This is a genomic window from Streptomyces sp. NPDC058464, from assembly GCF_042721035.1.
Taxonomy (GTDB): Bacteria; Actinomycetota; Actinomycetes; order Streptomycetales; family Streptomycetaceae; genus Streptomyces.
Genome location: NZ_JBHXMA010000034.1, coordinates 1 through 55617, shown reverse-complemented (window position 1 = coordinate 55617; position 55617 = coordinate 1). Strand labels below are relative to the sequence as shown.

Genomic DNA, 55617 nt, shown 5'->3' with positions numbered 1-55617 from the left:
CCGGTTTTCAGCAGCACCGTGTCCCGGTCGCGGACGGCGTCGCCCTGCACACGGCCGTCGGCGGCACCGGCAGCCCGGTCGTCCTGCTGCACGGTTTCCCCCAGACCCACCTGATGTGGCGGCACGTGGCCGCCGGCCTCGCGGACGGACACACCGTGATCTGTCCCGACCTGCGCGGCTACGGCGCCAGCGACAAGCCCGCCGACGCGGACGGGACGTCGTACGCGAAGCGGACCATGGCCGCCGACGTGGTGGCGCTCGCCCGGGCCCTCGGCCACGAGCGCTTCGCGCTCGCCGGGCACGACCGGGGCGCGCTGGTCGCCTTCCGGGCCGGGCTCGACCACCCGGACGCGGTCACGCACCTGGCGCTGCTGGACGTGCTGCCCACCCTGGACATGTGGGAGGTACTGCACGGCGCCACGGCCGCCGTCGCCTTCCACCTGTACCTGATGGCCCAGCCGCCGGGCCTGCCGGAGGAGTTGATCGGCGCGGCCCCGGACCTGTTCTTCGGCCACTTCCTCGACCTGTGGACCCGCGACCCCGCGGCGATCCCGGCCGACGTCCGCGCCGCCTATCTCGCGGCCTGCCGGGCGGCGGTGCCCTCCATCGTCGCCGACTACCGGGCCTCGGCCGGTGTCGACGCGGGCCACGACCTGGCCGACCGGGCCGCCGGGAACGTCCTGTCCATGCCGGTCACCGTGCTCCAGCAGGACTGGGGTGCCGCCCTCGGCTACGACGCGGCCGCGGTGTGGCGGGCCTGGGCCCCGGACCTGGAGCACCGGACGGTGACGTGCGGGCACTTCATGGCGGAGGAGGCGCCGGACGAGGTCACCACGACGCTGCGCAAGCTGCTGACCCGCTGATCTACTGACCTGCCGATCTACTGACCCCCTGACCCGCTGATCTGCTGATCTGGCGACCGGGCCCCGGCGGCACGGCACCTGGGCCCGGTTCCCGTGCCCGAGCCCGGGCCCAGGCCCAGGCCCAGGCCCAGGTCAGTCTTCCGTGAGGGTGATGTCCCGCTGGCCGGTGGCGTGGAAGGACGGCAGCGGCAGGCCGCCCGTGGAGCGCAGCTCCATGATCGTGGCCTCCACGCGAGCCGCGCCGGGCTTCAGCTTCTCCGAGGTGACCTTGCCGGTGTTCTCCCAGCGGTGCTCGGCGCCGTCGCAGACGGCCCGGGTGCCGCCGATGCCGTACTTGTAGTTCGGGGAGTCCTGGCTGACCGAGGAGCTGATGAACACCGGTCCGCCTGCACCGGTGCAGGTGTAGGTACCGGAGAGGGTGACGGTGCCGTCGGAGGCGAGACGGCCGGTGCGGTCGACGGTGACGGACTCGCCGGAGGCGGCGGTCGCCGGGGCGACGGCGGCGCACAGCAGGGCGACGGAACCGAGGGCCGCGGCGAGGACGGTGCGTACGGGCATGGTTTCCTTCCCGGATCACGAGGTGGGGGCATGCCCTGGATACCGGGCGGCCGGGCCCCGGAGCGTGATCGTCACCCCTTCGGTGGCGCGTCCCGCCGTGCCCGGGACGCGGGTCGTATCCCGGAGCCGCGGCGACCGTCGTGGGAGCGTCCGGGAGTTGTCCGCGTGTTGTCACAGGTCGCGGCAGGAGGTTCCCCCGCGTTCACGACAGGAGCATGGTCTGGTCATGCCGGTCGGCGACCGCGCCGGAGGCAGACCCGTGGAGGTGCGCCATGTGTTCCCACCAGTCCCCGAGCGCGACGGCCGACCGCGGCCCGGCGCACATCGTCGCCGCCCACCCCGAGCAGGGCTGGACCCTGCTGTGCGACGGGGCGATCGTCTTCGACGACACGGGTGAGCTGCACCCCGACGGCAGCGTGGTCCCGCCGCGCCGCGGCCCGGCCGACCGTTTCGCCGTCGCCATCGCCGCCTGACCCGGCACCGGGCACAGGCACCGGCACCGGCACCGGCACCGGCACCGGCACCGGCACGAGCCCTGGCCGCCGGGCGCCCTGGACGTGCTCCGGAATGCTGACTCACGTTCAGCCATGCACCGAAGGTGACCAGCAGTGATGCCGGGGACCTAAAATGATCAACGTGCCCGAGCAACACGCCCCGAGGTCCCTCATCGTCACGCTCTACGGCGCGTACGGCCGCTTCCTGCCCGGCCCGGTGCCCGTCGCCGAGCTGATCAGGCTGCTGGCCGCCGTGGGCGTGGACGCCCCCTCCGTACGTTCGTCGGTGTCCCGGCTGAAACGGCGCGGGCTGCTGGCCCCGGCCCGTACCGCACAGGGCACCGCCGGGTACGAGCTCTCCGCGGAGGCACGGCAGCTGCTCGACGACGGCGACCGCCGCGTGTACGCCGACGCGCCGCCCGAGGACGAGGGCTGGGTGCTCGCGGTGTTCTCGGTACCCGAGTCGGAGCGGCAGAAGCGGCACGTGCTGCGCTCGCGGCTGGCCGGACTCGGCTTCGGCACCGCCGCGCCGGGCGTCTGGATCGCCCCGGCCCGGCTCTTCGAGGAGACCCGGCACACCCTGCGCCGGCTCGGCCTTGACCCGTACGTGGACTTCTTCCGGGGTGACCACCTCGGCTTCGCACCCACCACCGAGGCGGTCGCCCGCTGGTGGGACCTGACGGCGATCGCCAAGGCGCACGAACAGTTCCTCGACGCCCACGAGCCGGTGCTGCGCTGCTGGGAACACCGGTCGGACACCCCGCCCGAGGACGCCTACCGCGACTATCTCCGCACCCTCGACTCCTGGCGCCACCTGCCGTACACCGACCCCGGACTGCCGACGGGCCTGCTGCCCGCCGACTGGCCCGGCACCCGCTCGGCGGCCGTCTTCCGCGCCCTGCACGACCGGCTGCGGGAGGCCGGGGGCACCTTCGTCGGACTGGAACCGTCCCTGTGACCGGCTCTCCGACCGGCTCTCCGACCGACTCCGTGAACGGCCCTGTGAACGGGCCGACGGCCCTTTGTGAAATGTTCATTGCAGGACCCTGTGACCTCTTGCCTACCAGGAGTCACTCAGTTAAACCTCAGGTTCCTTAACCGTTCCTCTCAGACTTCTTACCTACTCTTCGACGGGTCGTACGCGAGTTTGACGAGTAGGTAAGGAAGAGGTCTGTTGCGCATGACCACCACGCCAAGGGCTCAGGGAGCCACGGTCTGGCTGACGGGGCTGCCGAGCGCGGGGAAGACGACGATCGCCCGCCTCCTCGGCGACCGGCTCAAGGCCGAGGGACATCGCGTGGAGGTCCTCGACGGCGACGAGATACGCCGCTTCCTCTCGGCCGGCCTCGGCTTCTCCCGGGAGGACCGCAACACCAACGTGCAGCGCATCGGCCTGGTCTCCGAGGTCCTCGCGCGCAACGGCGTGCTCTCCGTCGTCCCGGTCATCGCGCCCTACGCCGACAGCCGCGAGGCGGTACGCGGCCGGCACGAGAAGAGCGGGACGCCGTACCTGGAGGTGCATGTGGCGACCCCGGTCGAGGTGTGCAGCGAGCGGGACGTGAAGGGCCTGTACGCCCGGCAGGCCGCCGGTGAGCTGACCGGGCTGACCGGCGTCGACGACCCGTACGAGCCGCCCGTCGACCCGGCGCTGGTGCTGCACACCCAGAAGCAGACCCCGCAGGAGTCGGCGGACGCGGTGCACGCGCTGCTGGTGGAGCGGGGGCTGGCATGAGCACCTTCACGCTGTCCCACCTGGACGCGCTGGAGTCCGAGGCGGTCCACATCTTCCGCGAGGTGGCGGGCGAGTTCGAGCGGCCGGTGATCCTGTTCTCCGGCGGCAAGGACTCCATCGTCATGCTGCACCTGGCCCTGAAGGCCTTCGCCCCGGCGGCGATCCCGTTCTCGCTGCTGCACGTGGACACCGGACACAACTTCCCCGAGGTGCTCGCCTACCGCGACCGTACGGTCGAGAGGTACGGGCTGCGGCTGCACGTGGCCTCCGTGCAGGACTACATCGACCGGGGCGTGCTGCGCGAGCGGCCCGACGGCACCCGCAACCCGCTGCAGACCGTGCCGCTGACCGAGAAGATCCAGAGCGAGCGCTTCGACGCGGTCTTCGGTGGCGGCCGCCGCGACGAGGAGAAGGCCCGCGCCAAGGAGCGGGTGTTCTCGCTGCGCGACGAGTTCTCGCAGTGGGACCCGCGCCGCCAGCGCCCCGAGCTGTGGAACCTCTACAACGGCCGGCACGCCCCCGGCGAGCACGTCCGCGTGTTCCCGCTCTCCAACTGGACCGAGCTGGACGTCTGGCAGTACATCGCCCGCGAGGAGATCGAACTGCCGCAGATCTACTACGCCCACCACCGCGAGGTCTTCCAGCGCGGCGGCATGTGGCTGACCGCCGGCGAGTGGGGCGGGCCGCGCGAGAACGAGACCGTCGAGAAGCGCCAGGTGCGCTACCGCACCGTCGGCGACATGTCCTGCACCGGCGCGGTGGACTCCGACGCCGACAGCATCGAGAAGGTGATCGCGGAGATCGCCGCCTCCCGGCTCACCGAGCGCGGCGCCACCCGGGCCGACGACAAGCTCTCCGAGGCCGCGATGGAAGACCGCAAGCGCGAGGGGTACTTCTAAGCATGAGCACGACCATCGACACCCTGCGGTTCGCGACCGCCGGCTCCGTCGACGACGGCAAGTCCACCCTCGTCGGACGCCTGCTGCACGACTCCAAGTCGGTCCTCACCGACCAGCTGGAAGCCGTCGAGCGCGCCTCCGCCAGCCGCGGCCAGGACGCCCCCGACCTCGCCCTCCTCACCGACGGGCTGCGCGCGGAGCGCGAGCAGGGCATCACCATCGACGTGGCCTACCGCTACTTCGCGACCCCGAAGCGCCGGTTCATCCTCGCCGACACCCCGGGCCACGTGCAGTACACCCGCAACATGGTCACCGGCGCCTCCACCGCCGAGCTGGCGATCATCCTCGTCGACGCCCGCAACGGGGTCGTCGAGCAGACCCGCCGGCACGCGGCCGTGGCCGCCCTGCTGCGTGTCCCGCACGTCGTCCTCGCCGTCAACAAGATGGACCTGGTCGGCTACGAGCGGGCCGGGTTCGAGCGGATCGTCGCCGACTTCACCGCGCAGACCGCCGAGCTGGGGCTCCCCGAGGTCACCGCGATCCCGGTCTCGGCGCTGGCGGGCGACAACGTCGTCGACCGGTCCGCGCACATGGACTGGTACGGCGGCCCGGCGCTCCTGGAGTTCCTGGAGAACGTCCCGGTGGCCGCGGACCCGGCCGACGCCCCGGCCCGCTTCCCGGTCCAGTACGTCATCCGGCACGGTGACGTCCGCCACTACGCGGGCCAGCTGGTCTCCGGCTCGCTGCGGGTCGGCGACCGGGTCACCGTGCACCCGTCCGGCGAGACCTCCGAGATCGCGGCGATCGACGTGCTCGGCACCGAGGTCGCGGCGGCCCACGCCCCGCAGTCCATCGGGGTGCGGCTGGCCGACCAGCGGGACGTCTCGCGCGGCGACATGATCACCGCCGGGCCGGAGGCGCCCGCGCTCACCCAGGACGTCACGGCCGCCGTCTGCCATCTGGCCGACCGGCCGCTCAGGGTCGGCGACCGGGTGCTGCTCAAGCACACCACCCGGACCGTCAAGGCGATCGTCCGCGACCTGGCGGGCGTCACCGAGCTGACCGCCAACGACCTGGGCCGGATCACCCTGCGCAGCGCCGAGCCGCTGCCGCTGGACGCCTACGCGGTCTCCCGCCGTACCGGCGCGTTCATCCTGATCGACCCGGCGGACGGCTCGACGCTGACTGCGGGAATGGTCGAGCTCGGCTGATCCACGCACGCGCCCGAAGGAGCCCCCGGCAGCTGCCGGGGGCTCCTTCGTGTTCCCGACGGGCGGTCACAAGGTCACGGCGCGTCAATAAGGCGGTAACAGTGCGGGCGCGCGTGCGAGACGGCCCGCCGGCCGGGGTAAGCAGCCCGTTACCGGGACGAAGGTCCGGTCCGGGGCCCGCCGACGGCTTCCGGAACGGGACCCGTACCATTCCTACAGTTGAAAGCAGGACAAGCAGTGATCGCCTGCGCCATGAACGGAATTGCCGTGCACGAACCACCCTCCTCCGCCGCCTCCTGGCGTATCGCGCTGCCGCACACCGTCGCGGCCGTGCCGGTCGCCCGTGCCCTGGTGCGCTCGGCGATGGAGGAGACGGGCCACGCGGCGGACACCGACACCGCCGAACTGCTCACGGCGGAACTGGTCGCCAACGCGGTGGAGCACGCCTCCGGCCAGGGGCCGATAGAGCTGGTCGTCGAACTGCTGCCGGGGGGCTGCAAGGTCGAGGTGCACGACCCGGACCCGGCGCCGCCCGGCCATCTCACCCGTCCGGTGATCGAGGAACCCGACCCCCTGCAGGAGGGCGGGCGCGGCCTGCTGCTGATCCGCGCCCTGAGCTCGTCCTGCGGGCACCGCCCCACGGAGTCCGGCAAGGCGGTGTGGTTCAGGCTTCCTGCAGTACCGCGTCAGTGGCGTCGGGCCTAGTCACGGCAGCGGTGGCTGGATCCAGGTCGTCCACGGGGTCAGCCGTGCTGGGGGGCGCGAAGGAAGAGGTGGTGGGCCGAGGGGCCGGCTACGGCGAGGACGGCGAAGAGGCCGACGGCGACGACGATGCCGGGGTGGGCGTTGCCGGCCCGCTGGGGGATCCACTGCACGCCGTTCCTGAGGAGCCGGCCCGGACCGGGCTCTATGCGGGCAAGGCCGCGACCATGGCCGCCGCTCAGCGTGCCGGAATCATCGACGACACGATCGAGCCGGGCACCCTCGTGTTCCTGGTCATCGCGTTGTCCAGCTACTGGGCGGCTGCGCCGCAGATCGCCCGGATGCTCACCCCCGCCGGCCCGGGGCAGTCCTCCGCGCGCGCTGCCGCCGTCCATGCGGCCGAGCGCATGGTCGCACCGCGGCCGGACCGGCAGAGGAACGTCAGCGCCGTCGGGCGGTGTGCCCTGCCGAGACGTTTCAGCGGCCGACGGGGGAGAAAATGTCGGAGATCAAGGCCAGTTCGGCTTCGTCGAGGTCCGTCGCCAATGCCTCCTGTACGGCTTTCCACTGGTCGGCTCTGCTCGGAGCCACGATAGGTGCGGTGACTCCGGGGTGGGTGCGCAGCCAGGCCAGTGCCATGGCTGAGACGCTGATGTCACGTTCGCGTGCCAGCACGCGGAGAGCGCCGACCCGCTTGAGGTTTTCAGGCGAATGCATTCCTGCATAGAAAAGATCGCCGGCCACGGCAATTCGACTGCCGGACTCCACGGGCCTGCCGTCCAGATAGCGCTCGGAGAGCACACCCCCGGCCAGCGGAGAGAAAGGGGTGAAACCCAGCCCCTCCTGAATGACGAGCGGCAGTAGTTCCCGCTCGGCTTCACGGTCCAGCAGACTGAAGCTGTTCTGCACCCACTCAGGTCGGGCAAGCCCCTCGGATTCCGCTGCCGACAGTATTTCTTCCAGCAGCGGAGCGTCCACGTTGCTGACCCCGAACGCCTTGATGGAACCGGCCTCCCGTGCGGCGGTGAAGGCTTCCAGTGTCTCGGCCACCGGGGTGGACGGATCCGGGGCGTGCGACAGATACAGGTCGACGCGTCCAAGTCTTCCGATGCTCTGAGCCAGTTGCCGTTCGATGTGCGAGCGTGAGAGATCTGTCCCACGGGGAGTGTTCCCGACTTTCGTCGCCACCAGTACGTCACCGGGTGCCCGGTCGGCGAGCCATTCGCCTATCGCACGCTCACTCCGCCCTCCTGCGTAACTGTCCGCCGTGTCAATAAGACGGACACCCAATTGCACGGCCTCGTCAAGGCGATCCATTCCCTGTTCCGCAGTGATGCCACGCCCGAGAGTTTCTTTGGAACTGCCCACGCCGCCGATCGAGCCGGCTCCGAAGATGAATTCACTTGTCGTGAAACCACTGCGCCCCAACTCTTTCATCTGCATGAGGGCCAGGCTATACGACTTCACCCGCGCATTACCCCGTTGATGGCCAGGATGCGACCGAAAATGCCAGGCTGTTCGGTATCTGCACCGGGGAAACTTCAGCAGGGCTGAAGCCGGCAATCGGCTTCAGCCCTGTTTCGCGCTTTCCAATCCGCCCACCGTGCCCCCCGAGATCGCACCGGGGCCGGTCTTCCGCGGGTTCAGACGGCCTGCGGCTCCCGCTCAGGGACAGCCTCCGCGCTCTCGCCCAAGCCTCCGGCCAGCGTGGAGTTCCGGCGCCCGTAGCCGAGGTAGACCAGCAGGCCCACGGCCAGGAAGACGGCGAACTGGATCCAGGTCGTCCACCCGGTCTCGTACATCAGGTACACGCAGAAGCCGACGCCCAGCAGCGGCGCGACCGGGTAGAGCGGCACCCGGAAGGTGCGCGCGAGGGCCGGTTCGCGGCGGCGCAGGGCGATCACCGCGATGTTCACCACGGCCATGATCGCGAGGGTGCCGATGGTGCACAGGTTCATCACCGCGTCCAGCGAGGCGAAGGCCGCCGGGAGCGCGAAGACGGCCGCGACGATCAGGGTGCCGGCCACCGGGGTGGCGGTCCTCGGGGAGACCTTCTCGAAGACGCGCGGGATCAGCCCGTCCCGGGACATGGACATGAGGATGCGGGTCTGGCCGTACATCACGGCGAGGACGACGGAGGCGATGGCGACGACCGCGCCGAAGGCGACCACGCCGCCGCCGATCGTGGACCCGGTGACCTGGTTGACGACGTAGGAGAGGGCGGCGGGACGGCCCGCGACCTGGTCGCCGCCGATGGCGCCGATGGCGGCCAGCGCGACCGCGCAGTACAGCAGGGTGACGACGCCCATGCAGACGAGGATGGCGACCGGGATGTCCCGGCGCGGGTTCTTCGCCTCCTCGCCGGCCGTGGTGATCGCGTCGAAGCCGATGTAGGAGAAGAACGCGGCGGTGGTGCCCGCGCCGATGCCGCCGAGACCGGCCGGGGAGAACGGCACCAGGCTGCCGTCCTTGAAGGCGCTGAAGCCGATCACGCAGAAGGCGACCAGGATGACCAGCTTCACGGCCGCCATCGCGGCGGTGGCGCGGGCGCTCTCCCGCACCCCGCGCACCAGCAGCACGGCGGCCATCGCGATGACGATCACGGCGGGGAGGTTCACGACCCCGCCGTCGCCGGGGCCGGCCGACAGAGCGTGCGGGAGCTGCAGGCCGGTGAGGCTGTGCAGCAGCTCGTTGACGTACTGGCTCCAGCCGACCGCGACGGCCGAGATCGAGATGCCGTATTCGAGGAGCAGGCACCAGCCGACCAGGAAGGCCGTGGACTCGCCGAGCCCGGCGTAGGCGAAGGAGTACGACGATCCGGAGACCGGGATCGCGCCGCCCAGCTCGGCGAAGGCGAGGGCGGTGAAGACGCAGGTGATCGCGGCGAGCACGAAGGAGACGACGACGGCCGGACCGGCCTGGGCGACCGAGTCGGAGAGGCCGACGAAGATGCCGGTGCCGACGATCGCGCCGATGCCGAAGCAGATCAGCTGGAAGAGGCCCATGGTGCGGCGGAGGCCGTGACCCGCACGGTCGGCGCCGGATTCGGCGACCAGCAGGTGCGGGGACTTGATGCGGGGCATGCGGGTGGTGCTCGTTTCTGGTGGTGCGGGTGCGAGCCGGGTTCGGTCGCGGTGGCGGCCACGGCGTGGGGTGGTGCCGGGCCGCCGGAAAGGATAGGGCAGCTTCGCGGAGAGCGGGTCAGGCGAGGGTGGCGACCAGGACCGCCTTGATGGTGTGCATCCGGTTCTCGGCCTCGTCGAAGACGACCGAGTGCTCGGACTCGAACACCTCGTCGGTGACCTCCAGCTCGGTCAGCCCGTGCCGCTCGTGGATCTCGCGGCCGACGACGGTGCCGAGGTCGTGGAAGGCCGGCAGGCAGTGCAGGAACTTGACGTCGGCGTTGCCGGTGGCGCGCAGCACGTCCATGGTGACGGCGTACGGCCCGAGCAGCGCGATGCGCTCGTCCCAGACCTCCTTGGGCTCGCCCATCGACACCCAGACGTCGGTGGCGACGAAGTCCGCGCCGCGCACGCCGTCCTTCACGTCGTCGGTGAGCGTGATCCGGGCGCCGGACGCGCCGGCGAGCTGCTGGGCCAGCTCGACGATGGTGTCGTCCGGCCACAGCAGCCGGGGCGCGACGATCCGGACGTCCATGCCGAGCAGGGCGCCGGTGACGAGGTAGGAGTTGCCCATGTTGTAGCGGGCGTCGCCGAGGTAGGCGAAGGCGATCTCCGCGAGCGGCTTGTCGCTGTGCTCGGTCATGGTGAGCACGTCGGCGAGCATCTGGGTGGGGTGCCACTCGTCGGTGAGGCCGTTGTAGACGGGCACCCCGGCGAACGCGGCCAGCTCCTCGACGACGCCCTGGCCGTGCCCGCGGTACTCGATCGCGTCGTACATCCGGCCGAGGACCCGTGCGGTGTCCTTCACCGACTCCTTGTGCCCGAGCTGCGAGCCGGCCGGGTCGAGGTAGGTCGTGGAAGCTCCCTGGTCGGCGGCGGCGACCTCGAAGGCGCAGCGGGTGCGGGTGGAGGTCTTCTCGAAGACCAGCGCGATGTTCTTCCCCCGCAGGTACTGCGTCTCCGTCCCGGCCTTCTTGGCCGCCTTCAGCTCGGCGGCCAGCTCGACCAGCCCGCGGAACTCCTCCTGGGTGAAGTCCAGCTCCTTGAGGAAGTGGCGGCCGGCGAGGGCGGTCGGGACAGTCGCCATGGGGGCGCTCCAGCGGTAGGGGTCGACTTCGGGGACGTTGGAAGTCTATACGATGTTCCACATTTCTATACAGGCGCCGCCGGACTGTCCCGATCGGCACGTTTTCATACTGCGCCCCTTGTGCCGATTCATATGACTTTGGGCTCCGCATCAGCCCTGCCACACAGGCCGCCACGCGACGCGGCCGGTCGGCCGGTCGGCCGGTCGGTACGGCATCGCCCTTATGCGGCGTGCCTCATACCGCATCCCGCTCCACCGGACAGCTCATGCAGCGCGGCCCGCCCCTCCCCCGCCCCAGCTCGCTCCCCGGGATCTCGATCACCTCGATGCCCTGCTTGCGCAGGTGGGTGTTGGTGGTGGAGTTGCGTTCGTAGGCGACGACGAGGCCGGGTTCGACGGCGAGGACGTTGCAGCCGTCGTCCCACTGTTCGCGCTCGGCCGCGTGCACGTCCTGGGTGGCGGTCAGGACCCGGATCTCGCTGAGGCCGAGGGCGGCGGCGATCGCCCGGTGCATGTGCTCCGGCGGGTGGTCGGTGACCTTGAGCTCCTTGTCGCCGGCGCCCGGTTCGATGGTGTACGAGCGGAGCATGCCGAGCCCGGCGTACTGGGTGAAGGTGTCGCCGTCGACCATCGTCATCACGGTGTCGAGGTGCATGAAGGCGCGCCGCTTCGGCATGTCGAGCGCGACGATGGTCTGCGCCGAGCCTGCCGCGAACAGCTTGTGCGCGAGCATCTCGACGGCCTGCGGGGTGGTGCGCTCGCTCATGCCGATCAGGACCGCCCCGTTGCCGATCACCAGGACGTCGCCGCCCTCGATGGTGGAGGGGTAGGCGGCCTGCCCCTCCGACCAGACGTGGAACGTTTCGCCACGGAAGAGCGGGTGGTGCCGGTAGATCGCCTCGAAGTGCACCGTCTCGCGCTGCCGGGCGGGCCAGCGCATGGCGTTGATGGAGACGCCGTCGTAGACCCAGGCGGAGGTGTCGCGGGTGAAGAGGTGGTTGGGGAGCGGTTCGAGGAGGAAGTCGTCGAGGTCCATGGCGTGGAAGCGGACCGAGGTGGGCTCCGCGTGGGCGGCCAGGAACTCCCGTTTGGTCATGCCGCCGACCAGCGCCTCGGCGAGCTCGCCCGCCGGCAGCATCTCGAAGGCGGCGCGCAGGTGGTCGGTGGCGAGGGGGCCGTACTCCTTCTCGTCGAAGACCCGGTCCAGGACGAGGGTGCGGGCGGCCGGGATCCCCAGCGCCTCTTCGAGCAGGTCACCGAAGAGATGGACGGCGACCCCGCGGTCGCGCAGCACGTCGGCGAACCCGTCGTGCTCGGCCCGGGCCCGGCGGACCCAGAGGACGTCGTCGAAGAGGAGGGCGTCCTTGTTGCTCGGGGTGAGCCTCTTGAGCTCCAGATCCGGCCGGTGCAGGATGACGCGGCGCAGCCGCCCGGCTTCGGAGTCGACGTGGAATCCCATGCCTCCATCCTGACCATCGCGGACCGTCTTCACCCCCTGCTCGACCGTTTCTTGTCCCGGCCGCCCTGCAGTTTCTTCTTCTCGTCCCCTTGACGACAAGCGACGCACACGCGATTATTGTCATGTTGACTCTAAATCGCGAGGGGGTTCCATGGCCGACATCACCCGGCGCCTGGGCTGGCGGCATCTGCGCGGCGCGCCGACGGCGCACGTCAGACACCACCGGGGCGAGAAGCTGCTGCACGACGGTCCGGGGCTCAGCTTCTGGTTCCGTGCGCTCACCGCGGCCATCTCCGAGGTCCCGGTCGACGACCGCGAACTGGCGATGACCTTCCACGCCCGTACGGCCGACTTCCAGGACGTGGCGGTCCAGGCGACCGTCACCTACCGCGTCGGCGACCCGGCCGTCGCGGCCGCCCGCCTCGACTTCTCCATCGACCCGGACACCGGCGTCTGGCGCGGCACCCCCCTCGAACAGCTCGGCACCCTGCTCACCGAGACGGCCCAGCAGCACGCGCTGGACGCGCTGGCCCGCACCCCGCTGGCGGAGGCGCTGGTCGACGGCGTGGCGGTGGTCCGGGAGCGGATCGCGGCCGGCCTGGCGGCGGAACCGCGGCTGCCCGCCACCGGCATCGAGGTGGTGGCCGTCCGCGTGATGGCGCTGCGGCCGGAACCCGAGGTGGAGCGGGCACTGCGCACCCCGGCCCGCGAGCAGATCCAGCAGGAGGCCGACCGGGCGACCTACGAGCGGCGCGCGGTGGCCGTCGAGCGGGAGCGGGCGATCGCCGAGAACGAGCTGGCGAGCCAGATCGAACTCGCCCGCCGCGAGGAGCAGTTGGTCGACCAACGGGGCACCAACGCGCGGCGCGAGGCGGAGGAGCACGCGGCGGCGGACGCGGTCCGGGCGGCGGCGGAGGCGGCCCGGACGGTGAAACTGGCGGACGCCGAGGCGGCGCGGGCGGTCACGCTCGCGCGGGCCGAGGCCGCGGGGGCGCGGGAGGTCGGCGAGGCGCGGGCCGCGGCGCAGGAGGCCTGGCTGCGGGTGCACGGCGAGGCGGACGTGGCCACGCTGCACGCCCTCACCGGCACCCGGCTCGCCGAGAACCTGCCGCGCATCGACAGCGTGACCGTGTCGCCGGACGTGCTGACCGGGCTGCTCGCCAAGCTGGGCGGGGAGCGGGAGTGAGCCTCGCGCCGCGGGCCGTGCTCGTGCACCGGACCACGGAGTACGAGGAGTTGGTGGCCCGGCACGGCACGCACGGCCAGGCCGCCTTCTTCCTCGCCTCCCGCGGCCGGGACATGGCGGAGGTCGCCGAACGGCACCGGCGCAGCCGGCGGGCGCTCGCCGAGGTGACCTCGGCGGTGCCGCTGGCCTGGCGCCAGGCCCGGGTGGAGCGGGCCGACCTGGACCGCTTCCTGTTCGCGCCGGAGGACGTGGTCGTGGTGGTCGGCCAGGACGGGCTGGTGGCGAACGTGGCCAAGTACCTGGACGGCCAGCCGGTGATCGGCATCGACACCGACCCCGGCCGCAATCCGGGGGTCCTGGTACGGCACCGGCCGGAGCAGGCGGCCGTACTGCTGGCGTCGGTCACGGCGACGGCCGCGGCCACGGCCACGGGTGCCGACGAGCTGACGATGGTCGAGGCGGTCGCCGACGACACGCAGCGGCTCGTGGCGCTCAACGAGATCTACCTCGGTACCGCCGGTCATCAGACCGCCCGATACCGCCTGGGCCTCGAGAACGACGGGGGTGTCGTCGAGGCCCAGGCCTCCTCCGGGGTGCTGGTGGGCACCGGCACGGGGGCCACCGGCTGGCTGCGCTCGGTGTGGCAGGAGCGTGGCGCCCGGCTGCCGCTGCCCGCTCCCACGGAGGACCGCCTCCTCTGGTTCGTCCGGGAGGCCTGGCCCTCTCCGGCGACCGGGACCTCTCTGGTCGCCGGTGAGCTGACGGCCTCGGCGGCCCTGACCCTCACGGTCGAGTCGGACCGCCTGATCGCCTTCGGCGACGGCATCGAGACCGACGCCCTGGAACTGACGTGGGGGCAGACGGTCCGGGTGGGCGCGTGCGCGCGGCGGCTGCGGCTGGTCGGCTGACCGGCCGGCCGGAGCCGCCGCGGGTCACAGCCGCGGGTCCACCGGCTCCGACTCCAGGGCCAGGACCCCGAAGACCGCCTCGTGCACGCGCCACAGGGGCTCGCCGTCCGCGAGGCGGTCCAGGGCCTCCAGGCCGAGGGCGTACTCGCGGATCGCCAGGGACCGCTTGTGGTTGAGGAAGCGGTTCCGCAGGCGGGTGAGGTTGTCGGGGCGGGTGTATTCGGGGCCGTAGATGATCCGCAGGTACTCCCGGCCCCGGCACTTGATGCCGGGCTGGACCAGCCGGCCCTGCGGGTCGCGGACCACCGCGCCGGCCGGCTTGACGACCATGCCCTCGCCGCCCCGGCCGGTCATCTCCAGCCACCAGTCGACGCCGGCCCGTACCGAATCCGGGTCGCCGGTGTCGACGTGCAGGCGGCGGGTGGTCTGGAGGAGGCCACTGGGGTCGTGCTCCGCCAGCCGGTCCAGGAGGGCCAGTTGCTCGTCGTGCGGGAGCGCGGCGAGGCTGCGGCCCTGGACCGCCAGGATCTGGAAGGGGGCGAGGCGCACCCCGTCCAGGCCCTCGGTGGTCCAGCAGTAGCGGCGGTAGGCGTCGGTGAACGCCGCCGCGTCGGCGGCGCGTTCGCGCTGCCGGTCCCGGAGCTCACCGATGTCGACACCGCGGCCCGCCGCGCGTTCCAGGGCGGCCAGTGCGCCCGGGAAGACCGCGCCGGAGGCGGCGCCCACGGCCGCGTACTGGGTGCGCAGCAGGCCGGAGGCCTTGAGCGACCAGGGCAGCAGTTCGGCGTCCAGCAGGAGCCAGTCAGTGGCGAGTTCGTCCCAGAGGCCGGCCGCGTCGACCGAGGCGCGGATGCGGCCGAGGATCTCCTCGGTGACCGGCTCGTCGTCGAAGAACGGGCGTCCGGTACGGGTGTAGAGGGAGCCGGTCGGGCCGGGCGGGACGCCGAAGCGCTTGTGGGCGACGTCCGCGTCCCGGCACACCAGGGCCACCGCCCGCGAGCCCATGTGCTTCTCCTCGCACACCACCCGGGCGACCCCGTCCGCGGCGTACTGGGCGAAGGCCTCCGCCGGGTGCTCCAGATAGCCCTCGACGTGCGACGTGGCCGTCGGGGCCATGGTCGGCGGGAGGTACGGCAGCAGGCGCGGGTCGATCGCGAAGCGGCTCATCACCTCCAGGGCGGCCGCCGCGTTCTCCTCGCGGACCGCGATCCGGCCCTGGTACCGGGTCTCGACGACGCGGCGCCCGTGCACGTCCGCCAGGTCCAGCGGGCGTCCGTCCTGGCCGCCGGGTGCCTCGGTCTGCAGCGGGCGGGCCGGCTCGTACCAGACCTGCTCGGCCGGTACGTCGACCAGCTCCCGCTCCGGCCAGCGCAGCGCGGTGAGCTTGCCGCCGAAGACGGCGCCGGTGTCCAGGCAGATGGTGTTGTTCAGCCAGCTGGCCTCCGGGACCGGGGTGTGGCCGTAGACGACGGCCGCGCGGCCCCGGTAGTCCTCGGCCCACGGATAGCGCACCGGCAGGCCGAACTCGTCGGTCTCGCCGGTGGTGTCGCCGTACAGCGCGTGCGAGCGGACCCGGCCGGAGGTGCGGCCGTGGTAGTTCTCGGGCAGCCCGGCGTGGCAGACGACCAGCCTCCCGCCGTCGAGGACGTAGTGGCTGACCAGTCCGTCGATGAACTCCCTTACCTGCGCCTTGAACTCCTCGCTCTCGCCGTCCATCTGCTCGATGGTCTCGGCGAGTCCGTGGGTGTGCTGGACCTTGCGGCCCTTGAGATAACGGCCGTACTTGTTCTCGTGGTTGCCGGGCACGCACAGGGCGTTGCCCGACCCGACCATCGACATCACGCGGCGCAGCACGCCGGGGCTGTCCGGGCCACGGTCGACGAGGTCGCCGACGAAGACCGCGGTACGGCCGTCCGGGTGGACGCCGTCCTGGTAGCCCAACTTCACGAGCAGGGACTCCAGTTCGCTCGCGCAGCCGTGGATGTCGCCGACGATGTCGAAGGGGCCGGTGAGGTGGGTCAGGTCGTTGAAGCGCCTCTCGGTGACGACGGTCGCCGAGTCGATCTCCTCGACACCGCGCAGGACGTGCACCTTGCGGAAGCCCTCCCGCTCCAGATGGCGCAGGGAGCGGCGGAGTTCGCGGATGTGGCGCTGGATGACCCGGCGCGGCATGTCGGCGCGGTCGGTGCGGGCCGCGTTGCGTTCGGCGCACACCTCCTCGGGCACGTCGAGGACGATGGCGATGGGCAGCACGTCGTACTGCTTGGCCAGGTCGATCAGCTGGCGCCGGGACTCCTGCTGCACGCTGGTCGCGTCGACGACCGTGCGGCGGCCGGCGGCCAGCCGCTTGCCGGCGATGTAGTGCAGGACGTCGAAGGCGTCCTTGGTCGCGCTCTGGTCGTTCTCGTCGTCGGAGACCAGGCCCCGGCAGAAGTCGGAGGAGATGATCTCGGTCGGCTTGAAGTGCCGGTGCGCGAAGGTGGACTTGCCGGAGCCGGAGGCGCCGACGAGGACGACCAGGGAGAGGTCGGTGACGGGGAGGACCCGTCCGGGGTGCTGCGTCTCGGTCATGCTGCCTTCGCCTCCTTCGCGGCGCGTACGGTGGCCGTGCTCATTTCGAAAACGGCCATCTGGGTGGGCGGGCCGACCTCGGGGTCGTCCGGGCCCACGGGGGTGAACTCGACGTCGTAGCCGTGGAGTTCGGCGACCCGGAGGGCCCAGGTGCGGAACTCCTCGCGGGTCCACTCGAAGCGGTGGTCGCTGTGCCGGGTGTGGCCTGCGGGGAGGGTCTCCCAGCGGACGTTGTACTCGACGTTCGGCGTGGTCACGAGGACCGTGCGCGGGCGGGCGGCGCCGAACACGGCGTACTCCAGGGCGGGCAGCCTCGGCAGGTCGAGGTGCTCGATCACCTCGCTGAGCACGGCGGCGTCGTACCCCTTGAGCCGCTTGTCGGTGTAGGCCAGCGAGCCCTGGAAGAGCTTGACGCGGGACGCCTGCCGCTCCCCCATACGGTCCAGCTTGAGCCGCCGGGAGGCGATGGTGAGCGCCCGCATCGACACGTCGACGCCGACGATCTCGGTGAAGGACGGGTCCTTCAGCAGCGCCTGCACCAGCTGGCCCTGGCCGCAGCCTAGGTCGAGGACCCGGGCGGCGCCGGAGCGCTTGAGGGCGTCGAGGATCGCCTCCCGGCGCTGTACCGCGAGCGGGGTCGGCTTCTCCTCGGTCTCGGTCTCCTCCTCGACCGCGTTGTCGATCTCCTCGACCTCGCTGTCGTCGGCCTCGGCGAGCCGCACCAGCTCCAGCCGCTCCATCGCCTGCCGGGTCAGCGACCAGCGGCGGGAGAGGTAGCGGCTGGTGATGAGCTTCTGCTCGGGGTGGCCGGGCAGCCAGCCCTCGCCCGCGCGCAGCAGCTTGTCGACCTCCTCGGAGGAGACCCAGTAGTGCTTGGCGTCGTCGAGGACCGGGAGCAGGACGTAGAGGTGGCGCAGCGCCTCGGAGAGGGTCAGCGCCTCGGACTCCAGGACCAGGCCGACGTACCGCGAGTCGCCCCACTCCGGGAACTCGGTGTCCAGGGCGACCGGTTCGGCGGTCACCGTCCAGCCGAGCGGCTCGAAGAGCTTCCGTACGAGGTCGGGGCCGCCGCGGGCGGGCAGCGCGGGCACCTCGACGCGCAGCGGCCTCGCCTGCGCCGGGGCTTCGGGGCGGGCCTTGCAGACGCCGCGCATGGCGCTGGAGAAGACGTTGCCGATCGCCACGGCGAGCAGCGAGGAGGCCGCGTACGGGCGGTCGTTGACGTACTGCGCGAGCGCCGCGTCGGGTGCTCCGCCGCGTCCCTTGCCCTTGCCGCGCCGGACCAGCGCCACCGCGTCCACCTCGAGGAGCAGCGCCGCCGTGCAGCGCTCGGGATCCGCCTCCGGGTAGAAGACGTGCGCGATGCCGTGCGAGGTGGTGAAGGTCTGCGCGTTGTCGGGGTGCTTGTGCAGCAGGAACCCGAGGTCGGTGGCCGGGGAGGCGGCGGTGCCGCTCGTGGAGATCGTCAGGAACACATGTCCGAGTCTCCCTGCTCCGGCGCCGCTTCGACCACTGGTTTTGTCCATGCGGTGGTCCGCGGCGGGCTCGGTTCGGCGGGGAGCCGCACCGCCACCGGGGGCCGCTAATGACCAGATGTACATTAGGGCCCGTGACCATGACGTCCAGCAGCAAGCCGCCCGCCCGCAAGCGGGTGCGGGCACCGGAGGCGCATCGCGAGGCGATCCTCGACGCGGCCCGCGCCGCGTTCGCCGAGCGGGGCTACGCGCGGGCCACCATCCGGGAGATCGCCGGCCGCGCCGGAGTCACCCACGGCCTGGTGATGCGGCACTTCGGCTCCAAGGAGCGGCTGTTCCTGGCCGCCGTGCCCGGCACCCGTGACCTGCCGGAACTGGTGCCCGGGCCGCCCGCGACGCTGCCGGACAGGATCGCGCGGGCCTTCGTCGAGCGCATGGAGCGCGCCGACAGCGGTGATCCGTTCCTCGCGCTGATCCGCAGCGCGGCCTCCGACGAGAGCGCCGCGACCGCCCTGTACACGGCGATGCGGCAGAGCAGTACGGAGGCCTACCGCACCGTGCTGACCGGGCCCGACGCCGACGAGCGCATCGACCTGCTCGGCGCGCATCTCATCGGGGTCGCCTTCAGCCGGTACGTGCTGCGCAGCGGGCCGGTGGCGGAGATGGAGCCGGAGCGGCTGGTGCGCTACCTGGCCCGGAGCCTGCGCTGCGCCCTGGAGCCGCTCGGCGAAGCAGAAGCCAGGGCCGAGGAAGGGAACCGCTCGTCATGACGTCCACGCTGCCGCCGGTACCGCCGTCCCTGACCGGGCGGATCGTCGTACCGGACGACGCACGGTACGAACGGTTACGGCACGGCTATGTGCACCGCGGCTCGCCCGCCGCCGTGCTGCTGCCCGAGGACGCCGGGCAGACCGCCGAGGCGCTGGGGTACGCGCGCTCGCTGGGCTCGGCGGTCTCGGTGCGCAGCGGCGGGCACGGCATCAGCGGCCGTTCCACCAACGACGGCGGTGCCGTCGTCGACCTGTCCCGCCTCGACGAGGTGCGGGTGCTCGACCGGGCCCGGCGGCGGATCCGGGTCGGGGCGGGCGCCCGCTGGGGACGGGTGGCACAGGCCCTCGCCCCGCACGGGCTGGCCGTCAGCTCCGGGGACACCGGTGACGTGGGGGTGGGCGGCCTGGTCACGGCCGGCGGCATGGGCTGGCTGGCGCGGCTGCACGGGCTGACCGTCGACCATGTGACGGCGGTCGAACTCGTCCTGGCCGACGGCACGTGCGTGCGGGCGGACGCCGTGCGGGAGCCCGACCTGTTCTGGGCGGTACGCGGCGCCGGCGGGAACTTCGGGGTCGTCACCGCCGTGGAACTGGAGGCCCACGACACCGATGACGTGGTCTTCGCGAACCTGGTCTTCGACGCGGGAGACGCGGCGGCGCTGATCGAGGCATGGGGTGCGGTGCTGGAGACGGCGCCGCGCGAGCTGACCAGTTTCCTGACGTTCATGCCGGGCGGGCCGGGCCGCCCGCACCTGGCGCATGTCGCCGCGGTGTACGCGGGGAGCGCGGAACAGGGCGCGGCCGAGCGGGCGCTGACGCCGCTGCTCGGCATCGGCCCGCCCGTCCAGCAGCGGGCGGTGCTCGCGCCGTACTCGGCGCTGGTGCCGGTGAGCGGCGTCGCGCACCACGGACAGCAGCAGCTCGCCGCCACCCGGTCCGGCCTGCTCGACCACCTCACCGCGGAGGCGGCGCGGGCGGTCGCGGACGCGCTGGAGTCGGGGCAGGTGCTGATGCAGCAGTTCCGTTCGGTGGGCGGGGCGGTCAACGACGTGGACCCCGCCACCACCGCCTACGCCCACCGCACGCAGAACTTCTCGCTGATGTCCGCGACCGTCCCCGAGCTGGAGAGCGGGCTGGACACGCACTGGGCACGGCTCGCCCCGCACCTGAACGGCATGTACCTCAGCTTCGACACCCGCCGTACCCCGCGGGTGCTGGCGGAGGCGTTCCCCGAGCCGGTCCTGTCCCGGCTGCGCGCCCTGAAGGAGCGGTACGACCCGGAGAACGTCTTCGACCGCAACTTCCCCCTGAAGTGAGGGAGTTCAGGAGGCGCCCTGGGTGCGGGCGCCCTCCAGCGCCTTCTGGTACGACGCCGCGGCCAGCTCCTGGAACTGGGCGAGCCGGGGCACGTGGGCCGACTTGGTCAGTTCGGCGTGCAGGAAGGTGAGGTCGGTCGCGAGGCCGACCATGCCGAGGGCGGCCCTCAGGTACGGCTCCTGGTGGTCGGAGTCGTGGCGGGGGGTGCCGGGGCCGTAGGCACCGCCGCGTGCCGAGGCCACCACGACCTTCTTGCCGGACAGCGGGCCCTCGCCGGTGGCCGGGTCGGCGATGAGCGGGGCGATCAGCACCCGGTCGAACCAGGCCTTGAAGGTCGAGGGCACCGAGAAGTTGTACATCGGCACCCCGAGCAGAATGGTGTCGGCCGCGAGGAGTTCCTCGATCAGCGGCCAGGTGATCGCCCAACTGGCCTGCTCCTCGGGCGTGGTGGCCGCGTCACGGGCCGCGGCGAGGTCGCGCGTGCCCTCCTTCTCCAGGCGGTGCATCACCTCGATCTGCGCGTGGTCGACGTGCGGCACCGGGCCGGCGGCCAGGTCGCGGTAGATGTAGCTGCCGTCGGGGTTGGCCTTCCGCCAGGCCTCGGCGAACTCGCCCGAGATCTGGCGGGAGACGGAGCCCACGCGCGGGCTGGAGTCGAGGTGGAGCAGTGTGGCCATGGCGGAAAACCCCTGTCTGATCAGGTCGTTCATGTCGGTCCGTGATCCATTGAAAGTCCGGGCGGACGGGTTGTCCCGTAATCTGGCGTGGCAGTTCGTAACCGGAAGCGTTAGCGAGGATGACGGTGCTGGACGTACGGAAACTGGTTCTGCTGCGTGAGGTCGGCGCCCGGGGATCCATCGCCGCGGCGGCACAGGCCCTGAACTACACCCGTTCCGCGGTCTCCCAGCAGCTCTCCGCGCTTGAGGCGGAGACCGGTACCGCGCTGCTGGACCGGGGCAGCAAGCGCGCCGAACTCACCCCGGCCGGACGGCTGCTGGTCGCGCACACCGACCGGATCGTGAACCAACTGGAGGCAGCCGAGGCCCAGTTGCTGGCCCGGGACGGGGAGATCGGTGGCGAACTGCGGGTGGGCGTCCCGTTGCACGAGGGGCCCGCGCTGCTGGTACCCGCGCTGAGCCGGCTGCGCGAGGAGCATCCGCAGCTGCGCATCACCCTGCACGGGGTGGCCCCGGACCAGGGGCGGCAGACGGTGCGGCTGGGCCGCCTCGACGCCGTCCTGGCCACCGGCTACCCGCGGGTGCCCGAGCCCAGGGTGCCCGGGCTGTACGAGGAGGAGGTGCTCAGCGACCGGGTCCGGCTGATCACCGCCCCGGGACACCCGCTGGCCCGGGCCGAACGCCCGTGCCGTCTGGAGGAGTTCGCCGGAGAGCCGTGGCTGCTGGACCGGACCTCGCAACTCGGCCGGCTCGCCCTGCACGCCTGCGCGGGGGCCGGGTTCGTGCCCGACATCGTCTCCGACATCGGGGACATGCAGGCCGTGTTCGGGCTGGTCTCTCTGGGCTGGGGCGTGGCGCTGGTGCCCGACCTGGTGCCGACCAGGCCGGGACTTCCGGTCGCCCGGATCACCCCGGCCGGGCCCGAACTGACCCGCCGTATCACCCTCGTGGTGCGCGAGGGAGCCGTGCACAGTCCGCAGGTGTCGGCCCTGCTGCCGGCCGTGCGGGAGGCCGCTGCCGAGCTGGCCCGGGACCGGGACGCGGAAGGTTCTGTCAGCTCTCGATGACGCGGTGGAAGGCGACGGTGTCGAAGATGTCCTCCATCCGGACCGCACGCCCGTCGCGCAGCACCCAGGAGTGCGTGAAGGGCAGTGTCTCGGTGTGGCCGGAGAGCGAGACGACGTCCCGGTGGCCGAAGACGACCACCCGGTTCCCCTCGCGGACGAACTCCTCGGGGTGCAGCCGCATCCCGCCCAGCACGGTCGGCACGTGGGCCAGGAACTCCTTGACGCCGGCGTGCCCGTGCTTGGTGCCGCCCAGGCCGTACTCGGCCATGCCGTCGGGGTGCACCCACTCGATGTCCGGGTGGAAGGCGTCGAGCAGCGCGCCCACGTCGCGGGTGGCGAAGGCCGCGTAGGCGGCGTGGATCGGGGCGAGTGGATCGGCGGTGTGCTCGGTGGTGCTTTCGGTGGTGCTTTCGGTATTGCTCTCGGTGGTGTTCTCGGTGGTGTTCTCGGTCATGTCCTTCTCAGTCCTTGAGGTGCTCGGGATACAGCGCGGCCACGGTCCGGCGGATGCCCTCGCGCCAGGGCACCCGGCACGGGCCGGTGAGGGAGCGGCGCAGGGTGGGGTCGAACTGGTAGGTCTCCCGGGTGACTTCGCTCGGCACGAGGTTCGCCCGGACCCCGGTCAGCTCCTCCAGGTACCGGACGCAGTCGGTGATGCCGACCGGCTCGTCGCCGCCCCAGTTGGTCAGCGTCACCGGCACGGCAGCCGCGTTCCACAGGTGCGGGACCTGCTCGACGAGGTCGTCGGTGTGGAGGAGGGAGCACCAGTTCTGGCCGTCGACCGGGACCGGGATGGGCTCGCCGGCGAGCATCCGCTTGAAGTAGAGCATCGGGACTCCGCCGTAACCGCCGGGACCGTAGGCGATGTTGAGGCGGGCGATGACGGTGGGCAGGCCGAGGGTGTGGGCGAAGGCGCGGACGGTGCCCTCGGCGGCGATCTTGGCCACGGGGTAGGCGGGCAGCCAGTCGGCCCTGCCGTCCAGCGGGTCGGTCTCGGTGTACCTGTGGTCGAGGGTCTGCCGGGCGTAGAGGGCGCCGGTGGACACGTACAGGAACGCCTCGGCGGTACGGCAGTGGGTCATCAGACGCCCGGCGGCCACCGAGTTGACCTCGACGGCCGCGTTGAAGTCGCCGTCCTCGCCGCGCCGTACCGCCGAGTGGAAGACGTGCGTGAAGTCCTCGGGCAGGCCCTTGAGGGAGCCGTCGCCGGTGTCGTCCATGTCCCAGCGGAAGGTGCGGATGCCGTGCCGGGTGAGGTCGTCCTCGGTGCCGGGGGTGCCGAAGCGGCCGAGCGCCCAGACCTCGTTGTCCTGGGCCAGGGCCTTGGCCACCGGTCCGGCGACCTGTCCGGTGGCGCCGGTGACCAGGATCTTCTTGCCGTTCACTGATTCTCTCCCTGTGGATCAGGCGTCGCCGAGGGCGCGGTCGAGTTCCTTGCGGAGGATGGACTGGAAGGTGGCCACGTGCCGCGGGCCCATCAGGGTGTAGTGCTCGCCGGGTACGTCGAGGTAGCGGTTCTCCTCGGTGGTGTGCTCGTCCCAGCGGCGCAGTTCGTTGTCGAGCCAGTCCTCCTTGGTGCCGCGCAGCGGGACGGCGTAGAAGACGCTCATCGAGCGGACCTTGCCGCCGGGGGCGTAGCTGCGGCCCAGGTCGGTGAGGCCGTCGGCGAGTTCGGCCCAGGCCCTGAACTTCTCGAAGGTCAGGTCGAGTTCGGCGAGCCGCCCCTCGGGCGCGTGGTCGACGAAGTAGGCCAGCTGCTCGTCCCGCGCCAGGTGCCGCAGCTGTGCCGGGAGTTCGAGGGACTGCTTCTTGTCGATGAGCTCCAGGAAGAAGGCCAGGTTGGCGGCGGTCTCGACGAAGTCGAGTTCGTCCATGCGGTACTTGATGTGCGGGGGCAGGTTGAAGCTGCCGACGAAGTCGACGCGTTCACTCTGTTCCTGGAGGACCTTGGCGATCTCGAAGGCGACGGCACCGCCGTAGGAGTACCCGGCGACGGCGTACGGGCCGTGCGGCTGCCGTTCGCGGATCGCCCGTACGTACGTGTCGACCATCTCGGCGAAGCTGCCGAACGGGGTCTCGCCGGGGTTGAAGCCGCGGGCGCGCAGGGCGTAGAAGGGCCGGTCGCCGACGAAGTACTTGGCGAGGTTGACGAAGACGAGGACCTCGCCGACGCCCGGGTGGACGCAGAACAGCGGGGTCTTGTCGCCGCTGACCTGCATGGGCACGATCGGGTCGTACTCCTGCTCGCCGTTCGTGGTGCCGTCGAGGTGGGCGGCGAGGGCGCGGACGGTCGGCGCCCGCAGCACGGTGATGATCTGCAGGTCGGTGGCGCCGAGGCGCCGGGCGACCAGGGAGCGCAGCCGCAGGATGTCCAGCGAGGTGCCGCCGAGGTCGAAGAAGTTGGCGGTGGCGCTCAGCTTCTCCGGGTCGGTGCCGAACATCTCGGCGTAGATGCCGGCGAGGACCGTCTCGGTGTCGCCCTCGGGCGCGTTGTAGCCGCCGAGCCGGCGAAGCACCAGGTCGTCGACGGTGGCGCGGACCTCGTCGTAGGCGCCCGCCTCCAGGCGCTTGCGCATCAGCGAGCGCTGGATCTTGCCGAGGCTGGTCTTGGGGAACGCGTCCGCGGGCAGCGGCAGGATGAGGGCGGGCCGGAAGCCCCAGTGCATGACGACGCTGCTGCGGACGGCGGTCAGCACCCGGTACAGGGCGAGTTCGTCGCCGTCGGCGCACTCCGGGTGGAAGGCGATCACGAGTTGCTCGGTGTCGCTGCCGGGGGCGCGGGTCGGGAAGGCGGCCACGTAGGAGCGGGCCACGTCGTCGAGGCCTTCGAGGACCGACTCGACGTCGTGGCTGAAGTAGTTGACGCCGTTGACGATGACGCTGTCCTTGCTGCGACCGACGAGGGTGAGCCGGCCCTCGTCGAGGCGGCCGAGGTCGCCGCTGCGGAACCAGCCGTCGGGGGTGAAGGCGTCCCGGGTGGCCCGCTCGTTGTTGTGGTAACCGGCCGTGATCATGGGGCCGTTGAGCTGGAGCTCGCCCACCGCGCCCTCGCCCAGCTCCTGGTGGGTGTCCTCGTCGGCGATCCGGATGCGCAGCCCCTCCACCGGCCGGCCGAGGTTGGCGAACTCCTGGCCCTGGTCGGCGGCCGGGAACTCGACGGAGTAGATGCTGCCGGCGCAGGTCTCGGACATGCCGAAGGCGGGCCAGAGGGCGTCGGGGCGCAGGCCGTACGGAGCGAAGCGGCCGAGGAAGGTCTCGCCGGTGGTGCGGACGACGGCCTCGCCGCCGCTGATGATGTGCCGCAGCCGGGACAGGTCGACGCGCGGGCCGTCCTCCTCGGCGAGCCGGTCGGCCTGTGCGTTGATCAGCCCCAGCAGGAAGTTGGGGGTGAAGGTCATGGTGACGCCGAAGCCGGATATCAGCCGCAGGAAGGTGAGCGGTTCCTGGAGGACGACGGGTGCCTCGACGTGCAGTTGGGCGCTGCCCGCGTAGAGCGGCAGCAGGTGGCACTCCAGCAGGGCCGCGACATGGTCGAAGGAGACCCAGTTGAGGGTGGTGTCGGCGGCGGTCAGCCGGTGGTAGCCGTTCTTGCCGGCCATGGAGGCGAGCAGGTTGGCGTGCGAGAGCATCACGGCCTTGGAGTTGCCGGTGGAGCCGGAGGTCAGCACCAGGACGGCGGTGTCCTTGGGGTCGGCCTCGTGGAAGGCGTCGGCGGGCTCGGCGTACAGCTCCTCCAGGGCGACGACCGACAGGCCCTCGGCGCGCGGGAGTTCGGCGGCGAGGGTCTCGCTGGTGACGATCAGCGGGTGGTCGAGGAGGGTGTCGACGTGAGTGAGCTGGGCGGCCCAGCGCTCCGGGTCGCCGCCGAGCGCGGCCATCGGGCAGGGCACGAAGCCGCCCAGCTGGCAGGCCCAGAACGCGGCGAGGAACTCCTGCGGCCGCTCAAGGAGCAGGACGGCCTTGTCTCCGGCCACGAGCCCGCGCCCGCGCAGGCCGCCGAGCACCGAGCGGGCCGCGTCGAGGAGTTCGGGATAGCTCTGGAAGGGCGCGTCGGGGTCGGTCGCGGTCCGGGGATAGCGCAGTCCGGACGCGGCGTGGTTCCGGGCGGCGTCGCGCAGCAGGTCCACGACGGTGCGGGTGGTGGATACGGCTGTGGTCATGACGGTGCCTTCTCTTCCTGTCGCGTCGGCGGCCGGGTGTGGTGGCCGTCGACGGGTGGCGGCCGGGGCTCGGGCCACGGGTGGCGGCCGTCGCGCCGCGGCGGTACGGCGGATCGCATGGCATACGGCGTGCCGGGCAGGGCCGTACGGCACACCGTTCAGCTGAGGAAACCGGGCAGGCCGGCCGGGGAATGGGGGCGGGGAATCCGGGCGGGGAGAAATCCGGGAAACCACACCGGAAGCGCGCATGCCCGGGCTCAGAGACTGCTGCGGGGCATCAAGAAGGGCACCGGAAACAGAAATCGGGCGTTCCGGAACACCGATCGAGCAAGTACCTGTACATCGTCCCCCACCGGCCAGGTCAGTACCGAGAGCCACGGCGATGGGGCCCTGAACACCCGCCGAGAATAGAAACCGGCGCACCTGGTTGTCAAAGGACCCAGGAAAGCAGAAAGCAAAAACCGGCCGACACGGGAAAGCACAGCACCGGCCACTTGCTCCCGCAATTCCACCGCAATTTTTTCTTACACCCGGTGTCGGAAATCACGACACCCGCAAAAACAACCGCCCCCGGCCCTTTCGGGTCGGGGGCGGACGTCGTTCGGGCTGCAGGTCACGACAGCTGCGACTGGACCTCCGCGGAGATCAGCTCCAGGTGGTCCAGGTCGGAGAGGTCGAGGATCTGGAGGTAGAAGCGCCGGGAGCCGATCTCGGCGTAGCGGCCGATCTTCTCGACGACCTCGGCGGGGGTGCCGGCCAGGCCGTTCTCCTTCAGTTCGGCGACCTCGCGGCCGATCGCGGCGGCGCGCCGGGCGACCTCCTGGTCGTCCTTGCCGACGCAGACCACGAGGGCGTTGGAGTACGTCAGCTCGTCCGCGCCGCGGCCGGCCGCCTCGACGGCGGCCCGTACCCGGCCGAACTGCCGCTCGCTGTCCTCGACCGAGGCGAACGGCATGTTGAACTCGTCGGCGTACCGCGCGGTCAGCTTCGGGGTCCGGGTGGCGCCGTGGCCGCCGATCAGCACCGGGATCCGGGCCTGGGCGGGCTTGGGCAGGGCGGGCGAGTCGGTGAGGTCGTAGTAGGTGCCGTGGAAGTCGAAGGTGTCGCCGGGTTTGGTCTCCCAGAGCCCGGTGACGATCGCCAGCTGCTCCTCCAGGCGGCCGAACTTCTCCTTCGGGAAGGGGATGCCGTACGCCTTGTGCTCCTGCTCGAACCAGCCCGCGCCGAGGCCCAGTTCGACCCGGCCGCCGGACATCTGGTCGACCTGGGCGACCTGGATGGCGAGCACACCGGGCAGCCGGAAGGTTCCTGCGGTCATGAGGGTGCCGAGGCGGATCCGCTGTGTCTCGCGGGCGAGTCCGGCGAGGGTGATCCAGGCGTCGGTGGGGCCGGGCAGGCCGTCCACGTCGCCCATCTTCAGATAGTGGTCGGACCGGAAGAAGGCGTCGAAACCGAGGTCCTCGGTGGCCTTGGCGACGGTGAGGAGGGTGTCGTAGCTCGCGCCCTGCTGGGGCTCGGTGAAGATACGAAGGTCCATACACCCATCCTGCACGGACCCCGCCCCGTCAACCGCATCGGCACCACCCGTCACGCGCATCCACCCCAGGGTGAATGTCGTCAACGGCGGGGCCGTGGGGCGGCGCGGGCCAGTGACCGGCCCCTGCGGTGATCGTTGGGTGGGGGGTGCCGGGCCGTCCGGCACCGCGCGCCGGACGGTCGCCGTCGCCGCGCGTCGTTCGTGGTCCGCCGCCGACGGCGGGCCGGGGGGCCGGGGAGGCCGTCTTGTCCGAAGAGTCAGTTCCACAGCAGGGCGGCCCCTCGTCCGGTCAGCCGAAGGGGCTGCTCCAGCAGATGGAGGAACTCATGGCGGCGTTGAACGCGGACCTCTCCGCGCTGGACGCGGACCTGCAGCGGTCCCCGAGGGAAGAGGCCGACCTGGGCTGAGGCCGGCCGCGGGGAGGTCAGCCGTCGCGGACCTCCTCCCTGGCCGCCAGCTTGCGGAGCATCTCCAGCACCCTGTCCCGGGACTCGTCGGCCGCGTCGATGGCCTCCATGCACTGCCAGTACGTGGCCTCGTCGGCCGCGGCGCTGGCCATGCCGACCAGCGCGATGCCGACCTCGCCCAGGAGGCCGCCGAGGCTCAGCAGGGTCAGGCGGGCGTCGTCCAGTTCGGTGAGCTGGGCGGCGCGCAGGGTGCCGGGGTCCAGGTCCGGGGTGTCCAGCACGCCGCAGCCCCGGCCCGCCAGCTCGGTCAGGCCGAGGGCCTCGCCGCGCAGCTCGGGCGGGCCGGAGACGGCCAGCCGGCTGCCGATCGCCTGGGCCAGAGCCTGGGCCTGCCACACCTCGGTCATCATCTCCGGAACGCCCGCGCCGTGCGCCAGCGCCCGTCTGCTCGCCACGATGAGCCGCATCGCGTCCATCCGTCGCCCCGTCCCCGTCGGTCCGAACTGTCTTGCCGCACTCAGTAGTTCACTACCCAGAGTGAGGGTTCCCGAGACGTGGAGCCAGAGGAAGACGGAAATCTGTGGACAACAATTCGGATTCGGGCAGGATTGCCGCTACGCAGCGTCAATACGGAGCGCCGCGCTCCCCCGCATTGCCCACCGGACGGCCGGTGAGCGGTCTCCCGACGCCCCGTCAGGCAGGCGGAAACCGCTTCTCGTTGCGGTCGATCTTCGCGGCCAGCGCGGCCAGCGGGTCGACGTCCAGGACGTCACAGAGTTGGAGGAGATAGGCCAGCACGTCGGCGACCTCGTCCGTGACCCGGTGCGCGGTGTCGGGGTCCGCCATCACCCGGGACGACTGCTCCGGGGTCAACCACTGGAAGATCTCGACCAGTTCGGACGCCTCCACGCTCAGGGCGGCCACCAGGTTCTTGGGGGTGTGGTACTGCCGCCAGTCGCGGGCGGCGGCGAACTCGGCCAGCCGCCGCTGGAGTCCGGGCACGTCGAGGGGTTCGTCTGTCACGCCTCCAGGTGTACCACCGTGATCGCGTCCGCTCCGCCGGCCCAGGAGGCGTCGCTCACCGCGCCGACGAACCGGAGGTGGCCGCGCTCGCCCATCAGGACGGCCGTGCGCAGGAGTTCGGCGCGCTGGCCCGGGTCGAGGCTGCGGTCGAAGCCGTCGGCGAGGACGGTGAGGCCGCGCATGGCGTCGGGGACCTCACCGGGTGCGTCGACCGCCAGGACGCCGGGGCCGGTGAAGAGGACCAGGGCGAGGGCGAGGTAGCGCAGTTCGCCGTCGCCGAGCCGTTCCAGCTCGGTGCGGTGGCCGTCGCCGCGGTCGAGGAGCGCGTGTACCGTGCCGTCGCCGAGCGGTTCGGCGAGCACGTCGGCGACGGGGCCGGCGCAGCCGGTGCGTACCGCTTCGACGAGCAGGCCGTGCCGGCGGCCGCATTCGAAGCGGGTGCGCCACAGGACGTCCGCGAGGTTGTCGCAGCCGCGCAGCAGCCGGCCGGAGCCGGTGCGGACGGGTGTGCGCATGCGCTCGGGCCGCGGATCGCAGGGGAACACCGACCGCAGGGCGACGACCATCTGCTCGGCGGCGGCGAGGACCTGCCGCTGGCCGTCCGTCTTGCCGGCGACGCGCAGCGGCAGCAGGGCGGTGCCGAGGCGGTCGTCGGGCAGCGGGGCCCGGGTCACCGGCGCGGTGCCCGCGGTGTGCCAGGCGGCCTGCACGGCCGGCCGGCTCGGGTCGCGCAGCGCGGTCTCCAGGAGCACGAGCCCGCCCGCGGTCAGCCGCTCGCCGACGATGCGCAGTTCGGGTTCGGCCTGCACTGCGACGTCGAGCCGCACCGGCCCCTGGGCGCCGTCGGCCGTACACCCGATGCGGAACCCGCGCCGCCGCTGCGCGTCGGGCCTGGCCCGCTCCGGCACCAGCGCGCCCGGGTCCGGGAACACGTCGGCGAGCGCGGCCCCGCCCCCGAGCCGCGCCAGCGCCTCGTAGGCCGCGAGCACCGCGCTCTTCCCGCTCCCGCTGGGCCCGGCGAGCAACGTGACCTGCCCGACGGGAAAGCTCGCACCGCGGTGCCGGGCGAAGGCGGAGAGCCGCAGCTCGGTGACGCGGGGGCGGGGGTCGCGGCGGGGGGCGGGGACGGGGGGTACGGGCACGGACGGCAAGGGCACGCCCGGACGGCCCGAGCGGGCGCGCGGAACCTGCTCCGCGGAGCGATCGGATCCTGCGGACGGGGCGGAGGAGGCGGCCATATGCGGACCGTAGGACTCCGCGGAACAGCCGAACCGTTCCGCCCGCCCGCTCTTCCTTCTATCGGGGGACGTCCGGCCGTCCCGCGGGGCGACCTGGCATCTGCTCCGGACCGCCCGGCCTCCGCTCCGGACCGCCCCTCAGCCTCCCGAGACCCCCGCCCCCTCCATCAGCCCGGCGACCTCCGTGCCGGGCGGGGTGAGGAGGAAGACGTTGCGGTCGACCCGGTGCATTCCGCTGGCGAGGCCGAAGACCACGCCCGTGCTGAAGTCGAGGACGCGCTTGGCGACCTCGGTCTCCGCGCCGGTCAGGTCGAGCAGGACCGGTATGCCGGCCATCAGCGTCTCGGCGACGTCGCGGGCGTCGGCGAAGACATTGACCCGCAGGACGACGAAACGGCGGCGCGTCTCGGTCTCCGCGTCGGGCAGGGCGCGGTGGCCCACCGCCGACGGCCAGGCGTCGCGGCCCCGCAGCGGCACGACCTGGGCGAGCCCCTCCCACTGTTCATCGGTGACGTCGTAACGGCTCACCGGCTCCCCCCGACCTGACTCGCACTCGATGCCTGCACCAGCCAATTCTTACGCCAAGTCACCCGTTCGGCCCAACAGCGACACGAAGCGCGAGTGTTTCCGGACGCCCACGCACGAAAGAAGCGATGTTTTCACTTTTCATGCGATTGCCGCGCATTGGTGGCCTCTTACCGCCCTCACACCGGACTCTTCTCCTCCTGTGACGCCCCGCTCACCGCCCGCGATTACCGTCCGGTTCGTGCACTTGGCAGAAACACAACAGGTGGTACCCGGCCGGCGGACACAGTCGGCGGTGTCCGCCGCTCCGGGCGATGCCGGAGCCCCCCTCCCCTGGCATCGCGTCCTGACCCTCCTCGCCGACATCGGGCTGTTCATCGGCACCCGGTCGGTGTGGACGCAGGCGGCGACCCACCACCTGGTACTGGCGGCCCTGATCTCCGTCTGCTACGTCTCGATCCTGGTGACCGGCGTACTGACACTGACCGTCCGCAGCACCCGGTCACTGGCCCGCCTCGACCTGGTGGTCCTGGTCACGGCGGTGACGCTCGCGCTGTGTGCCTGGGCCCTGAACCACAACGGCGGCGACGAGGGCGCCCTCACCACCCAGGCCGCCAGGGAGCTGCTCGCCGGCCGCCCCGTGTACGGGCAGGCCTGGCCGTGGCTGTTCCACAACACGGGCATCGCCCTCACGCCGACGATAGGCGGCGGCTACGACTACACGTACGGCTATCCCCCGCTGGCGCCGCTGCTGACCGTCCCGCTGCTGTGGCTCGGCCACCACGGCGCCCCGGCGACGGCGGTGTGCGCGGGTGCCCTGATCGCCGGCACCGTCGCGCTGTGGCGGATGCTCCCGGTGCCGTGGCGGTCGGCGGCGACGCTGTCCTGCCTGGGCTTCGGCTTCCTGTCGACGTACGCCCGGGTCGGCTACCCGGCGGTGATCGCCCTGGCGCTGCTGATCCCGGTGGTGGTGCGCTGGCCGCGGATCGGGCAGGGCGGCCGCCTCGGCGCGGCCGGGATCGCGCGGGCCGCGTGCCTCGGGGCCGCCTGTGCGGCGCAGCAACTGCCGTGGTTCGTCACGCCGTTCCTGCTGGCCGGGATCTACGCGGTGCGGCGCGGGGAGCTCGGCGGCCGGGCCGCCGCCGCGGTGGTCCTGCGGATCGTCGGCGTCGCCGTCACGGCGTGGCTGCTGATCAACACGTACTTCATCGTGTCCGAGCCCGGCCGCTGGCTCGACGGGATCGCGCTGCCGCTGACCCAGGGCGCCGTGGTGCACGGCCAGGGTCTGGTGGACATCACGCTGTACTACACGAACGGCAGCGACCGCATCGACTGGTACTCGCACGCGAGCATGCTCCTCGCGGTGGCCCTGCTGGCCATGTTCGTGCTGTTCGTGCGGCGGCTGGGCCCGGCCGCGACCGTGCTGCCGTGGCTCGCCTTCTTCCTGGCGACCCGCTCCCAGGACGGCTACTACCTGCTGATGACCCCGCTGTGGCTGGCGACCGCCGTCACCGCTCCGCTGTCGGAGTTCGAGCGCGCCTGGCAGCCACGCCCGGCCCTGCTGACCGGGCCGCGCCGCCGCCCCGCCCTGATCGCCACGGTGGTTCTGCTGCTCGCTCCGGCGCTGGCGAGCGCGGCGCTCGCGGTGTCCGGCAGACCGCCGCTGCGGATGGAGATCACCGCGCTGCGGCGCGCCGCGCACCAGGCCTCGGTGGTCAGGGCGATGACCCTGAGGGTGGTCAACACGGGGAGCGTCCCGCTCACCCCGCACTACACGCTCACCACCGGTCAGGGCATGAGCATGTACTGGCTGCTGGTGCGGGGTCCGGCGACGATTCCCGGGCACGGCACGGCGAGTGTCGAACTCAGGCCGGCGAACGGCCGGTTCGGTATCCCCGCCAAGCCGAGCACCCGGATCCGGCTGCGTGCCTTCACGGCGGATCCGCAGACGCTGTCCAGCCAGTACGTGAGGATCAGCCGGACGGTCCGCTAGGCGCTCCGCGAAGCTCCGCCGGAAGCGCCGCGCGATCCGCCGTCTGCCGACTGCGGCGCCGTCGTGGCTGGTCGCGCAGTTCCCCGCGCCCCTTTGGGGCGCTGCCGAACCGTCGGACGGTCAGCCGAGCGCTCCGCTGGTCGCGCCCACGCGGCGGAGCCGCGTAGTGACACAGCCCCACGCCCCTTCGGGGCGCTCAGGCCCCCGTGCGGGTGAAGCGCAGGGTGGCGGTCACGGTGGTCGGGCCGCCCATCATGCGCATCTGGTTGAACGTGATGCCGAACTCCTCGCGCACCACTATGAACTCCACCTCCAGCGTCAGCCCGTCGGCGTCCGCCGAGACCAGCTTCGCGGTGGCCTGCTGGGGCCTGCTGATGCCCCGGACGGTCAGCTGACCGTCGACGTGCACGGCATCGCCCGGGCCCCGCTCGGCGCCGCGCACCGCGAAGGTGATCTCCGGGTGGTTCGCGGCGTCGAAGAAGTCGGCCGAGCGCAGATGGTCGTCGCGCTTCTTGTTCTTGGTGTCCAGCGTGGCCGCGTCGATCGTCACGCTGCCGGTGGCGGCGCCGTCGGCGGTGACCTCGCCCCGGCCGCTGACGCCCGCGAAGGCGCCCTTGACGGTGACCAGGCCCCAGAAGGTCTTGTGCCGGACGGCGACGGCGGAGGCGGTCGGGTCGAGCTGCCAGAGGCCGGTTTCCACGGTGACGGTCATGGCCGTGCTCCGATCATTCGATGGTTCAAATTTGGATGACTGCGGTATGGCTGCACGCTAGCTCAATATCCAAATTTGGACAACGGGTAGACTCGATGCCATGGCCGCCTCCCAGGAACACCCCGCAGAGCTGCCCGAATGTCCCTCCCTCACGGGCGGCGGGCTGCTCCCGGCCGAGCTGCGCGCCTGGATGCTGCTGCTGGCCGCGACAGGTGCGGTGGAGCAGCGGCTGCGGTCGGTCGTGAAGGAGACGCTGGACGTCTCGCACGACGAGTTCCTGATCCTGTGCCTGCTGGCCGAACAGCCGCGCGAGGGCCTGCGCATGACCCGGATCGCCGAGCTCCTGGGCCGCCCCAAGACCCGCCTCACCTACCAGATCGCCTGCCTCCAGCACGCCGGTCTCGTCACCCGCAAGGCCGCCTGCGGCGACAAGCGGGGCATCGAGGTCGCCCTCACCGACAAGGCCCGCCGCCAGATCCAGGACGCCTCCGCCGCCCTCGCCGAGACGGTCGGGCAGGCGGTCGGCCACGTCATCGGTCCGCAGCAGCGCGAGGCGCTCTGCGCGCTGATCCCGGAGCTCGCCGACGACACGCCCTGACCGTACGAATCCGGCCACTTCACCCCCGGGAGGCGCAGGTCACAGCCAGGAGGAGGGCAAGGTCACAGCCCTGTCATCAGGTCGGCTTCAGCGGTCTGCCCTAGCATCCGAGCATGACGGTCCTGCCTGACGACGGGCTCTCACTGGCCGCCGAGTTCCCTGACGCGACGCAAGAGCAGTGGCAACGCCTGGTCGAAGGTGTGCTGCGCAAGTCCGGCAAGGAAGTTTCGGGCGAGGCCGCCGAGGACGCCCTGTCCACGACGCTGGAGGACGGGCTGCGCACCCGTCCCCTGTACACCGCGCGCGACACCGCGCCCGACCCCGGCCTGCCCGGCTTCGCGCCCTATGTGCGCGGCGGCCGTCCGGAGGGCGGCGTCGCGGGCGGCTGGGACGTACGGCAGCGGCATCAGGCGGCTCCCGACGGCGCGGTCCTGACCGACCTGGAGAACGGCGTCACCTCGCTCTGGCTGCTCGTGGGCCGGGGCGGCATCCCGGTGTCCGGCCTCGCCGCCGCGCTCGACGGCGTCTACCTGGACCTGGCCCCGGTGGTCCTGGACGCGGGCCGGGACACCGAGGCGGCGGCGGCCGAACTGCTGCGGCTGTACGACGGGAAGGGCGTCGACCCCGAGGCGGTGCGCGGCAACCTCGGCGCCGACCCGCTGGGATACGAGGCCCGCACCGGCGAGGCCCTGGACTTCGCCCCCGTCGCCGCGCTCGCCCGGCGCGTGGCCGAGGAGTTCCCGGGCCTGCGCACGCTGACCGTGGACGCGCTGCCGTACCACGAGGCCGGCGGCTCGGCCGCGCAGGAGCTCGGCGCCTCGCTGGCCACCGGCGTGGCCTACCTGCGGGAGCTCACCGAGGCCGGTCTCGGCGTCGAACAGGCCCTCGGGCAGCTGGAGTTCCGGTACGCGGCGACCGCGGACCAGTTCCTGACCATCGCCAAGCTGCGCGCGGCCCGCCGGCTGTGGGCGCGGGTCGCCGAGGTCAGCGGGGCGGCCGACGCGGGCGCCCAGGTGCAGCACGCCGTCACCTCGCCGGTGATGATGAGCCGCCGCGACCCGTGGGTGAACATGCTCCGTACGACGGTCGCGACGCTGGCCGCCGGGGTCGGCGGCGCCGACTCGGTGACCGTGCTGCCGTTCGACCACGCGATCGGCCTGCCGGACGCGTTCGCCCGGCGGATCGCCCGCAACACCTCGACGATCCTCGTCGAGGAGTCGCACCTGGCCCGGGTGATGGACCCGGCGGGCGGCTCCTGGTACGTGGAGCAGCTGACCGACGAACTGGCCCACGCGGGCTGGGAGTTCTTCCGGACCGTCGAGCGGGACGGCGGCCAGGCGGCCGTGCTCCGCTCCGGACGCCTCCGTACGGACCTCGCGACCACCTGGGCCGAGCGCTCCAAGAGACTCGCCAAGCGCCGCGAACCCATCACGGGTGTCAGCGAGTTCCCGCTGCTCGCCGAGAAGCCGGTGGTGCGTGAGCCTGCCCCCGAACCGCCGTCCGGCGGTCTCCCGCGCGTCCGCCGGGACGAGGCCTACGAGGAGCTGCGCGCCCGCTCCGACGCCCACCTCGCGGCGACGGGCAGCCGCCCCCGGATCTACCTGGCGACGCTCGGCCCGGCCGCCGCCCACACCGCCCGCGCCACGTTCGCCGCCAACCTCTTCCAGGCCGGCGGCATCGAACCCGTCACCGAGGGCGGCTTCGAGGAGAGCGGCGCCACCGAGGCGGTGCTCTGCTCCAGCGACGCCCTCTACGCCGAACAGGCCGAGCAGACCGCCGGGTCGCTGAAGGCGGCCGGTGCCCGGCACGTGGTCGTGGCGGGCCGGGGCGAGTTCGCCGGTGTCGACTCGTATGTCTTCGCGGGCTGCGACGCCGTGGCCGTGCTGTCCGAGACCCTCGACCGCATGGGAGTGTCCTGATGGGAATCCCCGACTTCTCCGGCATCGAACTGGGGACCCCCGTCACCGAGGGCAGCCCCGGGGAATGGCGGGCGGCCGGCGGTGACCTGCCGCTGTGGGAGACCCCGGAGGGCATCGGGGTCAAGCCGCTCTACACCGGCCGCGACCTGGAGGGCCTCGACTTCCTCGGGACCTACCCGGGCATCGCGCCGTACCTGCGCGGCCCGTACCCGACGATGTACGTCAACCAGCCCTGGACCATCCGGCAGTACGCGGGCTTCTCCACCGCAGAGGAGTCCAACGCGTTCTACCGCCGCAACCTGGCCGCCGGCCAGAAGGGCCTCTCCGTCGCCTTCGACCTGCCCACGCACCGGGGTTACGACAGCGACCACCCGCGGGTGACCGGTGACGTCGGCATGGCGGGGGTCGCGATCGACTCGATCTACGACATGCGGCAGTTGTTCGACGGCATCCCGCTGGACCGGATGACCGTGTCGATGACGATGAACGGCGCGGTGCTGCCCGTGCTGGCGCTGTACATCGTGGCGGCGGAGGAACAGGGCGTACCGCCCGAGAAGTTGGCCGGGACCATCCAGAACGACATCCTCAAGGAGTTCATGGTCCGCAACACCTACATCTATCCGCCGAAGCCGTCGATGCGGATCATCTCGGACATCTTCGCGTACACCTCGCAGCGGATGCCCCGCTACAACTCGATCTCCATCTCCGGGTACCACATCCAGGAGGCGGGCGCGACGGCCGACCTGGAGCTGGCGTACACGCTCGCGGACGGCGTCGAGTACATCCGGGCGGGACGCGAAGCCGGCCTGGACGTGGACGCGTTCGCGCCCCGGCTCTCCTTCTTCTGGGCGATCGGCATGAACTTCTTCATGGAGATCGCCAAGCTCAGGGCGGCCCGTCTGCTCTGGGCCAGGCTGGTCGACCAGTTCGAGCCGAAGAACACCAAGTCCCTCTCCCTGCGCACCCATTCGCAGACCTCGGGCTGGTCGCTGACCGCGCAGGACGTCTTCAACAACGTCACGCGTACGGCCGTGGAGGCGATGGCGGCGACCCAGGGCCACACCCAGTCGCTGCACACCAACGCCCTGGACGAGGCCCTCGCCCTGCCCACCGACTTCTCGGCGCGCATCGCCCGCAACACCCAGCTGCTCATCCAGCAGGAGTCGGGCACCACCCGGGTCATCGACCCGTGGGGCGGCAGCGCCTACGTGGAGCGGCTGACCTACGACCTGGCCCGCAAGGCCTGGGCGCACATCCAGGAGGTCGAGGCGGCGGGCGGCATGGCCAAGGCGATCGACGCCGGCATCCCCAAGCTGCGCATCGAGGAGGCCGCGGCCCGCACCCAGGCCCGGATCGACTCCGGGCGGCAGCCGGTGATCGGCGTCAACAAGTACCGGGTCGACAGCGACGAGCAGATCGAGGTCCTCAAGGTCGACAACTCCTCCGTCCGCGCCCAGCAGATCGAGAAGCTGCGGCGGCTGCGCGCGGAGCGGGACGAGACGGCCTGCCGGGACGCGCTCGACGCGCTGACCCGGGCGGCCGACGGCGAAGGCAACCTGCTGGAGCTGGCGGTCAACGCGGCCCGCGCCAAGGCCACCGTCGGCGAGATCTCGGACGCCCTGGAGAAGGTGTACGGCCGGCACGCGAGCCAGATCCGTACGATCTCCGGTGTGTACCGCAACGAAGCAGGCGAGTCCCCGACCGTGGACCGCACCCGGGCCCTGGTCGACGCCTTCGACGAGGCCGAGGGGCGCCGCCCGCGCATCCTGGTCGCCAAGATGGGCCAGGACGGTCACGACCGCGGCCAGAAGGTGATCGCGACCGCCTTCGCCGACCTCGGCTTCGACGTCGACGTCGGCCCGCTGTTCCAGACCCCCCAGGAGGTCGCCCGCCAGGCGGTGGAGGCGGACGTCCACGTGGTCGGCGTGTCCTCGCTGGCGGCCGGCCACCTCACCCTCGTACCGGCGCTGCGCGAGCAGCTCGCCGAGGAGGGCCGGGCGGACATCATGATCGTGGTCGGCGGGGTCATCCCGCCGCAGGACGTGCCGACCCTCCTGGAGATGGGCGCCACCGCCGTGTTCCCGCCCGGGACGGTGATCCCGGACGCGGCCTACGACCTGGTCGAGCGGCTGTCGGCGGAACTCGGGCACGACCTGTGATCGATGTCGACGCCTATGTGAAGGGTGTGCTCGACGGGAAGCGCGCGGTCATCGCCCGCGCCATCACCCTCGTCGAGTCCACCCGTCCACAACACCGGGCGTTGGCACAGGAGTTGCTCACCGAGCTGCTCCCGCACAGCGGCCGGGCGCGGCGGATCGGCATCAGCGGGGTGCCGGGCGTGGGCAAGTCGACGTTCATCGACGCGTTCGGCACGCTGCTGACGGGCCTCGGGCACCGGGTGGCGGTCCTTGCCGTGGACCCGTCGTCCACGCGGACGGGCGGCTCGATCCTTGGCGACAAGACGCGGATGGAGCGGCTGGCGGTCGACCCGAACGCCTTCGTCCGCCCCTCCCCCAGCGCCGGCACACTCGGCGGAGTCGCCAAGGCGACCCGGGAGTCGATGGTGGTCATGGAGGCGGCCGGGTACGACGTGGTCCTGGTCGAGACGGTCGGCGTCGGGCAGTCCGAGACCGCGGTCGCCGACATGGTCGACTCCTTCCTGCTGCTCAGCCTGGCCCGCACCGGCGACCAGCTCCAGGGCATCAAGAAGGGCGTCCTGGAACTCGCCGACGTGATCGCCGTCAACAAGGCGGACGGCCCGCACGAGCGCGACGCCCGGTCCGCGGCACGGGAGTTGGCGGGCGCGCTGCGCCTGATGCACGGCAAGGACGCCTTCTGGACTCCCCCGGTGCTCAGTTGCAGCGCCCGGGAGTCGACGGGGTTGGACGTCGTCTGGGAGCGCCTTGAGCAGCACCGGGCGCTGCTGGACTCCACCGGGCGGCTCGCCGAGAAGCGCCGCGAGCAGCAGGTCGGCTGGACCTGGGCGATGGTCCGGGACGACCTGCTCGGCCGGCTCGCCGCCCATCCGGCGGTGCGCGCGGCCGCCCCCGGCCTCGAACAGGAGGTCAGGGACGGCACGTTGACGGCGACACTGGCCGCCGAGCGCATTCTGCGCACGTTCGGGGAAACCCCGGACGACGGCCCTCAGGCCAGCTGATCCCGGAGCGCCTCGCGGGCCCGGGCCACGCGGGAGCGGACCGTGCCGACGGGGCAGTCACTGACCTCGGCGGCCTCCGCGTACGGCAGTCCGACGAGTTGCGTCAGGACGAACGCCTCGCGCCGCTCCTCGGGCAGCGACTCCAGGAGGTCGAGGAGCGCCACGCCGTCGTCGAACCCGGGCAGCCCGTACGGCTGGGCCCGCTCGACGGCCTGCTGCCAGTCGGGTACGTCCGCCGGGCGGGGCCGGGCGGCGGCGTACCGATGGCTGTCCACGACGGCCCGGCGGGCGATCGACAGCAGCCAGGAACGGGCCGAGCCATGGCCCTCAAAACGGTGCAGGCTGCCCAGCGCACGCAGGAACGTGTCCTGCGCGAGGTCGTCGACCGCCTGCGGGTCGGCGCAGAGATGGGCGACGTACCGGAGGACGTCGCGGTGCAGAGCCCGTACGAACGCGTCCACGGCGGCCGTGTCCCCGGACCGGGCGGCGAGGGCCCAGGCCGTGATCGACGCGTCGCGTTTCTCGTCCGGCGCAGGGCGTGCGGGCAGGACGGAAGTGATCACTCGGTGTCCTTGTGAGAAAGGTGAGCGGGGAAGACGGCCCTACGGCGCCTGCACAGGCGCGGTGCTGAAGCGGGCGTACGGCCGCCGTGTTCGTCCGGGGGCGCGCGTGGGCGGCCCCGGAACACCAGCTGTCGTCAGGCGACAGCCGTCCGCACCGGCGGACCCCGGGAAGTGATCGCGTGGACGAGGAGAAGCAGCCGCGGCGCCCGGTCCGAACGGCGGCGGTGCAGCCGGGGGCGCGGGCGCTCGGGGGTGGCCGGCAGCGCCAGCAGCAGCCGGAGCGGTGCGACGAGCCGGCCGGCGACGGCCCGGACGATCCGGAACGCGGCGCGTTCGCCGTGGCCGAGCCAGAGGCCGCACAGCAGCGCGGCGAGGAGGTGGGCGGCGAACATGCCGGTGGAGGCGGTGCCGCCGGTGCCGAAGCCCAGGTATTCGAAGGGGTCGGTGTGGGCGGAGCCCATGTGCATCGACCCCATGTTCATGGCCGCCATGTCCCCGGCCATGTCCATATGCACGGACCCCATGGGGGCGGTCTGGGTGGTCCACACCTGAGCCGCGGAGAAGCCGGAGTGCAGTGCTGTCTGGGCGCCGACCGCGGCGGACACGACCAGCGGCAGCCCGCGTTCGCGGCCGGACAGGGCCCAGCCGAGGGCGCCGGTGAGCGCCAGGGCGGCGGCCAGTGTCCAGCCGGGCACTCGGTTCCCGGACATCATGACGTGGCCGAGGGCGGCGAGCAGCACGCAGACGGCCGCGAACACCGCGGACCGTACCGTGCGCGCACACCACCCTGCCGTCATGGCGCATCATCCTCGCATCCGGTCCGGTCCTGTCGGGGAGTGGTACGGCGATCCACAGCCAGTGCGCTCAACTCACAGGCGGGGTGGGGAGTTTCACAGCGGCCGTGTGTCGGGTGCGGGCCGGTGGGGGTTGCCCGCGCCCACGCGGCGGTAGCCGCAAATCAGAGACAGCCCTGCGCCCCCAGAAACTCAACTGGGGGCAGGCGTGCCGCCTCAGCCCTTCGCCCACGGCCCCTCCGGCACCGCCGTCCGTACCCTCGCCCGCGTCACGTCCACCACGATCGTCCGGTCGTCGTCCAGGTCCTCCCGGACCCGGCGCAGCCGCCCCGCCCCGTCGATCCAGTACCGCACCGGCACATCACCTGCGGAGAACACGTCGTACCGACGGCCGTCGATCCGGTCCGTCCCCAGATGGCGCCGGCCCGACCGGGCGATCCGCCGCGCGTCTCCCGGGCGGTCGGCCGCGAGGGACAGCGTCAGCCGCAGCGCCGTGTCCAGCGAGGCCGGCCCGTACCGGCGGCGGATCCACGCCGTCGGTCTCAGCCGCGCGGCGTCCCGTACCGCCTCCGCCGTCGACGCCGGTCTCGCCAGCGGGCCCGCGCTGCCGTCGGCCTTCGGACGGGCGACCGCCAGCCCGGCGCCGTCCCACGCCAGCAGCCCCCGCTCCGCCGCGTCCCCCGTGTCGAACCAGCCGACCGCCCGGTGCCGGTGCTCGTCGACCACCGCACGGACCACGGCCGTACCGCCGGGCAGCGGCGCCCGTACCGTCACCTCGGCCGGGCTGTCCCGGTACACGCGGACCGGGGCGAGGGCCAGGCGTCGGGCCTCGTCGGCCGAGAGGGGGCGGGGACCGTCGCCGCCCGCGACGAGGAACGGCAGCGCCGCGCACGTTCCCGTCGCGGCGGCGAGGGCCGCCCAGGTCCAGGGGGATCGCAGCCGTGCTCGTACCCGCGCCGGTGTCATCCACATGGCACGTACCTACACGCGGACGGGCCGCGCCCGGTCGACACCGGTGCGCGGCCCGCTCGGCATCACCCTTGCGGGGTGCGCCGTTTGCCCCACGGAGCAGCCGACCGAGTCGGCCGCGTCGGGGGCGGGTGACGAGGGGCAGGTGGCCGCCTCCGCCTGAAGCAGCCCGGCAAGCCCTGACAGGCGCCGTTCGCGTCCCGCTCGGGGTACGCGTCGGCGTCGGCGTCGCCGGTCAGTCGGTGACGTTGCGGACGGCCTCGCGGATCAGGTCCGCGGCCTTCTTCGGGTGCGCGAGCATGACCAGGTGGGAGGAGTCGACCTCGACCGTGGTCATGCCGGCGCGCTCGTAGCCGTAGCGCTCGACGTCGGGGTTGATGGTGCGGTCCGAGGACGACACCAGGCCCCAGGACGGCTTGGTCCGCCAGGCCGCGACCGGGGCCGCCTCGGCGAAGGCCGCGCCGGCCAGCGGGCGCTGGGAGACGGCGAGCACCCGGGCGAGGTCCGGGTCCACGTCGTGGGCGAAGATCGCGGGGAACCTGTCGGTCTCGACGGTGACGTCGGTGCCGGGCTCGTCCGATCCCTCGACCGGGAACGGCGTGTACACCAGGGCCGAGGCGAGCTCGGAGTCCGGGAACCGGCCCTGCAGCTCGCCGAGGCTCTCGCCCTCCTCCAGGGCGTAGCCGGCCAGGTAGACCAGGGCCTGCACGTTCTCCTCGGCGCCCGCGACGGTGATGACGGCACCGCCGTAGGAGTGGCCCACCAGGACGACGGGACCGGGAATCGCCCGGACCACCGAGGCGATGTAGGCGGAGTCGCCGGTGAGGCTGCGGTTGGGCACGGCCGGGACGAGCACCTTCAGGCCGTCGGCCAGCAGTTCGGGGACGACCCGGGCGAAGCTGGACGCGTCGGCGAAGGCACCGTGCACGAGGACGACGGTGGGTGTGGAGTCGGTCATGGGAGTTCCTTGTGGTGCGGTGCGAGGTCTGGGCGGGCGGCTAGCGCGGGTCGACGCCGATGTCGGTGTCGATGTCGTAGGCGGCTTCCGCGTGGTCGGGCGCCGGGTGCGCGATGTCGGTCCCCAGGTCGAAGGCCGCCGTCTCGATGGCCTCCTCCAGCTCCGCTTCCTCGCGCTCCGCCTTGGCCCGGCGGTGGTGCTCGGTCAGCTGGTCCCTGAGGTGCCTCAGGCGCGGGTGGCCGTCGTGGGCGGACGGCTCCGACGGCACGGACGGCGCCGACGGCGGTTGTGACGAGGGTGCCGGCGATGGTTCCGGCGGCTCGTTCGTGGTCACACCGGCTCCCTGATCAGCCGGCGTACAGGGCCGCGTGCAGGGTGCGGACGGCCAGGGTGATGGCGGCTTCGGCGGCGTGGGTCTCGCGCAGGGCGTTGAGCATGACGAAGTCGTGGATGATGCCCTGGAAGCGGACGGCGGTGACGGGGACGCCGGCGGCGCGGAGGTTGTTGGCATAGGCCTCGCCCTCGTCGCGCAGGACGTCGGCCTCGCCGGTGATGACGAGGGCCGGGGGCAGGCCGGTGAGCTGTTCGGTGGTGGCGCGCAGCGGGGAGGCGGTGATCTGGGCGCGTTCGGTCTCGTCGGTCGTGTACTGGTCCCAGAACCACTGCATGCCGTCGCGGCGCAGGAAGTAGCCGGTGGCGAACTGGTGGTAGGAGGGGGTGTCGAAGCTCGCGTCGGTCACCGGGTAGAACAGCACCTGCTGGAGCAGGGGGAGGCCGCCGCGTTCCTTGGCCATCAGGGTGAGGGCGGCGCTCATGTTCCCGCCGACGGAGTCGCCGGCGACCGCGATCCGGGTGGCGTCGAGGTCCTTGGTCGCGCCGTGGGCGGCGACCCACTGGGCGACGGCCCAGTTCTGCTCGATGGCGACGGGGTAGCGGTGTTCGGGGGAGAGGTCGTACTCGGGGAAGACGACGGCGGCGTTCGCGCCGACCGCGAGTTCGCGGACGAGGCGGTCGTGGGTGTGGGCGTTGCCGAAGACCCAGCCCGCGCCGTGGATGTAGAGGATGACGGGGAGGGTGCCGGTGGCGCCGGCGGGCTTGACGATGCGGGCGCGGACGGTGCCGGTGGGGCCGCCTTCGACGGTGATCCATTCCTCGTCGACGGCGGGCTTGGCGATGTCGCCGGACTGGACCTCGTCGACGGCCTTGCGGCCCTCGGCGGGGGCGAGGTCGAAGAGGTAGGGCGGGTTGGCGGTGGCCTCGACGAAGGCCTGAGCGGCGGGCTCCAGAACCGGCGTGACGGGCGTGAAGGCTTCGGACATGTGACTCTCCTGGGATTGCGCGGGGCACACCGGGCGTTCCGGCGCCGCCGCGGTTCACCGTAGGAGCGCCGTGCGCCGGGCAGTTGCCCCCCAGCGCACGCCCACCGGCCCCGCAGCGCACGCGCCCACCGGCTCGGCAGCGCATGCGCGGACCGGTGCGCTGCTGGGCCGGTGCGCTGCGGGGCCGGTGCGCTGCGGGGCCGGTGCGAGTGCGCGCACGGGACACACCGCGGCCGGGAGCGGATCTAGCGTGACGGCTCGACGGTCGCGGTTCGCCTCCGATTCGATGGCGAACTGACAGGCCGGCACCGCAATTCCATCCCGGAAGGGGTCCCGAAAGCGTGTCCTCCATGCCGGTCGGAGGTCTGGTTCCCCAGGCCGTCGACGATCCCGCAGAGCTCGTCGTGCGCAACGCGAAAATCCACACCGGTGATCCGGGCCGCCCGCATGCGGGGGCGATCGCCGTCCGGGACGGCATGGTCACGGTCGTCGGCGACGACAAGGACGTGGCCCCGCACATCGGCCCGGCCACCAAGGTCGTGGACGCGCTCGGGCGACGGGTGATCCCGGGCCTCAACGACGCCCATCTGCACGTGATCCGCGGCGGGCTCAACTACGTGCTGGAGCTGCGCTGGGACGGCGTGCCCACGCTGCGCCAGGGCCTCGCGATGCTCCGTGAGCAGGCCGCGCGGACCCCGAAGGGCCAGTGGGTGCGGGTGGTGGGCGGCTGGTCGGCCGAACAGTTCGCCGAACGGCGGCTGCCGACCGTCGCCGAGCTGAACGCGGCCGCCCCGGACACCCCGGTGTTCGTCCTGCACCTGTACCAGTCGGCCGTCCTCAACCGGGCGGCGCTGAAGGCCGCCGGATTCGACAAGGACACCCCCGACCCGCGAGGCGGCCAGATCGTGCGCGGCCGGGACGGGGAGCCGACGGGCATGCTGCTGGCCGCGCCCAGCGCCCTCATCCTCTACTCCACGCTGGCCAAGGCGCCGGTCCTGGACGAGGCGCACCGCAAGACCTCGACCCGGCACTTCCTGCGCGAGCTGAACCGGTTCGGACTGACCTCGGCGATCGACGCGGCCGGCGGCTTCCAGAACTTCCCCGAGAACTACGGCACCGTCGTCGAACTGGCCGAGGCCGGTGAGCTGTCGCTGCGCATCGCCTACCACCTCTTCCCGCAGACCGCGGGCCAGGAGGTGGCCGACCTCACCCGCTGGATCGAGATGGCGGACTACGGGGACGGCGACGCGTGGCTGCGCCTCAACGGCGCGGGCGAGAACCTCACCTGGGCGGCGGCCGACTTCGAGAACTTCAACCAGCCTCGTCCCGAACACGACGACTACGAGCCGGAGTTCGAGAAGGCGGTGCGTCTTCTCATGGAGAACGGCTGGGGGTTCCGGCTGCACGCCACGTACGACGAGACGATCCGCCGGGATCTCGCGGTCTTCGAGAAGCTGGCCGCCGAGGGTCTCTTCCCGGCCGGGAACCGGTGGTTGTTCGACCACGCGGAGACCGTGTCGGCCGAGAGCCTCGACCGCGTGGCCGCGCTCGGCGGTGCGATGTCCGTGCAGAACCGGCTGTCCTTCCAGGGCGAGGCCTTCCTGCGCCGCTACGGCCCCGGCGCCGCGGCCGACGCCCCGCCGATCCGGGAGATGCTGGACCGCGGGCTGACCGTGGCCGCCGGCACCGACGCCACCCGGGTCTCCAGCTACAACCCGTGGGTCGCCCTGCACTGGCTGATCAGCGGCCGCAACATCGGCGACCTCGTGCTCCGTCCCCCGTCCAACCGGGTCGACCGGCAGACCGCCCTGCGCATGTTCACCCGGGCCGGCGCCGAGCTGACGGGCGAGGAGGGGGTCAAGGGCGTCCTGCGCCCGGGGTTCTACGCGGACCTCGCGATCCTCTCCGACGACTACTTCACCGTGCCCGAACCGGAGATCGCCCACATCGAGTCGCTGCTCACGGTCACCGGCGGCCGGATCGTCTACGGCGCAGGCGAGTACGAGGGCCTCGACGAGGAGCTGCCGGCCATCACCCCCGACTGGAGCCCGGTGACGCACTTCGGCGGCTACCAGGCGACCCCGCGCGGCCTGGCGGGCGTACGCCAGGCACACGCCCTGGCCGAGGCAGCAGCAGAGTCCGACCTGCACCGCGAGTGGCGGATACGCCGCGGCCTGCTATGGGAAACCGACAGTTCCTTCCCCACAGACCCCTGCTTCGGAGCGCCCCTTTAGGGGCGCGGGGAACTGCGCGACCAGCCACGACGCACCCGCACCCGCCCGACAACCCATCCCGCCACCCCACTAGGCACTTCCACTCCTGTAACCACAAAAGAAAGGCATCCCATGCCCGACATCACCACCGTCACCGCCACCCCCGGCCCCGACCTCCTCACCCCCGACAACTGCGCGGTCCTCTTCGTCGACCACCAGCCGCAGATGTTCTTCGGCACCGGCAGCGGCGACCGCACCGCGATCGTCAACTCCACCCTGGGCCTGGCCAAGGCCGCCAAGGCGTTCGGCGTACCGGTCGTGCTCAGCACCGTCGCCGCCGAGTCGTTCTCCGGCCCGATCATGCCGCAGCTCGCGGACGTCTTCCCGGGCCAGAAGATCATCGACCGCACCACGATGAACGCCTGGGAGGACGAGGCGTTCGTCGAGGCCGTCAGGGCGACCGGCCGCGAGAAGCTCGTCATAGCCGGTCTGTGGACCGAGGTGTGCGTGGTCCTGCCGGTGCTCTCGGCCATCGCCCAGGGGTACGAGGTGTACGTGGTCGCCGACGCGTCCGGCGGTGTCACCCCGCAGGCCCACGAGCACGCCGTGCAGCGGATGGTCCAGGCCGGCGCCGCGCCGGTCACCTGGGTCCAGGTGCTCCTGGAGCTCCAGCGCGACTGGGCCCGTACGGAGACGTACGAGGCGGTCACGAACGTGGTCAAGGAGCACGGCGGCGCCTACGGCCTCGGCCTGGTCTACGCCCAGACCATGATCGGCGCCCACGCGGCCGGCTGACCGGACGTCACTTACCGAGTCGGGAACAGGCAGGAACAGGCAGGAAGACATGGATGATGCTGGGCTGCTGGTCCTCCGGCTGCTGGCGGGGCTCCTCATCGCCGGCCACGGAGTGCAGAAGGTGAGCTTCCACCTCGGAGGCAAGGGCTTGGCGGGCGGAACGGAGGAGTTCCGGCACGACGGTTTCCGCGGCGGCCCGCTGACCGCCGTCGTCGCGGGCGGCAGCCAGATCGGCGCCGGCCTGTTCCTGGCCGCCGGGCTGCTCACCCCGCTGGCCGCGATGGCCGCGATGGGCGTGATGACGGTCGCCGGGACGGTCAAGTGGCCCAAGGGCCTGTGGGTGCAGAACGACGGGTACGAGTATCCGCTGGTCCTCGTCGTCGTCTCGGTGGCCCTGTCCCTCACCGGGCCCGGCCGGTGGTCCGTCGACCACGCGCTGGGCCTCACCCCGTGGCCGCTGTGGATCGTCCTCGCGGCGATCGTGATCGGCCCCACGAGCGGTCTGCTCACCCGCGCGGTGCTGCACCGCACCCCCACGATCGCGGCGGAAGGAGCATCCCGTGCGCAGGCTGCTGACTGACGCGCTCCACACCCTGGTGCCGCCCCGGGACGACCGGCACGGCCCGCTGCCTCCCCTGCTGCTGACGCTGACGGTGGTCACCGGGCTGGTGGACGCGGTGAGTTACCTGTCCCTCGGGCATGTCTTCGTCGCCAACATGACCGGCAACGTGGTGTTCCTCGGCTTCGCGCTGGCGGGCGCCGCGAACCTGTCCGCGCTCGCCTCCGTCGTCGCGCTGGCCGCGTTCCTGGCCGGGGCGCTGGCCGGCGGGCGGCTGGGCACCCGGTTCGCCGCCCACCGCGGGCACCTGCTGAAGACGGCGACGGCCGTGCAGAGCGTGCTGGTCGCCGTCACGGTGGTGGCCGCCGCGGTCGGCGGCGGCCGGGTCGGCACCGGGGTGCAGTACACGCTGATCGTGTTCCTCGGACTCGCCATGGGCCTGCAGAACGCGGTCGCCCGGCGCCTCGGCGTCCCCGACATGACCACGACCGTGCTGACGTTGACCCTGACGGGCCTGGCCGCGGACTCCGGTCCGGCGGGCGGTGCCGCACCCCGGCCCGGCCGCCGGATCCTGTCCGTCCTGGCCATGCTGCTCGGCGCGCTCGTCGGAACCGCGCTCCTGCTCCACGGCCATCTGGTGCTCACCCTGGGCCTGGCCCTGCTGCTCCTGTTCGTCACCTCCCTGACGACGCACCGCCTGGCCGGCGGCGACCCGGCCTGGACCCGGTCGGGAACGGCATGACGACCGACGCCGCCGCCGAGTCCCCGTGGGCGCCCCTCGCGGCCCGGGTGTTCCGGGCGCTGTGGATCGCCCAGCTGGTCTCCAACGTCGGCAGCTGGATGCAGACGGTCGGCGCCCAGTGGCTGCTGGTCGGGGACAGCGCCGCGCTGGTGACGCTGGTGCAGACCGCGTCCAGCCTGCCCGTCGTCCTCCTCGCGCTGCCCTCCGGGGTGGTCGCCGACCGGTTCGACCGGCGGGTGGTGCTGGTGACCGCGCAGTTCGCGATGCTCGCGGTGTCCGGGGCGCTGGCCGTGCTCGCGTTCCTGGACGCCCTGTCGCCGACGGCACTGCTGGCCCTGACCTTCCTGCTGGGCTGCGGCACCGCGCTGATGGGCCCGGCCTGGCAGGCGATCCAGCCGGAGCTGGTGGAGCGGGAGCGGCTCGGGCAGGCGGCGGCGCTGGGCGCGGTGAACATGAACCTGGCCCGTGCCGTCGGCCCGGCGCTCGGCGGCGCGGTGGTCGCGGCGGCGGGCGCCGGCTGGGTCTTCGCCTTCAACGCGGCGTCCTATCTGGGCATCGCGGCCGTCCTGCTGCTGTGGCGGCGCCCCGCCGCGGCCGCCGTCCCGCCCGCCGGGAACGAGGGGCTGCTGGCCGCCCTGTACGCCGGCCGCCGCTACGTCTGGAACGCACCCGGTGTCCGCCGGATCCTGCTGCGCACGCTCCTGTTCATCCCCGGCGGAGCCGCCCTGTGGGCCCTGCTGCCGCTGACCGCGAGCCGCTCCCTCGGCCTCGGCTCGGGCGGCTACGGACTGCTCCTCGGTGCGGTGGGCATCGGCGCGGTCGGCGGCGCCTTCCTGCTCCCCCGTGCCCGTCGCCTGCTCGGCGCCAACGGCACGCTCGCGGCCGGTGCCCTGGTGTTCGCCGGTGTGCTGGCGGTGCTGGCCACGGTCCATGTGCCGTGGCTGGTCGCGCTCGCGCTGCTGCCCGCGGGCCTCGCCTGGATCGCCGTACTCTCCACGCTCAACGCGGCCGTGCAGACCCGGCTCCCCGGCTGGGTCAGGGCCCGCGGCCTCGCCGTCTACCTGCTGGTCTTCCAGGGCGGTCAGGCGCTGGCCGCGCCCCTGTGGGGTGCGGTGGCCGACTGGCTCGGGCTGAGCGCCTGCCTGCTGATCGCCGGCGGCGCGATGCTGCTGAGCGCGGCCAGCGTACGGCGGTGGCCGCTGCGGGATGCCGAGGGCATCGACCCCGCACCCTCCGACCACTGGCCGGCGCCTCCCCTGGTGTTCGAACCCGGGGAGGCCGACGGCCCGGTCCTGGTCTCCGTCGTCTACCGCGTCCCGGCGGACCGGCAGGCCGAGTTCACGGACCGCATGCACCGGGTGGCGCGCTCCCGGCGCCGTACCGGAGCCCTGTCCTGGGGCCTCTACCAGGACGGCCACGACCCCGAGCGCTTCGTCGAGAACTACCTGGTCTCCTCCTGGGCGGAGCACCAGGCCCAGCACCACGTCCGGCTCACGGCCACCGACCGCCGGTTCGAGGAGGAGGCCCGCGCGCTGCTCACCCCGGGCACCGCGCCCGAGGTGACGCACGCCTTCGACACGACGGCGGGACCGGCGATACGGCGGCCCTGAGGCTCAAGGGTGGGTGCGGAGCCACTGCAGGACGTCGGGGGTGACCGGGTCGGCGAGGTCGGCGAAGCCCTCGTGCCGCTGCAGGAACTTGGCCACGTACCGGCACACGGGTACGACGCGCTTGCCCGCGGCGCGGACGTCGGTGAGCGCCTCCCGGACCAGTTGGCCGGCCAGGCCCCGGCCGACGAAGGCCTCGTCGACCTCGGTGTGGTAGAAGACGCGCTGGTCACCGCGGTCGCGGTAGGCGGTGAGGCCGGCGCGTTCACGCCGACCAGGATCTCGTAGCGGCTCAGGGCCTCGTTGTGGACGACGACGGGGGTGGCGGTGTTGGGCGGGTTCATCGGATTCCTTTCATTTCGTTGCGGTGCGGTGCGGCGACGGCGCGGGTGCGCGGGTGCAATCTCTGATCGAGATGACTGACATCCCGAACCATCGCCGGAAAGGGGGAAGCGTGGTGGGTGCCGGAGCGCTGGTGCATGACGAGAGCAACACCTCCTGTGAGGAAGGTCCCGTGTCCGAGATGTCGTCGTCCGAAATACGCTCCCCGCGCCGGGAGGCCGCCACCGAGGCTGCCCACGGGGTGCCCGGCTGGCTGATCGCGCTGTTCGCCGTCGCCTCCGGCATGACGGTCGCGAACCTGTACTACGCCCAGCCCCTGCTGTCCGAGCTGCGCGGTGTCTTCCACATCGGCGAGGCCACCGCGGGTCTGCTGATCACGCTCACCCAGGTCGGCTACGTGATCGGCATGATCTTCCTGGTGCCGCTCGGCGACCGGCTGGAGAAGCGGAGCCTGGTCACCGCGCTCCTGACGGTCACCACGCTCGCCCTGGTGGCGGCCGGTCTCGCGACCGGGTTCCCGATGCTGCTGATCGCCTCGCTGGTCAGCGGGGCCACCTCCGTGGTGGCGCAGATCCTCGTCCCGTTCGCCGCGAGCCTGGCGCCCGACCACGCCCGGGGCCGAGTGGTGGGCCGGGTGATGAGCGGGCTGCTCACCGGCATCCTGCTGTCCCGCACGCTCAGCAGCCTGGTCTCCAGCGTGGCCGGCTGGCGGGTCGTCTACCTCGGCTCGGCCGTCCTGATGGCCCTGCTGGGCGTGGCCCTGCGGCTGGCCCTCCCCCAGCACGCGCCCACCACCACCGTGCCGTACCACCACGTGCTGCGCTCCACGGCGGCGCTAGTCCGCACGCACCCGGCGCTGGTGCGCCGGGGCCTCTACCAGGCCGCGATGTTCGGTGCCTTCAGCGCCTTCTGGACCACCGTCTCCTACGTCCTGACCGGGCCCGACTTCCGCTACTCGGCCGTAGGGGTCGGGGTGTTCGCGCTGGTCGGCGCGGCCGGTGCGGCCGTCGCCCCGTTCGCCGGGCACTGGGCCGACCGCGGGCTGACCCGGCGGATGACCGGTGCCGCGTTCGGCGTCGCCGCGGTGGCCTTCGCGATCGCCGGGTTCGGCCGGCACAGCGTCATCCTGATCGGGCTCGCGGCCGTCGCGCTCGACATGGCCGTACAGACCAGCCTGATCCTCGGCCAGCACACCGTCTACCAACTCGATCCCCTCGCCCGGGCCCGTCTGAACAGCGCCTTCATCGCGATCTTCTTCATCGGCGGCGCCCTCGGCTCCCAGCTCGGCTCGATCGCCTACCGGTCCGGCGGCTGGAGCGCGGTCAGCATGTTCGGGGCCGCCCTGCCGGTGCTGGGCCTGCTGTACTGGCTCACCGAGCGCCGGACCGGCGCGAAGCGCTCGGCGTAGGACCGCCGGAGCCACCGCCGGAGCGATCGCCAGGGCCACCGCCCGGACCTCCACCGGGACCACTTCTACCGGCCACCGACGGTAGGGCGCCGCGACGGCCGGCCCGTGTCCGTGCGTGCACGGCGACCGGTCCCAGAGGGAACCCGGTGCGGTCCCGGAGGGAACCCGGTGCGCTCAGGGGTGCGGGCCCGGGCGCTCCCGGGCAACGCCTCCCCCCGCCGCCGCGCCTAGCGTCACTCGCGTACCCAGCCGCATCGGACATCCGCCAGGAGGCGCACCGTGACCACCAGCTCCGAGCCCGGGAAGGCCTTGCAGCACAGCCAGCCGTGGCTGCACCAGAAGGGCGAGGTCATCCAGGAGTTCGGGACCGTCAAGCAGTTCCCCCTCGGTCTCTCGTACGAGACGCGGATGTACTCCAGCCAGCGTCTGAACCGGGTCCTGGCGGACACGCAGATCCTGTACGGCCTCTACAAGAAGCACCACTGGCTGCTGCGCGGCGCGACCTTCTACCAGCTGCACCTGCTGCTGGACAAGCACGCGGGCGAACAGCTGGCCCTCGTCGACACGCTCGCCGAACGGGTCCAGACCCTGGGCGGGGTCGCGGTGGGCGACCCGCGGCACGTCGCCGAGATCACCTCGATCCCGCGTCCGCCGGACGGCGTCGAGGAGGTCCCGGCGATGCTCTCGCGGCTCCTGGAGGCCCACGAGACGATCCTGGTCGACGCGCACGACGCGGCCGCCCGGGCCGCCGGGACGGGCGACGACGGCACCAACGACCTGCTGGTCTCGCAGGTGATCCGCACCGGGGAGCTGCAGGCCTGGTTCCTGGCGGAGCACCTGGTCGACACTCCCCTGGTCCGCGCCTGAGAGAACCCGGGAGCAGCGGCTGCCTGCCTAGGATGCGGCGGAGATCCCCGCCGTACCGAGGCGGGTGCCGTGCCACCGGGAGCAGCTCATGGACCTGCGGCAGATGGAAGTCGTGGTCGCCGTGGCGGACGCAGGCGGGTTCACGGCGGCCGCGCGACGGCTGCACGTGGTCCAGTCCGCCGTCTCCGGCACGGTCCGCGCCCTGGAACGCGAGCTGGGCACCCCGCTGTTCACCCGGACCACGCACCGGGTCGGGCTCACCCCGGCCGGTGAGGCGTTCGTCCCGGCGGCCCGGCAGGCCCTGCGCGCCGCCGAGCTGGCCCGCGAGGCGGTCGACGCGGCGAAGGGCGAGCTGCGCGGCCGGGTGACGGTCGGCACCATGCAGGGGGTCTGGGCGAACCTGCACCACGCGCTGGCCGCGCTGCGGGCCGAACACCCGCGGGTGGTCGTCCAGTTGCGGCAGGCGGCGGTCACCGACATCCGGCAGGCGCTGCGCGAGGGCACGGTGGACCTGGCGGTGGTGGCGCTGGACCGCCAGCAGCAGCGCGGTCTGGTGACCAGGCTGCTGGCCCGCGAGGAGATGGTCCTGGTGGCCTCTCCCCTGCGGAGCCTCACCACGAGTGGTGCCGAGGGCACGGTCGACCTGGCCGGCATCGCCGAGCTGCCGCAGGTGGAGTTCACCCCCGGCTGGGCCATCCGGGACGCGGCCGACCGCGCGTTCCGGGCGGCCAGCGTCGAACGCGCCACGACCTTCGAGGTCAACGACATCGTGGCCGCGTCCGAACTGGTCCGGGCCGACCTCGGCGTCTGCATCATGCCGCCGACCATCGCCGGCCGTTTCCCGGACCTGACGACCTATCGGTTCGCCCGGCACGCGCCGAGCTGGAAGGTGATGGTGGTACGGCCGCCGGGAGAGCCCCCGGCGGCCGTCGCGGCGCTGCTGCGCCACCTCACCTGAAACGCGCTCTTCCCCGTCGAATCAGTCGAACCGCAGGTCGGACAGTTGCCGTTCGAGGGCGCTGATCTCGTCCCCGGGCTCCGGGTCCGCCGGCCGGGCGGCCATCAGGGCGCCCAGTGCGCCGCCCGCCCGGCGGATGCGCGCGGGCAGTCCGTCGGCGTACTCGTCGCCGCCGGTCCCCCAGTCCTCGGCCGCCGCGTACCAGGCGGTCGGTACGACGACGGCGCGCAGGTGGGGCGAAGAGCAGACGGCGGGCGCCCATCACCTTGATGCGTTCGTGCTCCGAGGGAGTGCGTCCCGTGGTCGGGTCGGTCGTCACGTCACCGACCGTGAAGATGCCGAATTGCAATGGTTTGGCGTCTTCCGGTTCCGGCGAGTTGCGTCGCGCATGCGTGGGATGCGCCGAACGCTGGCCGTCCTCCTCCCGGCCGCCATGACCGTGCGCGCACCGGAACGGACCCTCCAGTGCCCTGCCGCCGGGCCCTGGCACTGTGTGGCGCGACGCCGTGCGCGACGAGGCATGTCGACGGGCCGGGGCTGCCTACGGTCGGGGCCATGCAGCTTCGCAGAGTTCTTGCCGCCGCCGTGGTCGGCACCACGGCGCTCGCCACCACGATCACGAGCGCGGACGCGGCCCTCGCGGCCCAGCCGCCACTCACGCCGACGTCCTTCGTCGCCCACCTCGACCTCGCCGCGGGACAGCAGCCCGAGAACCTCACCCTCCTTCCGGGCGGCGCCGCCGCGGTCACCTTCGCCTTCTCCCGCCAGGTCGCGGTGATCGAGCGCACCGGCACGGTCCGCGTCCTCGCGACACTGCCCGCGCCGCCCGCGGACGCCCGGACCCCGGTCCTCGGATCCCCCTTCCTCGGCGGCATCGTCCAAGGCCCCGACCGCGCGCTCTACTTCCTCTACGCCACCGGCACCGCCGACCTCACCGGCGTCTGGCGGCTGCGTCCCGGCGGCAGCCCGGAGCGCATCGCGGCGCTGCCCGCCGACGCGCTGCCCAACGGCCTGGCCCTCGACCGGTCGACCGGGCAGCTGTACGCCGCCGACTCGGTGCTCGGCAGGATCTGGCGGATACCCGCGACCGGCGGCGCCCCCGAGGTGTGGGCGACCGGCGCCGCCCTCGCCCCGGCCGGCTTCCTCGGAGCCAACGGCGTGAAGGTGCACGACGGGGCCGTGTGGGTGAGCAACCTCGACCACGGGACCCTGCTGCGCATCCCGGTCCGCCACGACGGCACCCCCGGCGCGGTCCGCACCGTCGCGACCGGCCTGGCCGGCGTCGACGACTTCGCGTTCACGGGCCGCGGCGACCAGCTCCTCGCGGCGCTCAACGCCGGCAGCGAGGTGGCCCTGGTGTCCGGGAACGGCGGCCACACCGTCGTCCTCGACCGCACCGACGGCCTGCAGAACCCCACGTCCATCGCCGTCCGAGGCGACAAGGTGTACGTCGCCGACGCCGCCTACGTCACGCAGCAGGACCCCAACCTCCTCACCACCCGCCTCCACTGACCCGACCGAGGACATCCCATGAGCTCCCCCTCCCGACCCGCCGCCGGCACGGCCGCGTTCGACCCCGAGCAGTTCCTCGTCGTCCCCGCCCGGACCTTCGACGACCTGGAGGTCGGCGAGGTGTTCCGCGCCCCCAGCCGGACCCTGACCGACGCACACGCGGCGGCGTTCCAGACCGTGTCCGCCGACAACCACCCGGTCCACTACGACGCCGAATGGGCCCGCCGGCACGGCCACAGCGCCCCCGTGGTGCACGGCCTCCAGGTCCTCGCCTTCACCGCACCGGGCGCGACCCTGTTCCCGCACGTCATCGGTGAGGTCTTCGTCAGGTTCACGGAGCTGTCCTGCGCCTTCACCGGCGAGGTGCACTCGGGCGACACCCTGTACCCCGCGCTGACCATCACCGCCCTCGAACCCGCCGAGGACGGCACCGGGGTCGTCACCACGGCGGCCACCGTCCACAACCAGCGGGGCGAACTGGTCCTGTCCGGGCAGCACAAGTACCTGCTGCGCCGGTAGCCACTCGTGGAACAAGCGTGGGGGGGGGGGCGGGAGCCCACCCCCCCCCCCCCGGCCAGGGGGCGCCGACATACACCGGGTGGGGGGTAAGCTGCCGAGCGGCCCACACCCCCCACCCCCCCCCG

The 55617-nt window shown here is 72.4% G+C and carries 53 protein-coding genes and 1 pseudogene (1 of these 54 only partly in view); 29 read left to right on the top strand and 25 right to left on the bottom strand.

The window, feature by feature from the left end; genetic code table 11:
* Window positions 1-863: the 3' portion of an alpha/beta fold hydrolase gene (locus ACFWPQ_RS36535; protein ID WP_384044631.1), read on the top strand. It extends 10 nt beyond the left edge of the window; 863 of the gene's 873 nt are visible here — the last part of the coding sequence; its start codon lies off the left edge, out of view; the stop codon is at window positions 861-863.
* Between the two features lie 132 nt (window positions 864-995).
* Here ACFWPQ_RS36535 and ACFWPQ_RS36530 read toward each other — a convergent pair whose 3' ends face one another.
* Window positions 996-1421, bottom strand: a complete 426-nt coding sequence (locus ACFWPQ_RS36530; RefSeq protein ID WP_384044629.1) for a DUF6299 family protein — start codon at window positions 1419-1421, stop codon at window positions 996-998.
* Window positions 1422-1693: 272 nt separating this feature from the next.
* On the opposite strand from ACFWPQ_RS36530, the gene ACFWPQ_RS36525 reads away from it, so the two are divergent.
* From ACFWPQ_RS36525 to ACFWPQ_RS36500, 6 genes are all read left to right on the top strand, one after another.
* Window positions 1694-1894: a DUF5999 family protein gene (locus ACFWPQ_RS36525; RefSeq protein ID WP_384044626.1), complete on the top strand. Its 201-nt coding sequence runs from the start codon at window positions 1694-1696 to the stop codon at window positions 1892-1894.
* A gap of 154 nt (window positions 1895-2048) precedes the next feature.
* Window positions 2049-2873 (top strand): PaaX family transcriptional regulator C-terminal domain-containing protein, encoded by an 825-nt coding sequence (locus tag ACFWPQ_RS36520; protein WP_384044623.1) that lies wholly within the window; start codon window positions 2049-2051, stop codon window positions 2871-2873.
* Window positions 2874-3095: 222 nt separating this feature from the next.
* On the top strand, window positions 3096-3647 hold the full coding sequence (cysC, locus tag ACFWPQ_RS36515; RefSeq protein ID WP_384044620.1) for an adenylyl-sulfate kinase: 552 nt from the start codon (window positions 3096-3098) through the stop codon (window positions 3645-3647).
* Window positions 3644-4546, top strand: a complete 903-nt coding sequence (gene cysD, locus ACFWPQ_RS36510; RefSeq protein WP_384044617.1) for a sulfate adenylyltransferase subunit CysD — start codon at window positions 3644-3646, stop codon at window positions 4544-4546. The genes cysC and cysD overlap by 4 nt, the downstream gene beginning before the upstream one ends.
* Window positions 4547-4548: 2 nt before the next feature.
* On the top strand, window positions 4549-5757 hold the full coding sequence (locus tag ACFWPQ_RS36505; RefSeq protein WP_384044614.1) for a sulfate adenylyltransferase subunit 1: 1209 nt from the start codon (window positions 4549-4551) through the stop codon (window positions 5755-5757).
* Window positions 5758-6009: 252 nt separating this feature from the next.
* Complete coding sequence (locus tag ACFWPQ_RS36500) at window positions 6010-6462, top strand: ATP-binding protein (protein WP_384044611.1); 453 nt, start codon at window positions 6010-6012, stop codon at window positions 6460-6462.
* A 38-nt stretch (window positions 6463-6500) separates the two neighbouring features.
* On the opposite strand, the gene ACFWPQ_RS36495 is transcribed toward ACFWPQ_RS36500, so the two are convergent.
* The gene (locus ACFWPQ_RS36495; protein ID WP_384044773.1) at window positions 6501-6632 is read right to left on the bottom strand and encodes a hypothetical protein; all 132 of its coding nucleotides are present in this window, start codon (window positions 6630-6632) and stop codon (window positions 6501-6503) included.
* On the opposite strand from ACFWPQ_RS36495, the gene ACFWPQ_RS36490 reads away from it, so the two are divergent.
* The gene (locus ACFWPQ_RS36490; protein ID WP_384044756.1) at window positions 6597-7055 is read left to right on the top strand and encodes a hypothetical protein; all 459 of its coding nucleotides are present in this window, start codon (window positions 6597-6599) and stop codon (window positions 7053-7055) included. The two genes, ACFWPQ_RS36495 and ACFWPQ_RS36490, sit on opposite strands and share 36 nt — an antisense overlap.
* On the opposite strand, the gene ACFWPQ_RS36485 is transcribed toward ACFWPQ_RS36490, so the two are convergent.
* From ACFWPQ_RS36485 to ACFWPQ_RS36470, 4 genes are all read right to left on the bottom strand, one after another.
* The gene (locus tag ACFWPQ_RS36485; RefSeq protein WP_384044608.1) at window positions 6937-7902 is read right to left on the bottom strand and encodes an aldo/keto reductase; all 966 of its coding nucleotides are present in this window, start codon (window positions 7900-7902) and stop codon (window positions 6937-6939) included. The genes ACFWPQ_RS36490 and ACFWPQ_RS36485 overlap by 119 nt on opposite strands.
* 200 nt (window positions 7903-8102) lie before the next feature.
* Window positions 8103-9542, bottom strand: a complete 1440-nt coding sequence (locus ACFWPQ_RS36480; RefSeq protein ID WP_384044605.1) for an amino acid permease — start codon at window positions 9540-9542, stop codon at window positions 8103-8105.
* A gap of 118 nt (window positions 9543-9660) precedes the next feature.
* Window positions 9661-10668 carry an ornithine carbamoyltransferase gene (argF, locus tag ACFWPQ_RS36475; RefSeq protein ID WP_384044602.1) on the bottom strand — a complete coding sequence of 336 codons (1008 nt, stop codon included), beginning with the start codon at window positions 10666-10668 and terminating at the stop codon, window positions 9661-9663.
* A gap of 235 nt (window positions 10669-10903) precedes the next feature.
* Window positions 10904-12127, bottom strand: coding sequence for an arginine deiminase (locus ACFWPQ_RS36470; RefSeq protein ID WP_384044599.1), 1224 nt, complete (start codon window positions 12125-12127; stop codon window positions 10904-10906).
* 151 nt (window positions 12128-12278) lie between these two features.
* On the opposite strand from ACFWPQ_RS36470, the gene ACFWPQ_RS36465 reads away from it, so the two are divergent.
* Together ACFWPQ_RS36465 and ACFWPQ_RS36460 are read left to right on the top strand one after the other, a co-directional pair.
* On the top strand, window positions 12279-13313 hold the full coding sequence (locus ACFWPQ_RS36465; protein ID WP_384044596.1) for an SPFH domain-containing protein: 1035 nt from the start codon (window positions 12279-12281) through the stop codon (window positions 13311-13313).
* Window positions 13310-14221, top strand: coding sequence for a hypothetical protein (locus tag ACFWPQ_RS36460; protein WP_384044593.1), 912 nt, complete (start codon window positions 13310-13312; stop codon window positions 14219-14221). Before ACFWPQ_RS36465 ends, ACFWPQ_RS36460 begins: the two co-directional genes overlap by 4 nt.
* A 24-nt stretch (window positions 14222-14245) precedes the next feature.
* Here ACFWPQ_RS36460 and ACFWPQ_RS36455 read toward each other — a convergent pair whose 3' ends face one another.
* Both ACFWPQ_RS36455 and ACFWPQ_RS36450 read right to left on the bottom strand, forming a co-directional pair.
* Complete coding sequence (locus ACFWPQ_RS36455; protein WP_384044590.1) at window positions 14246-16792, bottom strand: polynucleotide kinase-phosphatase; 2547 nt, start codon at window positions 16790-16792, stop codon at window positions 14246-14248.
* Entirely contained in the window at window positions 16789-18267 is a 1479-nt protein-coding gene (locus ACFWPQ_RS36450; RefSeq protein WP_384044588.1) for a 3' terminal RNA ribose 2'-O-methyltransferase Hen1, read from the bottom strand. The genes ACFWPQ_RS36455 and ACFWPQ_RS36450 overlap by 4 nt, the downstream gene beginning before the upstream one ends.
* 140 nt (window positions 18268-18407) lie before the next feature.
* On the opposite strand from ACFWPQ_RS36450, the gene ACFWPQ_RS36445 reads away from it, so the two are divergent.
* Window positions 18408-19037 carry a TetR family transcriptional regulator gene (locus ACFWPQ_RS36445; RefSeq protein ID WP_384044754.1) on the top strand — a complete coding sequence of 210 codons (630 nt, stop codon included), beginning with the start codon at window positions 18408-18410 and terminating at the stop codon, window positions 19035-19037.
* Entirely contained in the window at window positions 19034-20353 is a 1320-nt protein-coding gene (locus ACFWPQ_RS36440; protein ID WP_384044585.1) for an FAD-binding oxidoreductase, read from the top strand. Before ACFWPQ_RS36445 ends, ACFWPQ_RS36440 begins: the two co-directional genes overlap by 4 nt.
* 6 nt (window positions 20354-20359) lie before the next feature.
* On the opposite strand, the gene ACFWPQ_RS36435 is transcribed toward ACFWPQ_RS36440, so the two are convergent.
* Window positions 20360-21031: an FMN-dependent NADH-azoreductase gene (locus ACFWPQ_RS36435; protein ID WP_089104197.1), complete on the bottom strand. Its 672-nt coding sequence runs from the start codon at window positions 21029-21031 to the stop codon at window positions 20360-20362.
* A gap of 119 nt (window positions 21032-21150) precedes the next feature.
* Between ACFWPQ_RS36435 and ACFWPQ_RS36430 the strand changes: the two genes are divergently transcribed.
* Window positions 21151-22098 (top strand): LysR family transcriptional regulator, encoded by a 948-nt coding sequence (locus tag ACFWPQ_RS36430; protein WP_384044582.1) that lies wholly within the window; start codon window positions 21151-21153, stop codon window positions 22096-22098.
* On the opposite strand, the gene ACFWPQ_RS36425 is transcribed toward ACFWPQ_RS36430, so the two are convergent.
* From ACFWPQ_RS36425 to ACFWPQ_RS36410, 4 genes are all read right to left on the bottom strand, one after another.
* Window positions 22085-22552 carry a nuclear transport factor 2 family protein gene (locus ACFWPQ_RS36425; protein ID WP_384044579.1) on the bottom strand — a complete coding sequence of 156 codons (468 nt, stop codon included), beginning with the start codon at window positions 22550-22552 and terminating at the stop codon, window positions 22085-22087. The genes ACFWPQ_RS36430 and ACFWPQ_RS36425 overlap by 14 nt on opposite strands.
* Window positions 22553-22559: 7 nt before the next feature.
* Window positions 22560-23483: an NAD-dependent epimerase/dehydratase family protein gene (locus tag ACFWPQ_RS36420; RefSeq protein ID WP_384044576.1), complete on the bottom strand. Its 924-nt coding sequence runs from the start codon at window positions 23481-23483 to the stop codon at window positions 22560-22562.
* An 18-nt stretch (window positions 23484-23501) separates the two neighbouring features.
* Complete coding sequence (locus ACFWPQ_RS36415) at window positions 23502-26258, bottom strand: alpha/beta fold hydrolase (RefSeq protein ID WP_384044573.1); 2757 nt, start codon at window positions 26256-26258, stop codon at window positions 23502-23504.
* Between the two features lie 613 nt (window positions 26259-26871).
* Entirely contained in the window at window positions 26872-27795 is a 924-nt protein-coding gene (locus tag ACFWPQ_RS36410) for an LLM class F420-dependent oxidoreductase (RefSeq protein WP_384044570.1), read from the bottom strand.
* Window positions 27796-28040: 245 nt separating this feature from the next.
* Here ACFWPQ_RS36410 and ACFWPQ_RS36405 point away from each other — a divergent pair, with 245 nt between their 5' ends.
* Window positions 28041-28202, top strand: coding sequence for a hypothetical protein (locus ACFWPQ_RS36405; protein ID WP_361303371.1), 162 nt, complete (start codon window positions 28041-28043; stop codon window positions 28200-28202).
* Window positions 28203-28219: 17 nt separating this feature from the next.
* Here ACFWPQ_RS36405 and ACFWPQ_RS36400 read toward each other — a convergent pair whose 3' ends face one another.
* From ACFWPQ_RS36400 to ACFWPQ_RS36385, 4 genes are all read right to left on the bottom strand, one after another.
* The gene (locus ACFWPQ_RS36400; protein WP_361303374.1) at window positions 28220-28678 is read right to left on the bottom strand and encodes a DUF6099 family protein; all 459 of its coding nucleotides are present in this window, start codon (window positions 28676-28678) and stop codon (window positions 28220-28222) included.
* Between the two features lie 217 nt (window positions 28679-28895).
* Window positions 28896-29225 (bottom strand): nucleotide pyrophosphohydrolase, encoded by a 330-nt coding sequence (locus ACFWPQ_RS36395; protein WP_384044565.1) that lies wholly within the window; start codon window positions 29223-29225, stop codon window positions 28896-28898.
* Window positions 29222-30463, bottom strand: coding sequence for an ATP-binding protein (locus ACFWPQ_RS36390; RefSeq protein ID WP_384044562.1), 1242 nt, complete (start codon window positions 30461-30463; stop codon window positions 29222-29224). The genes ACFWPQ_RS36395 and ACFWPQ_RS36390 overlap by 4 nt, the downstream gene beginning before the upstream one ends.
* Window positions 30464-30601: 138 nt before the next feature.
* Entirely contained in the window at window positions 30602-30991 is a 390-nt protein-coding gene (locus ACFWPQ_RS36385) for a cell division protein SepF (RefSeq protein WP_361303383.1), read from the bottom strand.
* 292 nt (window positions 30992-31283) lie between these two features.
* Here ACFWPQ_RS36385 and ACFWPQ_RS36380 point away from each other — a divergent pair, with 292 nt between their 5' ends.
* Window positions 31284-32981, top strand: a complete 1698-nt coding sequence (locus tag ACFWPQ_RS36380) for a hypothetical protein (protein WP_384044559.1) — start codon at window positions 31284-31286, stop codon at window positions 32979-32981.
* A 196-nt stretch (window positions 32982-33177) separates the two neighbouring features.
* On the opposite strand, the gene ACFWPQ_RS36375 is transcribed toward ACFWPQ_RS36380, so the two are convergent.
* Window positions 33178-33693, bottom strand: a complete 516-nt coding sequence (locus ACFWPQ_RS36375; protein WP_384044556.1) for a YceI family protein — start codon at window positions 33691-33693, stop codon at window positions 33178-33180.
* Window positions 33694-33793: 100 nt separating this feature from the next.
* Here ACFWPQ_RS36375 and ACFWPQ_RS36370 point away from each other — a divergent pair, with 100 nt between their 5' ends.
* The 4 genes from ACFWPQ_RS36370 (at window position 33794) to meaB (ending at window position 39367) form a co-directional block, all read left to right on the top strand.
* Window positions 33794-34291 carry a MarR family transcriptional regulator gene (locus ACFWPQ_RS36370; RefSeq protein ID WP_361303389.1) on the top strand — a complete coding sequence of 166 codons (498 nt, stop codon included), beginning with the start codon at window positions 33794-33796 and terminating at the stop codon, window positions 34289-34291.
* Window positions 34292-34404: 113 nt separating this feature from the next.
* Window positions 34405-36210 (top strand): methylmalonyl-CoA mutase family protein, encoded by a 1806-nt coding sequence (locus ACFWPQ_RS36365; RefSeq protein ID WP_384044553.1) that lies wholly within the window; start codon window positions 34405-34407, stop codon window positions 36208-36210.
* Window positions 36210-38369 carry a methylmalonyl-CoA mutase gene (gene scpA / locus ACFWPQ_RS36360; protein WP_384044552.1) on the top strand — a complete coding sequence of 720 codons (2160 nt, stop codon included), beginning with the start codon at window positions 36210-36212 and terminating at the stop codon, window positions 38367-38369. The genes ACFWPQ_RS36365 and scpA overlap by 1 nt, the downstream gene beginning before the upstream one ends.
* The gene (meaB, locus tag ACFWPQ_RS36355; protein ID WP_384044549.1) at window positions 38366-39367 is read left to right on the top strand and encodes a methylmalonyl Co-A mutase-associated GTPase MeaB; all 1002 of its coding nucleotides are present in this window, start codon (window positions 38366-38368) and stop codon (window positions 39365-39367) included. The genes scpA and meaB overlap by 4 nt, the downstream gene beginning before the upstream one ends.
* Here the strand turns inward: meaB and ACFWPQ_RS36350 are convergent.
* From ACFWPQ_RS36350 to ACFWPQ_RS36325, 6 genes are all read right to left on the bottom strand, one after another.
* Window positions 39355-39930 (bottom strand): sigma-70 family RNA polymerase sigma factor, encoded by a 576-nt coding sequence (locus tag ACFWPQ_RS36350; protein ID WP_361303401.1) that lies wholly within the window; start codon window positions 39928-39930, stop codon window positions 39355-39357. The two genes, meaB and ACFWPQ_RS36350, sit on opposite strands and share 13 nt — an antisense overlap.
* Window positions 39931-40064: 134 nt before the next feature.
* On the bottom strand, window positions 40065-40727 hold the full coding sequence (locus tag ACFWPQ_RS36345; RefSeq protein ID WP_384044546.1) for a hypothetical protein: 663 nt from the start codon (window positions 40725-40727) through the stop codon (window positions 40065-40067).
* Window positions 40728-40940: 213 nt separating this feature from the next.
* Window positions 40941-41696 carry a hypothetical protein gene (locus ACFWPQ_RS36340; RefSeq protein ID WP_384044544.1) on the bottom strand — a complete coding sequence of 252 codons (756 nt, stop codon included), beginning with the start codon at window positions 41694-41696 and terminating at the stop codon, window positions 40941-40943.
* A gap of 232 nt (window positions 41697-41928) precedes the next feature.
* Window positions 41929-42651: an alpha/beta fold hydrolase gene (locus tag ACFWPQ_RS36335; protein WP_384044541.1), complete on the bottom strand. Its 723-nt coding sequence runs from the start codon at window positions 42649-42651 to the stop codon at window positions 41929-41931.
* A 40-nt stretch (window positions 42652-42691) separates the two neighbouring features.
* Window positions 42692-42985 carry a hypothetical protein gene (locus ACFWPQ_RS36330; protein WP_384044538.1) on the bottom strand — a complete coding sequence of 98 codons (294 nt, stop codon included), beginning with the start codon at window positions 42983-42985 and terminating at the stop codon, window positions 42692-42694.
* A gap of 13 nt (window positions 42986-42998) precedes the next feature.
* On the bottom strand, window positions 42999-43970 hold the full coding sequence (locus ACFWPQ_RS36325) for an alpha/beta hydrolase (RefSeq protein WP_384044535.1): 972 nt from the start codon (window positions 43968-43970) through the stop codon (window positions 42999-43001).
* A 350-nt stretch (window positions 43971-44320) separates the two neighbouring features.
* Between ACFWPQ_RS36325 and ACFWPQ_RS36320 the strand changes: the two genes are divergently transcribed.
* From ACFWPQ_RS36320 to ACFWPQ_RS36300, 5 genes are all read left to right on the top strand, one after another.
* Entirely contained in the window at window positions 44321-46204 is a 1884-nt protein-coding gene (locus ACFWPQ_RS36320; RefSeq protein WP_384044532.1) for an amidohydrolase, read from the top strand.
* Between the two features lie 111 nt (window positions 46205-46315).
* Window positions 46316-46978 carry a hydrolase gene (locus ACFWPQ_RS36315; protein WP_384044529.1) on the top strand — a complete coding sequence of 221 codons (663 nt, stop codon included), beginning with the start codon at window positions 46316-46318 and terminating at the stop codon, window positions 46976-46978.
* 49 nt (window positions 46979-47027) lie between these two features.
* Entirely contained in the window at window positions 47028-47558 is a 531-nt protein-coding gene (locus tag ACFWPQ_RS36310; RefSeq protein ID WP_384044526.1) for a DoxX family protein, read from the top strand.
* Window positions 47539-48279 (top strand): YoaK family protein, encoded by a 741-nt coding sequence (locus tag ACFWPQ_RS36305; RefSeq protein ID WP_384044523.1) that lies wholly within the window; start codon window positions 47539-47541, stop codon window positions 48277-48279. The genes ACFWPQ_RS36310 and ACFWPQ_RS36305 overlap by 20 nt, the downstream gene beginning before the upstream one ends.
* Window positions 48276-49889: an MFS transporter gene (locus tag ACFWPQ_RS36300; RefSeq protein WP_384044520.1), complete on the top strand. Its 1614-nt coding sequence runs from the start codon at window positions 48276-48278 to the stop codon at window positions 49887-49889. Before ACFWPQ_RS36305 ends, ACFWPQ_RS36300 begins: the two co-directional genes overlap by 4 nt.
* A gap of 3 nt (window positions 49890-49892) precedes the next feature.
* Here the strand turns inward: ACFWPQ_RS36300 and ACFWPQ_RS36295 are convergent.
* Window positions 49893-50230 (bottom strand): annotated as a pseudogene (locus ACFWPQ_RS36295) (GNAT family N-acetyltransferase).
* 179 nt (window positions 50231-50409) lie between these two features.
* Between ACFWPQ_RS36295 and ACFWPQ_RS36290 the strand changes: the two are divergent.
* The 5 genes from ACFWPQ_RS36290 to ACFWPQ_RS36270 all read left to right on the top strand — a co-directional run bounded on the left by ACFWPQ_RS36290 (window position 50410) and on the right by ACFWPQ_RS36270 (window position 55492).
* A complete protein-coding gene (locus tag ACFWPQ_RS36290) occupies window positions 50410-51636 on the top strand; it encodes an MFS transporter (RefSeq protein WP_384044752.1) in 1227 nt (408 codons plus the stop codon).
* Between the two features lie 279 nt (window positions 51637-51915).
* Complete coding sequence (locus ACFWPQ_RS36285) at window positions 51916-52503, top strand: Dps family protein (RefSeq protein WP_384044517.1); 588 nt, start codon at window positions 51916-51918, stop codon at window positions 52501-52503.
* A gap of 88 nt (window positions 52504-52591) precedes the next feature.
* Window positions 52592-53461: a LysR family transcriptional regulator gene (locus ACFWPQ_RS36280; RefSeq protein ID WP_384044515.1), complete on the top strand. Its 870-nt coding sequence runs from the start codon at window positions 52592-52594 to the stop codon at window positions 53459-53461.
* A gap of 555 nt (window positions 53462-54016) precedes the next feature.
* Window positions 54017-54973: a hypothetical protein gene (locus ACFWPQ_RS36275; protein ID WP_384044512.1), complete on the top strand. Its 957-nt coding sequence runs from the start codon at window positions 54017-54019 to the stop codon at window positions 54971-54973.
* Window positions 54974-54991: 18 nt separating this feature from the next.
* Window positions 54992-55492, top strand: coding sequence for a MaoC family dehydratase (locus tag ACFWPQ_RS36270; RefSeq protein WP_384044509.1), 501 nt, complete (start codon window positions 54992-54994; stop codon window positions 55490-55492).
* Window positions 55493-55617: the final 125 nt, after the last annotated feature.

Bases quoted from the DNA above. Each gene is read 5' to 3' on its own strand.
- ACFWPQ_RS36520 (WP_384044623.1), top strand. From the start codon at position 2,049: ATGATCAACGTGCCCGAGCAACACGCCCCGAGGTCCCTCATCGTCACG.
- cysC (WP_384044620.1), top strand. From the start codon at position 3,096: ATGACCACCACGCCAAGGGCTCAGGGAGCCACGGTCTGGCTGACGGGG.
- ACFWPQ_RS36370 (WP_361303389.1), top strand. From the start codon at position 33,794: ATGGCCGCCTCCCAGGAACACCCCGCAGAGCTGCCCGAATGTCCCTCC.
- ACFWPQ_RS36440 (WP_384044585.1), top strand. From the start codon at position 19,034: ATGACGTCCACGCTGCCGCCGGTACCGCCGTCCCTGACCGGGCGGATC.
- ACFWPQ_RS36415 (WP_384044573.1), bottom strand. From the start codon at position 26,258: ATGACCACAGCCGTATCCACCACCCGCACCGTCGTGGACCTGCTGCGC.
- ACFWPQ_RS36505 (WP_384044614.1), top strand. From the start codon at position 4,549: ATGAGCACGACCATCGACACCCTGCGGTTCGCGACCGCCGGCTCCGTC.
- ACFWPQ_RS36430 (WP_384044582.1), top strand. From the start codon at position 21,151: ATGACGGTGCTGGACGTACGGAAACTGGTTCTGCTGCGTGAGGTCGGC.
- ACFWPQ_RS36445 (WP_384044754.1), top strand. From the start codon at position 18,408: ATGACGTCCAGCAGCAAGCCGCCCGCCCGCAAGCGGGTGCGGGCACCG.
- ACFWPQ_RS36530 (WP_384044629.1), bottom strand. From the start codon at position 1,421: ATGCCCGTACGCACCGTCCTCGCCGCGGCCCTCGGTTCCGTCGCCCTG.
- scpA (WP_384044552.1), top strand. From the start codon at position 36,210: ATGGGAATCCCCGACTTCTCCGGCATCGAACTGGGGACCCCCGTCACC.
- ACFWPQ_RS36280 (WP_384044515.1), top strand. From the start codon at position 52,592: ATGGACCTGCGGCAGATGGAAGTCGTGGTCGCCGTGGCGGACGCAGGC.
- ACFWPQ_RS36470 (WP_384044599.1), bottom strand. From the start codon at position 12,127: ATGGGATTCCACGTCGACTCCGAAGCCGGGCGGCTGCGCCGCGTCATC.
- ACFWPQ_RS36270 (WP_384044509.1), top strand. From the start codon at position 54,992: ATGAGCTCCCCCTCCCGACCCGCCGCCGGCACGGCCGCGTTCGACCCC.
- ACFWPQ_RS36325 (WP_384044535.1), bottom strand. From the start codon at position 43,970: ATGTCCGAAGCCTTCACGCCCGTCACGCCGGTTCTGGAGCCCGCCGCT.
- cysD (WP_384044617.1), top strand. From the start codon at position 3,644: ATGAGCACCTTCACGCTGTCCCACCTGGACGCGCTGGAGTCCGAGGCG.
- ACFWPQ_RS36455 (WP_384044590.1), bottom strand. From the start codon at position 16,792: ATGACCGAGACGCAGCACCCCGGACGGGTCCTCCCCGTCACCGACCTC.
- ACFWPQ_RS36375 (WP_384044556.1), bottom strand. From the start codon at position 33,693: ATGACCGTCACCGTGGAAACCGGCCTCTGGCAGCTCGACCCGACCGCC.
- ACFWPQ_RS36500 (WP_384044611.1), top strand. From the start codon at position 6,010: ATGAACGGAATTGCCGTGCACGAACCACCCTCCTCCGCCGCCTCCTGG.
- ACFWPQ_RS36485 (WP_384044608.1), bottom strand. From the start codon at position 7,902: ATGCAGATGAAAGAGTTGGGGCGCAGTGGTTTCACGACAAGTGAATTC.
- ACFWPQ_RS36275 (WP_384044512.1), top strand. From the start codon at position 54,017: ATGCAGCTTCGCAGAGTTCTTGCCGCCGCCGTGGTCGGCACCACGGCG.
- ACFWPQ_RS36480 (WP_384044605.1), bottom strand. From the start codon at position 9,542: ATGCCCCGCATCAAGTCCCCGCACCTGCTGGTCGCCGAATCCGGCGCC.
- ACFWPQ_RS36310 (WP_384044526.1), top strand. From the start codon at position 47,028: ATGGATGATGCTGGGCTGCTGGTCCTCCGGCTGCTGGCGGGGCTCCTC.
- ACFWPQ_RS36365 (WP_384044553.1), top strand. From the start codon at position 34,405: ATGACGGTCCTGCCTGACGACGGGCTCTCACTGGCCGCCGAGTTCCCT.
- ACFWPQ_RS36320 (WP_384044532.1), top strand. From the start codon at position 44,321: ATGCCGGTCGGAGGTCTGGTTCCCCAGGCCGTCGACGATCCCGCAGAG.
- ACFWPQ_RS36435 (WP_089104197.1), bottom strand. From the start codon at position 21,031: ATGGCCACACTGCTCCACCTCGACTCCAGCCCGCGCGTGGGCTCCGTC.
- ACFWPQ_RS36465 (WP_384044596.1), top strand. From the start codon at position 12,279: ATGGCCGACATCACCCGGCGCCTGGGCTGGCGGCATCTGCGCGGCGCG.
- ACFWPQ_RS36335 (WP_384044541.1), bottom strand. From the start codon at position 42,651: ATGACCGACTCCACACCCACCGTCGTCCTCGTGCACGGTGCCTTCGCC.
- ACFWPQ_RS36345 (WP_384044546.1), bottom strand. From the start codon at position 40,727: ATGACGGCAGGGTGGTGTGCGCGCACGGTACGGTCCGCGGTGTTCGCG.
- ACFWPQ_RS36400 (WP_361303374.1), bottom strand. From the start codon at position 28,678: ATGGACGCGATGCGGCTCATCGTGGCGAGCAGACGGGCGCTGGCGCAC.
- ACFWPQ_RS36340 (WP_384044544.1), bottom strand. From the start codon at position 41,696: ATGTGGATGACACCGGCGCGGGTACGAGCACGGCTGCGATCCCCCTGG.
- ACFWPQ_RS36410 (WP_384044570.1), bottom strand. From the start codon at position 27,795: ATGGACCTTCGTATCTTCACCGAGCCCCAGCAGGGCGCGAGCTACGAC.
- ACFWPQ_RS36390 (WP_384044562.1), bottom strand. From the start codon at position 30,463: ATGGCCGCCTCCTCCGCCCCGTCCGCAGGATCCGATCGCTCCGCGGAG.
- ACFWPQ_RS36290 (WP_384044752.1), top strand. From the start codon at position 50,410: ATGTCGTCGTCCGAAATACGCTCCCCGCGCCGGGAGGCCGCCACCGAG.
- argF (WP_384044602.1), bottom strand. From the start codon at position 10,668: ATGGCGACTGTCCCGACCGCCCTCGCCGGCCGCCACTTCCTCAAGGAG.
- ACFWPQ_RS36425 (WP_384044579.1), bottom strand. From the start codon at position 22,552: ATGACCGAGAACACCACCGAGAACACCACCGAGAGCAATACCGAAAGC.
- ACFWPQ_RS36525 (WP_384044626.1), top strand. From the start codon at position 1,694: ATGTGTTCCCACCAGTCCCCGAGCGCGACGGCCGACCGCGGCCCGGCG.
- ACFWPQ_RS36315 (WP_384044529.1), top strand. From the start codon at position 46,316: ATGCCCGACATCACCACCGTCACCGCCACCCCCGGCCCCGACCTCCTC.
- ACFWPQ_RS36300 (WP_384044520.1), top strand. From the start codon at position 48,276: ATGACGACCGACGCCGCCGCCGAGTCCCCGTGGGCGCCCCTCGCGGCC.